The sequence below is a fragment of the Pseudomonas sp. DD1 genome, from assembly GCF_044510355.1.
GTDB classification, from domain to species: Bacteria; Pseudomonadota; Gammaproteobacteria; order Pseudomonadales; family Pseudomonadaceae; genus Aquipseudomonas; species Aquipseudomonas shahriarae.
The window spans coordinates 1-56,120 of sequence record NZ_MSAJ01000012.1 but is presented as its reverse complement, the minus strand read 5'-3'; the positions used below and the strand labels follow the sequence as shown (position 1 = coordinate 56,120).

Here is a 56,120-nt window from a genome sequence, read left to right as displayed (position 1 = left end):
TTGTCCAGCGGCTTGACCTTGAGTGCCACGTGCTGCACCGAGGTGTTGCTGTTGTAGGGCCCGGAGTAGTTGCCCGCCACTTCGCCCTGGACCCAGGTACCCAACCCTCGATTGAAGCCAGCGAATAGCGCATCCCAGTTTTTCGAGTAGCGCGCATAGCGGTAGGTCAGGTCCGGCGACCAGGGCAGGTCGGCGAAGGTGTAGCCGGCCTCGGCGTACCAGGCTTTTTCCGGGCCGGGGTCTTTGTCCTGCCAGGCGTATTCAAACGAGAAGTGCGCGTTGTCGATCCCGGCATTCCCGGTGCCGCGCAGGCTGTAGAGGTTCATGCCCTTGCGTTGACGTTGCAGGTCGTTGGCAAACCGCTCGTCCACGTCGATGCCATGCAGGTAGGTCAGACCCAGGGTGCCTGGCGCTGCGCTGTATTCCAGGGTGCCGATGGCCATTTCGGTCAGGGCCTGGGCGCGGTTGTCGGACTCGATCCACATCAGGCTGCCATGCAAGCCGTCCTTGCCGCCCAGGCGCATCACTGCCGCCTTGTCGAACGCATGCCGCGCCGCGATGTAATAGGCGCCGCCGCGGTCGAACTCACCGTCGGCCACGCCATTGCCCAGGTTCGGGCCATCGTCGTTGATGATAAAACCGTCGCCCACGGTGATGATCTGGCGCCCGTACGACAGGTCCAGGCCATCCTTGCCCAGGGCCGGCAACAGGTCCCCCGAGCGCCAGCCGGCAAAGGCTTCGTCGAACTTGGTGGTGCGCTCGCTGCCGTCAGTCACGCGGGAGGCATCGCCATCGCCCCAGGTGCCGGAACTCACCAGGTTGGCGGTGCCATACACACTGGCGTTGCTGCCCAGCGTCTGCTCGACGCTCAAGCCGTACTTGATAAAGCCTTCACGCCAGGTCGAACCGCCCTGGCTGCCCTCGTAGTTCTTGCGACTGTTGAACATGCCGTACACGGCCAGGAAGTTGCCGGTGACGGTGGTGTCGTCGTCGGCATACAGTTCGATTGCCTGGGCTGAAGGTTGGCCAATCAACAGCGCCAGACCCAGGCCGACAGCTGGGCGCAGGTGGCAGGTTTTGCGTGTGTGCTCCATTGTTATAGTCCCCCAAGGGTTAAGTTGAGGGCGCATTAGGGCGAGCGTCGGCGGCGCAAGTCTTTCACCTGCGTGCCAGGTAATTGATCCTGGCCGCCAGGCTGTAAGCCCTGGCAGGGAGCAACAAAACCGGCGGCAGCCAGGGGCAAGACGATCAGGTTGGGCGGGGCGCACAGTGCAAACACTTCTAAAAAATCCCTTTCGAGGATCTGCACCATGTCGAGCAATGACAGACTTACTGCGCACCTGAACCGGGGCACGGTGGGTTTCCCCACCGCGTTGGCCAGCACCATTGGCCTGATCATGGCCAGCCCGGTGATTCTCACCGCGACCATGGGCTTTGGCATCGGCGGCAGCGCGTTTGCGCTGGCCATGCTGCTGGCCGTGGTGATGATGCTGGCCCAGGCCACGACCTTCGCCGAGGCCGCCTCGATACTGCCCACCACCGGCTCGGTGTACGACTACATCAATTGCGGCATGGGCCGTTTCTTTGCGATCACCGGCACCTTGTCGGCGTATTTGATCGTGCATGTGTTTGCCGGCACCGCCGAGACCATCCTCGCCGGGGTCATGGCGCTGGTGAACTTCGAACACCTCAACACCCTGGCCGAATCCGCCGGTGGCTCGTGGCTGCTGGGTGTCGGTTTTGTGCTGGTGTTCGGCGTGCTCAATGTGTTTGGCGTCAGTGCCTTTGGACGCGCCGAGATCATCCTCACCTTCGGCATGTGGACCACCTTGATGGTGTTTGGCGTGCTGGGCCTGATCGCCGCGCCGGCAGTGCAACTGGACGGCTGGTTTGGTGAGTCCCTGGTGGGCACCGACCTGGTGACAGTGCTGTCGTTGGTGGGCATGGCGATGTTTATGTTTGTCGGCTGTGAATTCGTCACCCCGCTGGCGCCGGACCTGCGCCAGTCGGCCAAGGTCATGCCCCGGGCAATGATGCTCGGCCTGATGGGCGTGGCAACGTGCATGTTCATCTATGGCGCAGCGATGAAGCGCCAGGTGGAAAACGTGGTGCTGGACGCGGCCAGCGGCGTGCATCTGCTGGACACACCCATGGCCATTCCACGCTTTGCCGAACAGGTGATGGGGCAGATCGGGCCGCTGTGGCTGGGCATTGGCTTTCTGTTTGCCGGCGCCGCCACCATCAACACCCTGATGGCCGGTGTGCCACGCATTCTGTATGGCATGGCGGTGGATGGCGCGTTGCCCAAGGTCTTCACTTACCTGCACCCACGCTTCAAGACTCCGGTGCTGTGCATCCTGGTGGCGATGCTGATTCCGTGCCTGCATGCGCTGTACCTGGGCGGCAACACCGACAACATCATGCACCTGGTGCTGGCGGCGGTGTGTGCGTGGAGTTTCGCTTACCTGTTGGTCACGGTGTCGGTGGTGATCCTGCGCATTCGTCGGCCCGATTTGCCACGGGCTTATCGCTCGCCGTGGTTCCCGCTGCCGCAGTTGCTGTCCAGCGCCGGCATCCTGTTGGGCATGTGGTTTATCACGCCGCCGGGGATGAACCCGGCGGATATCTATGTCCCGTTCGGCGTGATGCTGGGCGGTACTGCGGTGTATGCGCTGTTCTGGACCCTGGTGGTGCAGAAGGTCAATCCATTCACGCCGGCGTCGGTGGAAGACGTGCTGGCCAAGGAGTTTGTCAATGAACCGGGTCATGCTCACCACGGCTATGTCAGCACTGCGGCAAAAGCTGTCTGAACTGTTCAGTGCGCAACGGGCGCCCGCCGGCTATCAGCCTGGGCGCACCCTGGGGCAGTTGCAGCGCAACCTCGGGCTGGCGCGTTTCGAGCAGGTATCGCCGACTTTGGCGCACGCCGTCCTGGACGACGACAGCCTGCACCTGGAAATCCGCGAGCGCACCGAATCGCAGTTGTTGATGCACCTGGTCATGACCGAATTCAGCCTGCGCCTACCCGCCTCGGCAGAGGGCGCGGCACGCTTTGAATTGCACCATGGCGGGGCCATTCGACGAACTGGAATCTGCTGCCGGCAGCGCGCGGGCGAGGGGGCATTGCTGGGGCAATTGCAGGCGCGCTTGCAACAGGACAGCGCCCTGCACGAGGCATTGATGCCCCTGGATTTCAAGCGCCTGCACATCGAGCTGCATGCCCAGCAATGGCACGTACGCCTGGAGCACATGGGCGGCAGCGAGGTGGTCAACCGCATGCCGGCCGTCCGACGCTACATTGCCCTGAGCCGTGAACAGCGGGATGTACTGCTGGCTGCGCTGCTCGGCTTGCAGCGCGTATTGCGCACGCTCTGATTGGCATCATTAGTGCTAACACAATGGTGGACAGGTACTTGTTGCGCGCATATAGATAACATGTTAACTATTGCCCGACAAAAACAATAAGCCATTGTGGAGACACCCATGGGTATCCAACAGAGTGCACAACAGGGGCTCGACACCTGGAACCGCGACTTGCGTGCCATGTGCGGCCACTTCGACACCGAACTGGCCTTCAACCGCTCGCTGTTTATCGGCGAGTTCTCCCTGCTCGCCAGCGGCGGCCTGTCGTTGGCCAGCCTGCGTACCAATGCCGGGTTGATCAAGCGCCAGGCGACCAACCCCGACCGCGATAACGATCAGGATTGCTTTTTGGTCAGCCAGCGCAGCGGCTATTCGCAGATCGTGCAGAACGGCCAGCGGGTGCAACTGGCCCCTGGCGAACTGCTGCTGATGGACTCGGTGGGCTCCATTGAAATCACCCCATTCGGTTTGATCGAGCATGTCTCGCTGTCATTGCCGCGCACCCAGGTGTGCAAGCAGATGGGCAGCCAATCAAAGACCTTTGGCAAGATCTCCTCCAGCAAAGCCTGCGGGCGCATGTTGCATGTGTTGATGGACCAGTTGTGCAAGGGCAGCGAGGGTGCCGAGGACGAGGTTGAGGCGCTGCAGTGTGCCTTTGTGTCATTGCTGGGCTCGGCCCTGGAGCAGGACGATGACCCGCGGGAGGACGTGGCCGCGTTGCAGGGCAACAACCTGCGCAGCTACGTGCAGAAAATCATTGATGAGTCTCTGAGCCAGCCTGGCTTGAGCCCGGTGGGCCTGGCCAGCCGCTTGAACATCTCGGTGCGCCATTTGTACCGGCTGTTCGAAGAACAGGACGACAGCGTCTGCCGCTACATCCAGCGCGCGCGGCTCAAGCGCAGCGCCGATGACTTGATCAACCCGTTCCTGCGCAGCGAGTCGATCACCTCGATTGCCTACAAATGGGGCTTCACCGATTCTGCGCATTTCAGCCGTTCGTTCAAGAAGCAGTTTGAGCAGTCGCCCAAGGCGTTTCGCAGTAGCCGGTTGCAGCAGGTGGTAGGAATGGCCTGACCGCGACTTATCAATCAGCCCACCCCCAATGTGGGAGCGGGCTTGTGTGGGAGCGGGCTTGCCCGCGATTGCGGAGTGTCAGATTAGAAGTACTTAACTGATCCACCGCCATCGCGGGCAAGCCCACTCCCACACCAAGCAACGCAGTTATGCGACCGCGAAGTAGTGCTTGACGAAACTCTCGCTGACCACTTCCCACAGCACGGGTGTGCCCTGGGTCACGAACCAGCTGTCACCGGCCTGGTAGCGGGTGGTTTGGCCGGTGTTTTCGTCGGTCAGGCGCACCTCGCCGGTGACCACTGTGGCTTGTTCATGAAACGGGTAGACCATGCGGAATTTGCCCTGGGTGGTGCCGAAATAGGCGCTGCTGACTTTGTCGGTGGGCGCACCAAAAGTCATTTTGCCGAAAGCCTTGAGCTCGCCGGCGAGGATCTCGGAGCCGAGATCGGCAACGGTGCCCCAGGCGTCGAGTTCAGACAGCTGGATATCTTTCTTGAGGGTAACGAGGGCCATACAGTTGCTCCTGAGGGATAAAAATGGAGTTAGCGGCGACCATTCCAGTAACCGGACAGTTGGTGCCAGGATTTGCCGGCGGTCAGCAGCAAGGGGCGGATTGCGTCCTTGCCGATAATCGTCGGGCGGTGGATTGAGCTGACCAGGTCATAGCGCGCCGAGCCTTCGCTCATGCCTTCGGCCAGGACCTTGCAGATGATGTGGCTGGGGGTGACGCCAAAGCCCGAGTAACCCTGGACGAAGAACGCATTGCTGCGCCCCGGCAGGGTGCCGATCTGGGGGAACAGGTTGGGGCTGCAGGCCATCGGGCCGCCCCAGGCCAGGTCGATTTTCACGTCCTTGAGGTAGGGGAAGATCTTCAGCATCAACTTGCGGTTCCAGGCTTTCAAATCGCCGGGAATGTGCTCTACCAGCGGCGTGGCGGCGCCGAACAGCAGGCGGTTTTCGTTGGTCACGCGGTAGTAGTCGATCACCGGGCGGATGTCGCTGTAGGCCCCGCGAATCGGGCTTATCCGCTGGATCAGTTCTTCGCTCAACGGCTCGGTCATCATCTGGAATGCGTAGGTGTTGATGGTCGAGCGATGCAGCTCCGGCTCCAGCTTGTTGAGAAAACTGTCACAGGCCCACAACAGCTTGCTGGCCTTGACCGAGCCGCGCCCGGTGCGCACGGTGATGCGCTCGCCATAGCTGACTTCCAGGGCCGGGCTGTTCTCGAAGATCCGCACGCCAAGGCCGGCCAGGGCGGTGGCTTCGCCCAGCAGCAGGTTCAGCGAATGCACATGCCCGCCGCCCATATGCAACAGGGCGCTGCTGTAGGCGTCGGAGCCGATGATCTGCTGGACGTCGGAGCCGCCGAGAAAGCGGATTTCATGCTTGCTGTTGATCGACTTGAAGTCTTTTTCCCAGGCCCGCAGGGTCTTTTCCTGACGGGCGTTGAAGCCCATATAGCCGTAGCCATGGCAGAAATCGGCGTCGATGTTGTACTTGGCGATCCGGTCTTTGATGATGTCGGCGCCCAGGTCACTGATCTCGAACACTTGGCGCAGGCCGTCTTCGCCGACGTCTTGCTTGATTTTCTCCAGGTCGTGGCCGATGCCGGCCATGATCTGCCCGCCATTGCGCCCGGTGCCGCCAAAGCCCAGGTAGCGCGCCTCCAGCACGACAATATTGGTGATGCCCTTTTCTGCCAGTTCCAGCGCCGTGTTGATCCCGGAAAAGCCGCCGCCGATCACGACGACGTCGGCCTCGATGTCCTGCTCCAGGGTGGGAAAGCTCAGGTTGTACTTCTTGGTCGCGGTGTAATACGTGGGGGTTTCAATAGTGATCATGGCGCAGCCTGAAAAGTGAAGGAAGGCTCTAAAGCAGATGTCTTCATTAGGGGCTTTGGCGGCAGCAATGTCTTGATCCTGCGTGCCGGGGCTTTTGATTCAGCGCGCCATGGACGTGCGCGACCATTAAGTTATAGCGCTTGCGCGGGGTGGGGATGTTAGAGTTTCGTTAAAACATTAACTAAATATCACGTGACCCTGACTCTATGCTCAAACCCCGGCAGTCCCTGACCCTCACTTTGCTACAGGCCCGCGAAGCGGCCATGAGTTTTTTCCGCCCCTCGCTGAACGAGCACGGCCTCACCGAGCAGCAATGGCGGGTGATCCGCATCCTCAATCAACACGATGAACTGGAGATTTACCAACTGGCGGAACTGGCCTGCATCCTCAAACCGAGCATGACTGGCGTGCTGGTGCGCATGGAAGCGGCGGGGATGATCCATCGGCGCAAGGCCGAGCAGGATCAGCGGCGGGTACTGGTGACCCTGGCGGATAAGGGGCGGGCGAGTTTTGCCTCCATGAGCCAGTGCATGGAGGCCAACTACCAGCGCTTGCAGGAGCAACTGGGGGAGGAGAAGTTGCAGACTTTGCTGGGGCTGTTGGATGAGCTGAAAAACATCAAGCGCTGAAACACGATCTCTCAAACACCACGCATCCAAAATGTGGGAGCGGGCTTGCTCGCGAAAGCAGTGGTTCAGTCACCGAATATATTGACTGACACACCGCTTTCGCGAGCAAGCCCGCTCTCACATCGGGTCCTGCGGCGTTTGAAGGTGATTAGTAGACGCCGCCAGTGCTCGCTGGCGCGGGTTTGTCTTTGAACTTGCCCACCAACCCCTGCAACCCACGCATCAGCACCGTGGTATCCACCCCCACCGCGACAAACCCCGCGCCCAGTTCGATGTAACGCCGGGCCAGTTTCTCATCGGCACTGAGAATCCCCGCCGCCTTGCCCGCCTGGCGGATCCGCGCAATGGCATCTTCGATTGCCGCTTGCACCTCTGGGTGTCCCGGATTGCCTCGGTGGCCCATGGAGGCACTCAAGTCCGCCGGGCCGATAAACACGCCGTCCACTCCCTCGACGGCGGCAATCGCGTCGAGGTTGGCCAGGCCTTGCAGGCTTTCGATCTGCACCAGCAGGCACATCTGTGCATCGGCCTGGTCCAGGTAGCCGTCGATGCTGTTCCAGCGCGAAGCCCGCGCCAGCGCACTGCCCACACCGCGTATGCCCTGGGGCGGATAGCGCATGGCGCGCACCAGCTCCCGGGCCTGGGCGGCGCTTTCGACCATCGGCACCAGCAGGGTCTGCGCGCCGATATCCAGCACCTGCTTGATCAGCGCGGTATCGCCGATCACCGGGCGAATCACCGCCGCGCTGGGGTAGGGCGCCACGGCCTGCAATTGGCCGAGCATGCCGCGCACGTCGTTGGGGGCGTGTTCGCCGTCGATCAGCAGCCAGTCGAAACCGGCATTGGCCGCCAGTTCCGCGCAGTACGCGTCCGCCAGGCCCAGCCACAGGCCGATCTGCGCTTCACCGCTGGCGAGCCGCTGTTTGAAGCGGTTGACAGGCATGTCCATGAATCAGTCCTCCAGGGGTCAGACGAAGCGGCAGGAAATCGAACCGAGCATGTCGTAGTCGACATGGAAGGTATCGCCCGGGCTCGCCGCCACCGGCCGGGTAAACGAGCCGCCGAGGATGATTTGCCCCGGCAGCAAGGTGACGTCGTAGGGCGCCAGCTTGTTTGCCAGCCAGGCCACACCCTTGGCCGGGTGGTTGAGCACGGCGGCCGAGACCCCGGACTCTTCGATCACGCCGTTGCGGTACAGCACCGCCGGCACTTTGCGCAGGTCGATTTCGGTTGGCCGCACCGCGCGGCCGCCCATGACAACGCCGGCATTTGCGGCGTTGTCGGAGATGGTGTCGAACACTTTGCGCGTGGCCTTGGTGTGCGGGTCGATCTGCTGGATACGCGCGTCGATGATTTCCAGGGCCGGGATCACCCACTCGGTGGCGTCGAGCACATCGAAAATCGTGCAGTTGGGGCCCTTGAGCGGTTTGCCGAGGATGAAGGCCAGTTCGACCTCGACCCGCGGCACGATAAAGCGCTCGAACGGAATGTCGGTGCCTTCCTCAAACAGCATGTCATCGAGCAGCGCACCGTAGTCCGGTTCGGTGATGTTCGACGACACCTGCATCGCTCGCGAGGTCAGGCCGATCTTGTGCCCGACCAGCTTGCGCCCGCCCTTGATCTTCTGGGCGACCCAGGCGCGCTGGATGGCGTAGGCGTCTTCGATCGTGATCGCCGGATGCTCAAGGGAAAACTGGCGTACCTGTTCGCGGCTGCGTTCGGCATGGTCCAGCTGGGCGGCGGCTTGCAGGATGAGCTGTGGATCAAGCATGACAAGGGTCTCTTACTGAGGGTTGACGATGGCAGCGTTGGTGCGCAGCACCAGCAGGCCGCCAAGGGCGATAAACAGCGCCAGCACGTACAGGGCGAGGCTGGCGCTCTGGGTGGTGTCGCGCATCCAGCCGATCAGGTACGGCGCAAGGAACGAGGCAATGCTGCCAAACGAGCTGATCATGGCGATCCCGGCCGCCTGGGTGCAGTTGGACAAGAAGGCCGGCGGCAGTTGCCAGAACATCGGCAGCGCGGCGCTGGCGCCCATGCCGGCGACGATCAGGCCGCCCATCACCACCAGCGAGTTGCCCGGTGCCAGGCCGGCCACCGCGATCCCCGCCGCCGCCATCAGCAATGGCACACACAAGTGCCAGCGGCGTTCGCGGTTGCGGTCCGAGGAGCGTCCGCAGCCGATCATGAAGAAGCAGCCGGCCAGGTACGGCACGGCGCTCAGCAGGCCGACCTGGCTGTCGCGGCCGATGCCGGCGCCATGGATCAGGGTGGGCATCCAGAACGCCAGGGTGTTGACCGCCAGCATCACCGCAAAATAGATCGCTACCAGCAGCCACACTTGCGGGTCGCGCAGGATGCCGCCGAAGGAGGTGATGGATTTGCGCTTTTCCTCGGTGCTCAACTGTTCGCGCAATTGTTGTTTCTGCGCAGGCTCCAGCCATTTCACCGTTTCAAAACTGTCCGGCAGGTACTTGAGCACCACCAGGCCCAGCAGCACCACGGGTGCGCCTTCGATCAGGAACATCCACTGCCAGCCGCGCATCCCGCCGAAGTCGTGGAAGTTCTCCAGGATCGCCCCCGAGAGCGGCCCGCCAATCACCCCGGCCATGGGCACGGCGATGGCGAACAGGGCGGTGATCTGCGCACGTCGGCGCGCCGGGTACCAGCGGTTGAGAAACACCAGGATCCCGGGGAAGAAACCCGCTTCGGCCACGCCCAGCAAAAAACGCAGGACGTAGAAGCCGGTGGAGCTTTCGATCCACAGCATGCTGGTCGACAGGATGCCCCACACCACCATCAGGCAGGCGATCCAGCGCCGTGGCCCAACGCGGTCCAGGGCAATGTTGCTGGGCACGCCGAACAGCGCGTAGGCGATAAAAAACAGACCGGCCCCGAAGCCATACACCGTGTCGCTGAAATGCAGGTCGTTGCTCATCTGCATCTTGGCGAACCCGATGTTGATCCGGTCCAGGTGGGCAAACAGGTAACAGATCAGCAACAACGGCATCAGGCGCCAGGTGACAGTGCTGTGGGTGCGATCATGCTCGGCAAGGGTGACGCTGTGGGCGGTATTGGCTGTGCTCATGATGTTGTACTTTTTGTCTGAGAGGCCGTTGGGGGAGGCGGGGGGTCAACCCGCCTGGTTGCTTAAAAACGCGTGGATGTTGTTCTGTTTGAAATTCAACTGCGGGTGCAGCTCGACCATCTCGAAGGACAGCGCCAGCAGCCGTTGTGCCTGCAGGGCGGCGAAGTGCTCGGTGATCACCATGAACAAGGTTTCAGCCACCGCCTGACGGGTAGGCAGGTCGCGACCGTGGCCGACCTTGAGGGTCATATGGACGAAGGCGTAGTCGTGCTTGCCATCGGCCATGCGCCAGGTGTCCAGGCGCACCGCGCGGCTGCGGATGCCGCCGAGGGGGAACACGCCACTGTCTCCCAGCACCTGGTGGACCTTTTCAAACAGCCCTGGCAGATCGGCCTGGTGTTCGAGGTTGTCGGTGTATTCGGCGATGAAATGCGGCATGCAAAGCCTCCTTCTGTAGGCGATTAATGTGGGCGCTGTGTTGCCGGGCGAGGCTGCGCCCACATCTGCGGGTGTTGTATTCAGAGCGGGAAAATGGCGTTGATCTGGCCGGTGCCGGAGCTGCCGAACGGCTCGGTGATGATCTCGGCCGGGCGGTTGTACTCAGGCCCGCCGAGCAAACCCAGGAGCATCGCGGTGTCGTGCATCTTGCCCTCGCCAAAGCAGTGTTCGGCGTAGTCCGGGAGCATCGCGCAGAACTCCTTGAAGCGGCCTTCGCGCCACATCTGCACCACGTGCATATCCACTTGCTTGTCGAACTCGCGGGTCCAGTTGTGGATGTTGGCTTCGGCTTCGCGGTCGTCGGAGAAGCGGTGCGACAGTGACCCGGAAGCCAGCACCAGCACCTTGCGATCACTCTTCTCGATGGCGCGGCGCACGGCGGCACCGAAGGCGAAGCTGTCTGCCAGGCGATGCCAGGCGCACCAGGCGGCGATGGAGATCACCTTGAATTTCTGCTCTTGGGGCACATCCATGTGCATGTAGCGCATGGGCACCAGGGTGCCGTATTCCAGCTCCAGGCTCGGGATGTTGTGGTTCATGGTGCGCACCCCGGCCAGGTTGGCTTCGGTGGCAATCAGTTCACCCAGTTCCGGGCAGCCGGGGTAGGCGTACTCCATGTTCTTGATGAAGTGCGGCAGCTCATTGCTGGTGTAGGTACCCTGGAAGCGCTCGCCACCGTTGACGTGGTAACCGCTGTTGACCAGCCAGTGCACATCGAATACCACTGCGGTGTCGGCCCCCAGTTCACGGGCGCGGCGCCCGATCTCCTTGTGCCCGGCAATCGCCGCCTCGCGGCAACCGTGGTGCTTGCCCGGCAGTTCCGACAGGTACATGGAAGGCACGTGGCAGATTTTCGCCGCCAGGACTACTTCACCCATGATCATTCTCCTGATTTCATTATTCTTGTTGGTGCGCTACGGACCCTGTAGTAGCCAGCCCCGGCGGGTTATACGCCCCAGCGCGGGATGTGGTGGCTGCCCATGGAAATGCACACGTTCTTGATCTCGGCGAACACTTCGAAGCTGTACTGGCCGCCTTCACGACCGGTCCCCGAGCCCTTGACCCCGCCGAACGGCTGACGCAGGTCGCGCACGTTCTGGCTGTTGATAAACACCATGCCGGCCTCGATGCCACGGGCCAGGCGATGAGCCTTGCCGATGTCCTGGGTCCAGATATAGGACGCCAGGCCATACTCGGTCTCGTTGGCCAGTTGCAGGGCCTCGGCTTCGTCCTTGAAGGGAATCAGGCACACCACCGGGCCGAAGATTTCTTCCTGGGCGATGCGCATGTTGTTGTTGACATCGGCGAACACGGTGGGCTGGATAAACTGCCCGCGTGCCAGGTGCGCCGGCAGGTTGGCCGGCCGCTCCAGGCCGCCTGCAACCAGGTTGGCGCCTTCTTCGAGGCCAATCTTGATGTAGCCGGTGACTTTGTCATAGTGGGCTTGCGTGATCATCGAGCCCACCTGGGTGTTCGGGTCTTGCGGGTCACCGACAATCAGGCGTTTGGCGCGGGCGGCGAACTCGGCGACGAACTGCGGGTACACGCTCTCCTGGATAAACACCCGGCTACCGGCGGTGCAGCGCTCGCCGTTGAGCGAGAAGATGGTGAACAGCGCGGCATCCAGGGCCCGTTCGAGGTCGGCGTCTTCAAAAATCAGCACCGGCGACTTGCCGCCCAGCTCCATGGAGTACTTTTTCAGGCCGGCGGTCTGCATGATTTTCTTGCCGGTGGCGGTGCCGCCGGTAAAGGAAATTGCCCGCACATCCGGGTGACGCACCAGGGCATCACCGGCGGTGGCGCCGTAGCCCTGGATCACGTTGAGCACGCCCTTGGGGATCCCTGCTTCCAACGCCAGGCGTCCCAGTTCGTTGGCGGTCAGCGGCGACAGCTCGGACATCTTCAGTACCGCCGTGTTGCCCAGGGCCAGGCACGGGGCGGTCTTCCAGGTGGCAGTCATGAACGGTACGTTCCATGGCGACACCAGCGCGCACACACCCACCGGTTGGTACAGGGTGTAGTTGAGCATCTGGTCGTCCACCGGGTAGCTGTGGCCGTCCATGCGCGTGCAGACTTCGGCGAAGAAATCAAAGTTGTGCGAGGCCCGAGGGATCAGCACGTTCTTGGTCTGGTGGATCGGCAGGCCGGTGTCCAGGGTTTCCAGTTCGGCCAGGTGCGGTACGTTCTGCTCGATCAGTTCGCCGAGCTTGCGCATCAGGCGCGCGCGCTCCTTGGCCGGGGTGTTGGCCCACTTCGGGAAGGCTTCCTTGGCCGCAGCCACGGCCTGGGCGACTTCTTCGGCGCCACCGCTGGCCACTTCACCAATCGCCTCGCCGGTGGCGGGGTTGTAGTTGATGAAGGTGTCTTTGCTTTCGACCTCACGGCCGTTGATCCAGTGTTTGATCATGGGGTTCAAGCCTCTTTCCGGGCGGCGAAAAAGTCCGCCTCGCTGACAATTCGGTTGACCAGGCGGCCGACGCCTTGCACTTCCACCACCACTTCATCCCCTGGCACCACATCGGCCAGGCCTTCGGGGGTGCCGGTGGCGATCATGTCGCCGGGTTGCAGGGTCATGAAGCTGGACAGGTATTCGATCAGGTAGGGGATATCGAAAATCATGTCGCGGGTGCTGCCTTCCTGGCGCAACTCACCGTTGATCCAGGTGCGCAGGGTCAGGTTGCCTGGGTCCGGCACATCGGCCACGTCGACCATCCATGGGCCGACCGGGGTGGTGGCGTCGCGGTTTTTCACACGCAGGTTGGGGCGGTAGTAGTTTTCCAGGTAGTCGCGGATCGCGTAGTCGTTGCACACGGTGTAGCCGGCCAGGTACTCCAGGGCGTCCTCGCGCTTGACGTTGCGCGCCGGCTTGCCGATCACCGCCACCAGCTCGCACTCGTAGTGCATATAGGCGATGTTGTCCGGGCGCCAGGTGATCTGGTTGTGCCCGGTGTAGGTGCCTGGCGACTTGATAAAGGCCAGCGGCTCGGTCGGCGGGGCGAAGGCCAGCTCGGCGGCATGGTCGGCGTAGTTCAGGCCCAGGGCGAACATATTGCCGGTGGCCGGTGGCAGCCACTCAACCTGATCTTCGGCCAGCAGCCGGCCATCGGCCAGGCGCACAGCGTTATCGGCTTCGACGTGGACCTGATGGACCTGGCCTGCATAGCGGATACGGGCGTGTTTCATGGGTGTTCCTCGGCCTGGATGTGGTTGACCAGGCGGCCCAGGCCGCTGATCTCGACTTCGACGGTGTCGCCGGGCTGCACATCCACCCGGCCTTCAGGCGTGCCGGTGATCAGCACATCGCCCGCATGCAGGGTCATGAACTCGCTGATTTCGGCGATCAAGCGGGGAATGTCGCGCACAAAATTGGCCGTGGTGTTCTGCTGGCGCAGCTCGCCATTGACGAACAGCTTGAGGCTCAACTGATGGGGGTTGGCGATCTGCTCGCGGGCCACCAGTTCAGGGCCCAGGGCGCAGAACCCGTCGCGGCACTTGGCTTTGACGGCGGGGCGGTAGTAGCTGTCTTCCGGCAGGCTGAACTCATTGACGATGACGTAGCCCGCCACGTGCTCCAGGGCATTTTCCACGCTGACGCGGCTGGCGCTTTTGCCAATCACCACGCCCAGGGCAGGGCCCGGTTGCAGGCGTTCGCCGTGGGGCTGGAGCACGATGCCGTCATGGCTGTTGCGGGTGTTGGGGGTCTTGATAAACAGCACCGGCTTGACCGGCGGCTTCTGGTACGGCGGCTGCTCGAATTCGGCGAGACGCTGGTTCAGCAAGCCCTGGTAGTTCAGCGCGACGCCGAACAGGGTGCCGCTGGCAACATCATGCAGGGTACGGCTCATGGATTTCTCCTGGCGATGGCGACTGCTCTGGAGGCAGTTCGTTAATGTGTTAACGTTATAATTAATATGTTAACTACCGTCAAGCGTGGCAAAATCATCGGGTGCAAAAAACAATAAAGAGGCGCCTGTGAAACCGATCCCCAACATCAACATCGGCCAGGTCTACGACCAGCGCTACAGCGATGCCGACGTGCATTACGACCGGCTCGGCAACCTGGCGGGGTTTTTCGGGCGCAATATGCCCGTGCATCGGCATGACCGGTTTTTCCAGGTGCATTACGTCAAGAGCGGCGCCGTGCGGGTCTACCTCGACGATCAGCAGTACCTGGAATCCGGGCCGATGTTTTTTCTCACGCCGCCCACGGTAGCCCATGCCTTTGTCACCGAAGCCGATGCCGACGGCCATGTCCTGACCGTGCGCCAGCAACTGGTACGGGCGCTGATTGATGCCGACCCGAGCCTCGCGCCCGGCCCGCAGATACCGCCCGCCTGCGTCGCGCTGGCACGCCTGGCACCCACGTTTGAGCCCGAGATCAAGCGGCTGGAGTGGCTGTTCGACGAGCTGTGCAACGAGGTCAACAGCACGGGCGCCGGGCGGGCGACAGCCCTGGAAAGCCTGACCCGCCTGATCATGATCAGCCTGCTGCGCCTGTGCGCCAATTCCCTGGAAGCACGCCCGGCGCGCCACGAAGACTTGCGCATCTTCCATCGCTTCAATGAACTGATCGAAGACCACTATTTGCTGCATTGGCCGCTGTCGGCGTACGCCGAGCACATTGGCGTGACCGAGGCGCGGCTCAACGACGTATGCCGGCGTATTGCCGACCTGCCGTCCAAGCGCCTGGTGCTGGAACGGCTGATGCAGGAAGCCCGGCGTCTGCTGCTGTTTACCGGCAGTTCCGCGAATGAAATCTGCTACCAGTTGGGGTTCAAGGACCCGGCCTATTTCAGCCGGTTCTTCCAGCGTTATGCACAGATGACGCCGGGGGAGTACCGCCTGCGTCAATCGGGCCTGCGTTGATCACCACAGCGCCAGGCTGTAGCCGACGATGATGCGGTTTTCGTCGATATCACTGGTCAGGCCGTTGCTCGACCGCAGGGTCGCGTTACGCAGCCTGACGTTGACGTTTTTCAGCGGCCCGCTCTGCACGGTGTAGGTCAGGTCGGTATCGCGCTCCCATTCGCGGCCATTGCGCACGCTGGCGGTCTGCACATGGCTGCCGTCCACATAGCGCGTCATAAAGGTCAGCCCCGGCAGGCCGAGGGCGGCGAAGTTGTAGTCATAGCGCGCTTGCCAGGCATCGGTCTCGGCCTTGGTGAACACATTGATGGTTACCAGGTTGACCGAGTAGGGGTCCATGCCGGGGTAGGCGAAATCGCCATGGCCTGACAGGTTCTGGTAGCCCAGGCCGAACTTGTGCGCCCCTGTCGACAGGCTCAGCATGCCGTTGAAGAACCGGTTGTCGATGCGCCCGCCATCCACCCGCGAAGCGCCGCGCAATTCATGGCTGCCCTGTTCGCGGGTATCGAAGTAGCGCAGGTCGCTGCGCAGGCTCATGCCGTTGCTCAGCGGCAGGTCGTGCACCAGGCCGATGAAGTGCTGGCGGTAGATATCCTGCATCTGTGCGTAGTAGTAAGTCGTCGCCAGCTGTGGGGTGATTGCATAGGTGCCGCCGGCCAGGTCCAGGTGGCTGCTGTCGACGCCGGCGTAGCTCATCGCGTCGTTGCTGGAAGAGTCGCGCAGGTTCTGTTTTTCCAGGCGGCCGAGGTTCAGGGTCAGGCCGGCGATGTCCTGGGAGGTGAGCAACTCGCCGGTATAGGTCGAAGGCAGGAGCCGGGTGTCGTTGTAGGCGGCCACAGGCAACTGCGGCTGCAGGGTGCCGGCCTTGAGCACGGTTTTCGAGACCCGCACCTTGGCCGTCAGGCCCAGTTCACTGTAATTGTCGACGGGCTGCTGGCTGGCGCCATACGGCAGCAGCCCGGTGCCACGGCGGTCGCGGCTGGAGTCGAGCTTGACCCCCAGCTCACCCAGGGCATCCACGCCAAAGCCCACCCGGCCTTCGGTGTAGCCCGACTCCAGGCGCAGCACAAAGCCTTGGGCCCACTCATCGGCCTTGTTCTGCGGCGCGTGGGTTTGGCGAAAGTCGCGGTTCATATAGAAGTTGCGCAGGTCGAGGCTGGCCTTGCTGTCCTGGATAAACTCGGCGTAGGCGCTCAAAGGGCTGAACGTAGCGCACAGGCCGGCGCTGGCCGCCAGGGGAAGGAGGCGCAAATGCATGACAGATTCCTTTTGTTGTTTTTGTAGGTATCGCCCTTCGGATCGCTGAAGGGAGTGGCATATTGTTAACATGTTATATTTATTATAGGTAGACAATTTGCGCTGCTTTAAAATAATTCGTGTCGAGGTTAACGAGTTTGTGTGGCGGCCGGCTTGCATGCCCGTGGAGCCGACCCTAAGCTTCGACGCTTCGATCTCTTTTGTGCGTGAGCCATGTCCACTCCCAGACCTTCCCTGACGCTGACCCTGCTGCAGGCCCGCGAAGCCGCCATGGCGTTTTTCCGGCCGTTGCTCAATGAACATCAATTGACCGAGCAGCAGTGGCGGGTGATTCGGATCCTGCGCCAGCAGGGCGAACTGGAGAGTCATCAGTTGGCGCACCTGGCCTGCATCCTCAAACCGAGCATGACCGGCGTGCTGGCGCGCCTGGAACGCGACGGCATCGTGCGTCGGCGCAAGTCCAGCGAAGACCAGCGCCGGGTGTTCGTGACCCTCACCGAGCAGGGGCAACAGTGCTTCGTCGAGATGAGCGCGGGGATGGAAAGCAACTACCAGAAGATCCAGGAACAGTTCGGCGAAGAGCAATTGCAGCAACTGCTCGACTTGCTCAACCAGTTGAAAAACATCAAGCCCTAAGCTGTTGCCGGCGATGGCGCCTCATACCGCGCCGCACACAGGTTGAACACTCATGGAAAGACGGCAATTCAGCGGCGGGATGAAAGGCAAGAACCTGCGCTACCTGAACGAAACCCCGGGCCAGGCCCAACGCCAGGTGCGTGCAGGGTTTGTGTTGCTGGAACACTTTTCCCTGCCGGCCTTCACCCAGGCGCTGGACACCCTGATCACCGCCAACCTGCTGCGCCCGGGGTTGTTCACTTCACGCACTTTCGGCCTGGACGAGCAGGAGGTGATCAGCGACCTGGGCCTGGTGATTCGCCCGGACGCGCGCCTCGACCATAACGCCCTGGGCGACCTCGATCTGTTGGTGATTTGCGGCGGCTATCGCACCCAGCTCAAGGCCGGTGAAAGCTTTATCGAACTGCTCAAGGCTGCGGCGCAACAGGGTGTGGTCCTCGCCGGCTTATGGAATGGCGCGTGGTTTCTGGGCAAGGCCGGGGTGTTGGACGGCTATCGCTGCGCCATTCACCCGGAACATCGCCCGGCCCTGACGGAAATCGCCAAGGCCACCCAGGTCAGCAGCGAGCCCTATGTGATTGATCGCGACCGCTTGAGCGCGTCCAGCCCTTCGGGCGCGTTCCATATGGCCCTGGACTGGATCAAGAGCCTGCACGACAAGGCGCTGGTGGAGGGCATTGAAGATATCCTGGCGTTTGAGGAGTCGCGTTACCGGCGGATCAAGCCCGCCGAAAATATCTGCGTGAGTGCGCCGCTGCGCGAGGTGGTGCGCCTGATGGATGCCAACCTCGAAGAACCCCTGGCCCTGGAGCAACTGGCGGTGTATGCCGGGCGCTCGCGGCGCCAGCTGGAGCGCTTGTTCCGCGAGCAGTTGGGCACCACACCGCAGCGCTACTACATGGAGCTGCGCATCACCGAGGCCCGGCGCCTGCTGCAGCACACCGAACTGTCCCAGGTCGAAGTGCTGGTGGCCTGCGGGTTTGTGTCGCCCAGCCACTTCAGCAAATGCTACAGCGCCTACTTTGGCTACCGGCCTTCAAAGGAAACCCGGCTGGTGAAGTAACCCCCCCCATTTCTACGCGGAATGCGTCGCCGGTTTGCTCGCCGGTGCGCGCTTGACGCAATGCGCCAGCGCCTGCTCGATATCCGCCAGCAGGTCTGCGATATCCTCCAGCCCCACCGATAAGCGCACCAGTCCTTCGGCAATCCCGTGCTGGGCACGTTCCTCCGGGGTGTAGGTGGAGTGGGTCATGCTGGCCGGGTGCTGGGCCAGGGATTCGGCGTCGCCCAGGCTCACTGCGCGGCTGAACAGCTTGAGCGCGTTCATGAAGCGTTTGCCGGTGGCGATGCCGCCCTTGAGTTCAAAGGCAATCATGCCGCCCGACAGTTTCATCTGACGTGCTGCCAACTCGTATTGCGGGAAGGAGCGCAGGCCGGGGTAGGTCACCGACTCGACTGCCGGGTGGGCCTGCAAGGCCTCGGCCACGGCCTGGGCATTGCTGCAATGGCGATCCATGCGCAGGGCCAGGGTCTTGAGACCGCGCATCAATAGAAAGGCGTCCTGGGGCGACAGTACGGCCCCGGTCAGGTCCTTCAAGCCCTGCAGGCGAATGCGCTGCGCCAGGTCATGGCGGCTGACGGCGATCCCGGCAGTGATATCGCCATGCCCGCTGAGGTACTTGGTGGCCGAATGCACCACCACATCCGCGCCCAGTTCCAGCGGGCGTTGCAGGTACGGGGTGCAGTAGGTGTTATCAACCACCATGGTCACGTTGGCTTGCTGGTGAGCGATCTTGGCCACGGCGGCAATGTCGATCAATTGCAGGTTGGGGTTGGCCGGGGTTTCGCAGTAGATCATGCGGGTCGCGGGGGAGAGTGCGGCGCGCAGGGCGTCGAGGTCTGCCAGGTCGACATGGCGCACCTTGATGCCGAACTCACCAATGCCATGGTGCAGCAGGGCGAAAGTACAGCCGTACAAGGTCTGGCTGACGATCACCTCATCGCCGGGGCGTAATAGGGTCCAGAAGGTCGCCGCAATCGCGCCCATGCCGGAACTGAACGCCACTGCGGCCTCACCGCCCTCCAGGGTGGCCATGCGTGATTCCAGCAGCGCCAGGGTCGGGTTGGAAATGCGCGTGTAGAAGTGCCCGCTTTCTTCACCGGCAAAACACCCCGCGCCGTATTCGGCGGTCGGGAAGGCAAAGGTCGCCGACAGATAGATCGGCGGCACCAGGGCACCGTGATGGTCTTGCGCATCGTAGCCGTAGTGAATGGCACGGGTAGAAAAGCCGAATGTGTTGTGTTTATTGTGCATGTCGGACACTCCTTATTTCCTACAATGCTATGCTCATAACCGAGGCAGAACGTTGCCTACTTTGCCGAGAAAAGCCTGTGGCGAAGGATGAAATCCCATAAAAATAACAACTTGAGGCAAGACATGCCCAGTAGCCTGGACCGTACCGACAAAGCCCTGCTCAACGCCCTGCAAGGCAACGCTCGCCTGACCGTCGCCGAACTGGCCGAGCGCGTGTCCCTGACCACCTCGCCCTGCTGGCGAAGGGTCAAGAACCTGGAAGACAGCGGCGTGATCAGCGGCTACCAGGCGATCCTTTCGCCCAAAGCCCTGGGCTACGGGGTTACGGCCTTTGTCAGCATCATGATGGATACCCATTCCAAGGAAATCGCCCGGGCGTTTGAACAGCGGTTGCTGGACATCCCGGAAATCGTCGCCTGCCATAACGTGTCCGGCCGCTATGATTTTTTGCTGGAAGTGGTGGCCAGGGACCTGGAGTCCTTCGGCGAATTTGCCCGTGAGGTGTTGCAGACATTGCCGTGTGTGAAGGAAATCTACTCGAGCTTTTCCTACAAGTCGGTCAGGCCGTTGCGGGTGATTCCGTTGCCGGGGTGATGAGGCGCTCATGGGGATTGCGCAAGGCCGTGGTGCTTTCCTGCCGGCTTAAGAGATAAATCGTATTTCTTGCTCCGCTGTGACCCTTCAAGCCCATACGGTACTGCCGGATGCTAAAGGGCAGGGGGGCGATGTCTGGTTTGTAAGCAATGATAAAGATATGTCCGTGCCCAAAGCCCAGCTTGGTGATGCCGGTCGCCATACGCTCATCCATGAACTGGGCCACGCAATGGGGCTTACGCACCCCGGCAACTACAACGGCATTCTCGAACGTTCGAAGATCGACTCCCATGAAGACTCTCAAAGCCATAGCGTCATGAGCTATCGGGGCGAACGCACGACCTATGCCAATCATGGGGGCTTTCGGGCGTCGGCTCCCCAGCTCGACGATATTTACGCTTACCAATCCAAATATGGCGTCAATCACCAGACCCGCAAAGACGACACCACGTATGGCTTCAATTCCAATACCGGTCGTGACTTCCTGAGCGTCAATACCAAGCACGACAAAATGGTCGCCGCCATTTGGGACGGTGGCGGCAATGACACGCTTGACTTCTCGGGCTACAGCCAAGACCAGAAAATCAGTCTTGAAGAGGGTACGTTTTCCGATGTGGATGGCCTAAAAGGCAACGTTTCCATTGCTTATGGCGCCACTATCGAGAATGCCAAGGGTGGGACAGGCAACGATTGGCTGGTGGGCAACGCCGCGAATAACGAACTGCGCGGTGGCGATGGCAACGACTCCAGCGCCACGGCACCGGACCGGATCCAGGACTTTGTCAGCGGCGAGGACAAGGTTGACGTGTCAGGTATCAGGGCGCAGCTGGGTGATAAACCGTTGCAGTTTGTCAGCCGTTTTACCGGGGTGAGCGGTGAAGCCATCGTCGCCTATGACCGACAGTCGAACATGAGCACGTTGCAGATTTCGGGAAAACCCAGCCAGCCGGCCTTTGTCCTGGAGGTGCAGGGAGAACTGCAGCGCAGCGATATCGTGAGCTGATCGCTAAAGGTGTCCAAGGGCGGTGGGCCAGTCCTGGCTGTTCAGTACACCCAGCACCTTGAGCTTGCCATGCGCATTGATTTGAACGAACAGTGAGCTGCCATATTCGGCGCCATCAGCGTGGGGGTAACCCAGCACCCGCTCCAGGTCACCGATGCATTCGCTGTGGGTGACCAGCAACAGGTTGCGCCCAGGGCGTTTGCGTACCGGCAGATCGTGGGCGAGGGCCGTGCCACATAAGGTCAAGCGGTCGGGCAATATCTGGGCATCGCCGAACATGAGTCGCGAGGTTTGCACGGTACGCGTGGTAGGGCTGCTCACCACATCGCTGTGGGACATGCCCAGGGTGTGGAACGCGCTACCCACGGCGACGGCCGAGACACCGCCGGGGCGGCTCAAGCCATCCGCAGGGCCCAGGCAGGGGTTGCCAGAGCGGTCGCAGCGTTCTTCATGGCGTACCAGCACGATCAGGTCGCCACTGCGCCAGGCCGCCAAGGCCCCCGAAGTGACCAGGCGATTGTCGATTCCCAGGTTCGGCGGCGTGGTTGGCCAGAGCATTGCGCCCATCACCACCAGGCACAGGGCGATGAGCGCAACGAAGCGCAGCCATAACTGCTTGAAGGTTTTCGCCCGGCCCTCATCCGGGCAATTTATGTCAACCACACTCTTCACCCTGACACCTGAGATACAGCCGTTTGTGTTGCTGGGCAATTTAGGGGGCAGGGCGTGGTCGGCCAGTGAAAGCGATGTGAAAAAATTGCCTGGGTGGCGAGGGATAAGTCCCTCGCAACAAGGTCAGTTTCTCCTACAGCACTGATCACATCCTCCTTACATCTATTTGAAAAAATACTGTACAGATATACAGTATTATCCTACAGTCCATCCCAGGTGAACGGATTTCACCGCGCACCGACGCCACAATTTTTTAACTATGGATGGATAAAAAATGAAATCGAAAAAAGCCTTTATGCTGGGCGCGGCCATGGCGGCCTCCTGCTTCGTTTCGGCCTTTGCCCTGGCCGAACAATACCCTTCGCAAGCCCCAGCCAAACTGTCCGCTCAGGCAGTCAAGCAAGCGGTCGATCAAGTGCTTAAAGTGGGGGGCAAGGTCCAGTCGTCGAAATTGTCGGTCGAACTCAAGCAAAAACTCAAGGCGGCCAAGGCAGCCAAGCCCAAGGCCCTGGCGAGCAAAGCCACAGCCAGCGCTGCGCCCTTTGAGGCGGTGATCGGCGAGTTGCAAAAGCCGCAGCAGGATCAACTGCAAGGCGCAGCGATCGCGGCTTTTACCCCACAGTTCCCGACCCTGGATATCAACACCCTGTACACCCTCACCGGGGTAGAGACCGGGGCCGAAATTGCCTATCACTTCAACCTGCCGAAAAACGCTCGCATCCAGGTCCAACTGCTGAACCAGAGCGCCGGTACCGATATGTCGTTGAGCCTGTTCCATGACGATGGCCAGGGCAACCTGACGCTGCTGGGCACCTCTGATAACGCAGACAGCACTGATGAATACCTCAACGGCGTGATGCCTGCCGGCGATTACTACTGGTACATGGTGGCCAAAGCCGCGAGCAATTCGCAGTTCAGTTTTGGCGTGGCGGTGGACAGCAATATCGACGCCTTCGAGCCCAACGACACCGCGCAAACCGCGTTCGCCCTCCCGGATGCCCTGAACCAGGTGACCGGCAACCTCGACAGCGTCAACGATGTCGATTACTTCGACTTCACCGCGCTGCGCGGCCAGGGTGTGGGCATGTTCCTTGGCGATGACGGCGAGGGCACCCGCGACCAGTGGATCTTCGAGCGTTTCGATGGCAACAATTGGGTGGTGATCCAGCCAAACAACACCTCCACCTACCCTAACCTCACGCCTGGCTACACCGTCAAGGTTCGGGTGCGGGCCAACCCGGCAGTGGCGCTCAACCCGCAGGCGCGATACCTCTTGTCTTTTGGCTCGGCGCCGCGACTGAACCAGAGCAATGTGAATGGCGATAACGTGGTGCGCATTCCCAGTTCGATCATGCAACTGGCAACCCAGGCTGCCCGTAGCCTGAGCTGGAGCACCCAATGGTCGGACAGCACCGGTGAGCCGTTGCGGGGTGTGACCCCGGTGCTGCGGGTCGACAAGCGTTTCGATAACACCATCAACTACCACTGGGTCAATTACGAGGCCAAGACCGGTATCACCGGCGCGGCCTCCGGCAATGTCGACCTGGGCACCTGCTCCGGCGATCTCAATGCGGTCTACCCGGACAGCTCGTCCGGCCAGACCTACAACTGGCGGACCTGGTTCAACATGGGCGGCTGGCGCATCGAGCTCAAAGAGTTCCCCGGTGTTGGCGTGGGCGGCAACATCACGCAGTACGTAAGCCTGGGGCATATCTGCAGCCAGACCATCGTGCGCTAACCGAAAACGGCTTGCCGGCGATCGCCGGCAAGTCGGCTTCTACAGCGCCAGTTTCAGTGGCAAGCGGGCCATGCTGGTGTTCTTCAGCGAGCCCAGGTACAGCCAGTCGCCATGCTCGCGCGCCGTGGTCACCGGCGAATAGTTGCCGGCACTGCCATCCTGCAAATTAGCGATCACCTGGCCATGCACGTCCAACCCCAGCACAAAGGCTTTGCGCTCCACGGGCTTGGGCAGCACCAGCAGCGCACGGACCACCATCTTGCGGACCGCCGGGTAACCGGCCAAGCCATCAAGCAGCGGGTTACGCGGTGAATACAGGGCTACCCAGAACCGATCCCGGCCGTTGAAGGTGAGGTTGTCCGGCAACCCTGGCAGGTTGTCGATAAACAGGTCATGGGTGCCCGCCTTGTCGCCCTTGAGCCAATAGCGACTGATGCGATAGGCCCCGGTCTCATTGACCAGCACATAGGCCTCATCCGGCCCCAGCGCCACGCCGTTGGCAAATTGCAGTTGATCGAGCAACACCTCGGTCCGGCCGTTGCTGAAGTCATAGCGCAACAAGCGGCCATCGCCACCATGCTCGATCACCGCCTCACCATCCTGGCCATAGCCCCAGCGGCTCGACGCGTCGCTGAAGTAGGCGTAGTGCCCGGCCGCATCCACCGTCACATCATCGGTAAAGCCGAAGGGCAGGCCATTGGCGCTGGTCGTCAGGCTGGCCAGTTTGCGCTGGTCGTCCAGTGCCAGCAGGCCCTTGACCCCGTCGGCAATGATCAGCCGCCCGTCCGGGTGTTGCGCCAGGCCCAGCGGCCGCCCCCCGGTATGGGCCAGCACCTCCAGGGTCTGGCTGTCGGGTGCGGTGCGGATGATCCGCCCGTCATGCAGGCCGGTGATCAGAAAACCCTTGGCATCCACCAGCAACGCTTCAGGCCCGTCGATGCCCTGGGCACCGATACGCTGGACGTCCTTCAGGCGCTGGTTTTCGCTGTAGGGCCCATCCTTCAGCGAGGGGGCCTTGGGTGGTGTCCAGTTGACCGGTTGCACCTGGGTGGGCATCAGCAGCAGGAAGGCCACGACGACGATCAATACCAGGAGCAGCAAGTGGCGGATTTTTTGATTCATGGTGTGTCCCGAGGGGCTTTGGAGGGGGGCGTGACCGGCTCCCAGTGCAACGTGCCGAACAGATAGTCCATCAGCGGCAGCACAATGTTGAAGTTGCGCCCTTGCATCAACTCACGGCGGTGGTGCAACGCATGGAGCTGGTGCATGTGCCGGATCCACGGCAGGCGTGCCAGGGGATGGTCGGAGGGCAGATGTTCACAGGCATGGAAGGTTTCGTAGAGCAGGTAACCGAGGATCATACACCCGGCGAACAACCCCGCCACGTTGGGGTTTAACTGCTTGAGCAGCCACCAGGCGGGGAGGGTGATGGCAAGGCTATGGACAACGATCAGCCAGGCGGGAAACAGGATCACCCGCCAGTCCCTGGGGCTGTCGTAGGTCATATGGCCAGGGGTGAAAAAACTGTGGTGATCGCCGGTGTGGCGTGCATAGAACAGCTTGGCGACAGCGTGTTTGTGATGGCCCAGGTGGCGGTGGACGAGGTAGATGCACAGGTTGAAGAACACCAGGGTCAGGGGGATGGTCAGCCATTCCCAGGCCTGAATGTGCTGGGTGCTGCCCCAGGCCAGGAGGATGCAGGACAAACCGTAGAGCATTACAAAACCGGCATGCAGCCACGGGTTATAGCGTGGGTGAACAGCGGCACGGTAGCGTTCGCGAAAGGCCTCGGTGGGATGGGTCATGGCGTCGCTCGTTGTATTTTTTGTTGGTGAGTGAGCTTAGTCCGGCCTGAGGATTTTGCGAGCTGAGCTAGCCCCTGTGGGCGCTGGCTTGTCGGGTCGCCGCATCGCTGCGATCGCGCCAGTAAGAACACCTCGGGTGTGCGCCTTAACGACCCACGCGAGCATGCCCACACCCACAAGGGATATCGCAAGGGGCTTGCACCCACCGCATTTCCTTGCTAGCTTCTGGCAAAATGTTAACGATAACATTTGCTCTAAAAATAAAAACAAAACAGAGAACCACGCCATGAAAATGCTTCGCAAAACCCTGTGTTTGTTGGCTTTAAGCATCTCCACCGTCGCCCTGGCCGACACCAAGCCTGCCCCCATGCGCATCGGCGCTTCCTTCCAGGAAATCAACAACCCGTACTTCGTCACCATGAAAGACGCCCTGCAAGAAGCGGCGGCGACCATCGGTGCGCAATTGATCATCACCGATGCCCGCCACGACGTGTCCAAGCAGGTCAGTGACGTGGAAGACATGCTGCAAAAGGGCATCGACATCCTGCTGATCAACCCCACGGATTCGGTCGGCGTGCAGTCCGCCGTCAAATCGGCCCACGCCGCGGGTGTGGTGGTGGTTGCAGTGGATGCCCAGGCCGAGGGGCCGCTGGATTCCTTTGTCGGCTCGAAAAACTTCGACGCCGGCTTCCAGGCCTGTGAATACCTGGCCAAGAGCATCGGCGACCAAGGCAATATCGCGATCCTCGACGGCATCGCCGTGGTACCGATCCTCGAGCGCGTGCGCGGTTGCAAGGAAGCCGTGGCCAAGCACCCGCAGATCAAGATCGTCAGCATCCAGAACGGCAAGCAGGAACGTGACCAGGCGCTGAGCGTGACCGAAAACATGCTCCAGGCCCAACCCACCCTCAAGGGCATTTTCAGCGTCAATGACAACGGCTCCCTCGGCGCACTGTCGGCCATCGAAGCCAGCGGCATGGATGTCAAGCTGGTCAGCGTTGATGGCGCACCGGAAGCGATCAAGGCCATCCTCAAGCCAGGCAGCAAGTTTATCGCCACCTCGGCGCAGTACCCCCGCGACCAGATCCGCCTGGCCCTGGGCATCGCCCTGGCGAAGAAGTGGGGCTCCCATGTCCCCGCCAGTATCCCGGTGGACATCGCCCTGATCGACCAGGCCAAGGCCAAGGATTTCAGCTGGTAAACCGTCCATGCCCCACGTCAATCGTGGGGCACAGGGCATCCTTCTGAACGAGAGGTCGGCGGTATGAGCAGTCTTTTGCAACTGGAAAATATCTGTAAGCGCTACCCCGGGGTGCAAGCCCTCAAGTCCATCAACCTGCAGGTGGAACGCGGTGAAATTCATGCCTTGCTCGGGGAAAATGGCGCGGGCAAATCGACCCTGATGAAAATCCTCGGCGGCGTCGAGCACCAGGATGAAGGGCGCATTCTGATTGACGGGCAGGCCCGGCACTTTGCGACGTATCGCGATGCGATTGCCGCCGGTATCGGCATTGTCTTCCAGGAGTTCAGCCTGATTCCCGACCTCACGGCCGTGGAGAATATTTTCCTCGGCCATGAGCTGAACAACCGCTTCGGCCTGCTGCGCAAGCGCGATATGCATGAGGCGTCCCAGGCATTGTTTCAGCGCCTGGGGGTGAGCATCGACCTGCAATGCCCGGTGCGGCGCCTGAGCGTGGCCGAGCAGCAGTTTGTCGAAATCGCCAAGGCCCTGGCCCTGGAAGCGCGGTTGCTGGTGCTCGACGAACCCACCGCGACCCTGACGCCGAGCGAGGCCGAACTGCTGTTCGAGATCATGCGCGAACTCAAGCGCCAGGGCGTGGCGGTGATTTTTATCTCGCACCATCTGGAGGAGATTTTCCAGGTGTGCGACCGCATCAGCGTGTTGCGCGACGGCGGCAATGCCGGCGTCACCGACGTGGCCGACAGCGATATTGACCGCCTGGTGGAGATGATGGTGGGCCGCAAGCTGGAATGCAGCTTCCCCGCCAAACCCACCGCCGCGCGCGGGCCGCTGCTGCTGGAGGTCAGGGATATCCAGTTGCAACGCAATGGCCCCCACAACCAGTTCCACCTGCACCAGGGCGAAATCCTCGGCTTTGCCGGGCTGGTCGGTTCGGGCCGTACCGAGATGGCACTGGGGATGATGGGCGCACTGCCGTCGGTGACCAAGGATGTGTGGTTGCGCGGCGCCAAAATCAGCCTCGACGACCCGGCCCAGGCGTTGGCCCACGGCATCGGCCTGCTGCCGGAAAGTCGCAAGAGCGAAGGCCTGATCACCGATTTCAGCATTCGCGAAAACATCTCCATCAACAACCTGCACAAGTACCAGGGCGCCAGCGGCCTGATCGACAAGGGCAAGGAGTGCGCCAGTGTCGAAGCGTTGATGCAGCAACTGTCGATCAAGGCGCCGAGCGGCGAAAGCCGGGTGTTCAACCTGAGCGGCGGCAACCAGCAGAAAGTGGTGATTGCTCGTTGGATCAACCATCACTGCGATGTGCTGGTGTTCGATGAACCAACCCGTGGCATCGACGTCGGCGCCAAGGCACAGATCTACGCGCTGATGCGCAAGCTCACCGAGCAAGGCTACGCAATCATCATGATTTCCTCCGAACTGCCGGAAATCATCGGCATGTGCGACCGCGTCGCCGTGTTCCACAAGGGCGCCATCGTCAAGGTACTGGAAGCGTCCGCCGTCAACCCACAAGAGGTCATGCGCCATGCAACAGGGGGCTCAAGTGAATACGTCCATTAACCGCGCAGGTACCCAGGGGCTACGGCTGAACCTGGCACGACTGGTGCGCTCGCCGGCGTTCTATCCGTTTATCGGGCTGCTGGTGGTCACGGCGGTGATGATCGTGGCCAGCGACAACTTCCTTACCGCCAGCAACCTGTCCAATATCGGCCGCCAGGTGTCGATCAACGCGATCATCGCGGTGGGCATGACCTGCGTGATCCTCACCGGTGGTATCGACTTGTCGGTGGGGCCGGTGATGGCCTTGTCCGGCACCCTGACCGCCGGGCTGATGGTCGCGGGCCTGCCGCCGGGCCTGGCGATTGGCGCGGGCCTGTTGATCGGCGTGGCCTTTGGTATCGGTAACGGGCTGTTCGTGGCGTACCTGCATATGCCGCCGATCATCGTCACCCTGGCGACCATGGGCATCGCCCGGGGTTTTGGCCTGATGTACACCGATGGTTATCCGATTTCCGGGCTGCCGGAGTGGTTTGGTTTCTTTGGCCGCCAAAGCCTGCTGGGCATCCAGGTGCCGATCCTGATCATGCTGGTCACCTACCTGATGGCCTACGTGCTGCTGCAACACACACGCATCGGTCGCTACATCTACGCCATCGGTGGCAACGAAGAGGCGGTGCGCCTGTCCGGGGTGCGCGCGGCGCGCTTCAAGTTGCTGGTGTATGGCATCAGCGGCCTGACCGCAGCGATTGCCGGGCTGGTGTTGACCTCGCGCCTGATGAGTGGCCAACCCAACGCCGGCATCGGTTTCGAGCTGGATGCGATTGCCGCAGTGGTCCTGGGCGGCGCCTCGATTGCCGGTGGGCGCGGGGTGATTGTCGGCACCTTGCTCGGCGCCATGCTGCTGGGCGTGTTGAACAACGGCCTGAACATGCTTGGGGTCTCGCCCTATGTGCAGAGCGTGATCAAGGGCGCAATTATTCTGCTGGCGATCTTTATCAGCCGTCAGCGCCACAAGTAAAAAACCCAGCACCTCAACGCGGCCGCCGTGGCCGCGACGGGCTCTCTCATCTTCAATAAAGGTCAGTACATCATGGATAAGCACAGCCAAATGCAAGCCGTCGTCTGCCACGGCCCGAAAGACTACCGCCTGGAGCGCATCAGCAAACCCCTGGCGCGGCCCAATGAACTGGTGATCCGCATTGCCGCCTGCGGGATCTGCGCCAGTGACTGCAAATGCCACTCGGGCGCGGCGATGTTCTGGGGTGGCGACAATCCGTGGGTCAAGGCGCCGGTGGTGCCGGGGCACGAGTTTTTCGGTTACGTGGAGCAAGTGGGCGAGGGCGCCGAGGAGCACTTTGAGGTCAAGGTCGGCGACAAGGTCATCGCCGAGCAGATCGTGCCCTGTGGCAAGTGCCGCTTCTGCAAGTCCGGCAAGTACTGGATGTGCGAAGTGCACAACATTTTCGGCTTCCAGCGCGAAGTGGCCGAAGGCGGCATGGCCCAGTACATGCGCATCCCCAAGACCGCCATCGTGCACAAGATTCCCGAGTCGGTGTCCCTGGAGGATTCGGCGTTGATCGAGCCCATGGCCTGCGCGATCCATACGGTCAACCGTGGCGACCTGCAACTCGATGACGTGGTGGTGATTGCCGGTGCCGGCACCCTGGGCCTGTGCATGGTCCAGGTGGCTGCGCTGAAGACCCCGAAAAAGCTGGTGGTGATCGACATGGTCGACGAGCGCCTGGAGCTGGCGAAAAAATACGGCGCCGATGTGGTGATCAACCCGGCCCGTGACAACGCCCGTGCGATCATCAAGGGCCTGACCGACAGCTACGGCTGCGACGTGTATATCGAGACCACTGGCGTGCCGGCCGGCGTGACCCAGGGCCTGGATTTAATCCGCAAGCTGGGGCGGTTTGTCGAGTTCAGCGTGTTCGGCGCCGAGACCAGTGCCGACTGGTCAATCATCGGTGACCGCAAGGAACTGGACGTACGCGGCGCACACCTGGGGCCGTATTGCTACCCGGTGGCCATCGACCTGTTCGAGCGCGGCCTGGTGACATCCAAGGGCATCGTCACCCACGATTTCCCCCTGGATAACTGGGCCGAAGCGTTCGACCTGGCCAACTCGGTGAAGTCGATCAAGGTGCTGCTCAAGCCGGGGCAATAAGTATGAAATACGTGATTGGCGTGGACATTGGCACCCAAAGCACCAAGGCGCTGTTGGTGGATGGTGAGGGTCGGATCATTGCCCAGCACAGCCAGGGCTATCGCGTGGACACGCCAAAAGTGCGCTGGGCCGAGCAGTGGCCGCAGGTCTGGCTGGACGCGGTGGAGGCCTGTGTGGCCGGGTGCATGGGCAAGGCCGGGGTCGTCAAAGAGCAGGTCAAGGCGCTGTGCATCAGCAGCCTGTACGGCGGCTCGGGGATAGCCGTGGATGCGCAGATCAAGCCGCTGCACCCATGCCTGATCTGGATGGACCGCCGCGCCGGCGAGCAGGTGGCCTGGGTCCGCGAGCAGGTTGACCTGGAGCGCCTGTTCGCGGTCACCGGCAACTCCCTGGACAGCTACTACGGCTTCACCAAGATGCTCTGGCTCAAGCAGCACCAGCCTGAAGTCTGGGCCAACACCCGCTACCTGCTGCCGCCCAACAGCTATATCAATTACTGCCTGACCGGTGAGGTGGCGGTGGATCACAGCAGCGCCGGCAATATCGGCGGGGTCTATGATGTGGCCGCGCGCGGCTGGTCCGTCGAGATGCTGGCGGCGCTGGATATCCCGTTGGCAATGATGCCCGAGCGCTTGCTGTATTCGGGCGAAGTGGTGGGCGGTTTGCTGCCGGAATGGGCTAGGCGCCTGGGCCTGGCGCCGGGCATGCCGGTGCTGGCCGGTGGCGTCGATGCGGCGATGGCGACCCTGGCGGCCGGCGTCACCCGGCCGGGCAACCACGTGGCGATGATCGGCACCAGCATGTGCTGGGGCTACCTCAACCAGCAGGTGGATGCCCGCCATGGCCTGGTGAGCATGCCCCATGTCTATAACGGCCAGCAGGACCTGTACATCTTTGGCGGCGCGATTACTGCCGGTGCCTCGGTAAGCTGGTTTCGCGAGCAGTTCTGCCAGGCCGAGGAGCAACAGGCCCAGGCCACCGGCCAAGACAGCCTGTGGCTGCTGGAACAGCGCGCGCGCGAGATCCCGGCGGGCAGTGAAGGGCTGTTGTTTTTGCCCTACCTGATGGGCGAGCGCAGCCCGGTGTGGGATGACCAGGCCAGCGGCAGTTTTGTCGGCCTGAACCTCTATCACAGCCGCATCCACCTGTACCGCGCGGTGCTCGAAGGCGTGAGTTTTGCCCTGCGGCACAATATCGAGGCGGGCATGCGCGGTGCCCATTCCCTGGACCCACGGTTGATCGTGGTGGGCGGCGCGAGCCATTCGGATTTGTGGATGCAGATTATCGCGGATGTCACCCGCTACCCGGTGTACACCATCGTCCAGGAAGTGGAGGCGGCGCTGGGCGCAGCGTTGTTGGCGGCGCATACGGTGGGGCTGGTGGATAAGGCGCAAATGGACAAAGGTTGGGTGCAGTTGCAGCTGCGGGCCGAGCCTGGGGCTGAAAATGTGCAGGCATACGACCGCGCTTTTGCCGACTACCTGAGGCTGTATCCGGCACTCAAACCGATCATGCACAGCCTGCAAATGAGTTAAGTGAACACAGACCAAGATTTGGGAGCAGGCAAACCAGCTCCCACAGGGGTTCTCCATTGCATTCGAGACCGTCATCCATGACCACCACCTTCGACTTCAGCCACCAGCGCATCCTTGTTACCGGCGCCACCAGCGGTATTGGCCGGGAAATCGCCCTGCAACTGATCGCCAGCGGCGCCCAGATCTTTGCCATCGGCCGCGATGCCCACGCCCTGTCCCAATTGGGTTGTGCAACCCTGTGCCTGGACATCGCCAACAGCGCCGCCCTGGATCTGGCCCTCAAGGACTTGCCGCCCATGCACGGCCTGGTCAATTGCGCCGGGATCTCGCGCCTGGAACCGGCAGCGGCGATCAGCAGCGCCGCCTTCGACCACGTGATGAACGTCAACGCCCGCGCCGCCGCGCAAGTCGCCAGCCGGGTAGCGGCGGCGATGATCGCGGCTGGTATCGCCGGCAGTATCGTCAACGTTTCCAGCCAGGCCTCGTTGGTGGCGCTGGAGGATCACCTCGGTTATTGCGCGTCCAAGGCTGCCCTGGATGCGATCACCCGTGTGCAATGTGCCGAATGGGGACGTTTCGGGATCCGCGTCAACAGCGTCAACCCCACCGTGACCCTCACGCCGATGGCGCAACAGGCCTGGTCCGACCCGGCCAAGCGCGACCCGGCCCTGGCGGCGATTCCCCTGGGGCGTTTTGCGCAACCCCGGGAAGTGGCGTTGCCGGTGCTGTTCCTGTTGAGTGAGGCCGCGAGCATGATCAGTGGGGTCAGCCTGCCGATTGATGGCGGCTACACCAGCCGCTAGCCGTTCTCCAGCTTGCCGGCGATCACCACCTTGTCCCGGGGTTTGTGCGGGTCTTGCAGGCGGTCGAGCAACAGGCGCACTGCACTGCTGCCGGCCAGCGACGCATCGTGGGCCACGCAGGCAATCGGCACGCCGAAGATATCTGCAAACGGCAGGCGGTCGATGCCGCAGATGGTCAGGCTGTCGTGGGGGATATTGTGCATGCGCAAGGCGCGCAGGGCGCCGAGGGTGATCAACTGGTTGAAACCCATGATCGCCTCCGGCGCGGGGTGCGCGGCCAGGTAGTCGAGGGTGTGCAGGTAGGAGGGCATCAAGGTGTAGTCGCCGGCGCACACTTCGACCTGCACCTGGGGATGCTCGGCGAGCACTTCGCGCAGGCCCTTGAGGCGCTCCACGGTGATGCGTGAATGCTGCGGCCCGGTCAGTACCAGCAGGCGCTTGAGCGCCGGGTTCTGGCGCAACAGGTACTGCGCGGCCTCGATCCCGCTGTGGTAGTTGTCCAGCACCACGCGGCTGAACGGGCTGTCGTGGATCGTGCGGTCGAGCAGCACCACCGGGGTCTTGCCGTTGCCCAGGCGCTCCAGGTAATCGGGCTGGTAGTCGGGCTCGTCGGAGACCGGCGACAGGATAATCCCCGCCACGCGATAACCCAGCAGGGTATCCACGGCCTTGCTTTCCAATTCTTCCAGCTCGTCGGTGTCCACCAGCATGATGGTGTAGCCGTGCTTTTTCGCCTCGCGGGAAATCGCCTTGATCATTTCGCTGTAGAACGGGTTGTCCACCGACGCGGTGATCACCCCGATGATCAGGCTTTCGCTGCGCTTGAGCCCGCGAGCAAAGGCGTTGGGCACATAGTCCAGCTCCCGCGCCACCTCAAGGATCCGCGCCAGGGTGGCGGGCTTGACCAGGTCAGGTTTGCTCAACGCCCGCGACACCGTGATGGTGGTCATATTGACGCGTTTGGCGATGTCGCTGATGGTGACGGATTTTTTCTTGTTCATCGGCAGGTGGGACCAGGAGAAAACATCAGGAGGCTACCATGGGCATCGGTTCAAAGCACCGGATCCCAACGCTGTGACCAATCGCTCTCGGCCTTGACCACCCCGCGCAGCAGCACCAGGGCCTGCTGCAGGATCGCCGAATCACGCTCACGCGAGTACACCAGGTAGGTCGGGAAACTGAACTCCGGGGCCTTGGGCACGCGCTCCATCACGCCGCTCTCGAGATAGCTCTGCACCACCCGCGTGCGGAAATAGCCGCTGCCACCGTTCTCCAGGATGTACTGCAAGGCCAACGGTCCCAGGTTGAAACTCACAGCCGCGCGGGCCTTGTCCGGCAGGGCGGCGTCGTGTTGCTGGCGAAAGCCCGCGCCCCAGTCGATATACACATAGGGATCGGGGCGGGTGGCCAGGCGCACTAGGATCAGTTTTTCCTCCAGTACCTGCTCCACTTGCAACCCCGGCCAGTACTGCGGCTGGAACACCAGCGCCGCATCCAGCACCCCCAGTTCCAGCTGGCGCAACAGGTACTCCCCGTCACGCACTTCGGTGCGCAGCGCATGGCTGGGGATGTGTTCGCGCAGGGCCTTGGCCCAGCCGAGGATCAGCGGGTTGCACAGGCTGACTTCGCCGCCGATATGCAACACATTACGATAGCCCTCGGGTAACGGCAGGTCGCGGCGTGCGGCTTCCCAGGTTTGCACCAGTTGATTGGCATACACCACGAATGCCTCGCCATCGGCCGTCAACCGCGCCCCGGCGCGGTTGCGCACAAACAGGGTGCTGTCGAGCTGGCTTTCGAGCTTTTGTACCCGGGCGGTGATGGCGGTCTGGGTAACGTGCAGTTTCTCGGCGGCAGCGGCCAGGCTGCCGCAACGGGTGATTTCCAGGAAAGTGCGTGCCAGTTCGATGTCCATGTCGGCTCCGAGGCAGGAGCGAGCGTGCTCGCGAAAAGTGTCAACGATACCACGCACCTCTTCGATGAGTGCGTTGCTCCAGGGCTCAGCGCGTGCGCGTGGGCTCACGCTCTCCTTAAGGAAAGGCCTATGTCTGCTCGCTGTGTGCAGGGCTAGTTTGGGATGTGCCCAGGCGGGCTCGCCCCCCGGCATTTCTCACCACTTCACTGCACCAGTGAAAAGGAGACGCAACATGTCGACTTCAACAACGTTTAACCCTTCTCCCTTTGCCAGCAATACCGTGACTCACTTGGATCGTGTCCTTCACCACGATCAACGCGGTGGCGAACGCACAATCAACGGCAAACCTTCATATACCGTCGAGCAGGCCGCCGATGAGATAACCCGTGACAATTCCCGTTGGCACGATACCAATGGCGATGGAAAAACTGATGTCACCTACCAGTTTCGAACGACGGCCGGGCCGTTTTTTCGGGCATTGGGCCTGAGTGGGTTCAGTGAGTTCAATCAGGCCCAGAAGGATTCAGCGCGGCAGGCCATGGACCAATGGTCGGATGTGGCGAATGTGCGCTTCACCGAACAGGGTCAGGGAGCGGTGAGTGAGGGCAATATCAACTTTGGAAACTTCAATGAAAGCGCTGACGGCAAAAACGCTTTCGCGACGACGCTGCCTTCTGAAGCGACACAGCGATATCTGGCGGCAAACCCGCGTATTCCACGGTTCGGTGCAGCCTCTGAAATATGGCTGGCCGGATCGGATGAGGTCCATACAGCCCCCAGCCATTCCAACGACGGGCACAGAACCACCGCCCACGAACTGGGGCATGCCCTGGGGTTGTCGCACCCGTTCAGAAGCCTTCCTACAGGTTCGAGTTACGCGACGGCTACCTACGCGGAGGACACCAGCGGGCATAGCATCATGAGCTACTGGAGTGAGCAGCATACTGGCCAGTCCTTCGTAAAAAACGGCATCAACTACCAGCCCTCTACACCGATGGTGGATGACATGGCCGCCATCCAGAAACTCTACGGGGCGAACCACGAAACCCGGACGGGCGATACCACCTATGGCTTCAACTCCAATGCCGACCGTGAGGCTTATCGTTTGAGTTCATCCAGAGACGCTCCGGTGTTTACAGTCTGGGACGGTGGTGGTGTAGACACGCTGGATTTTTCTGGGTTTAGCGATAATCAGGTGATCAATCTCAACGAGGGCGCACCGTCGGATGTCGGCGGGATGAAAAAGAATGTATTCATTGCCAAGGGCACGACCATCGAAAACGCCAAGGGTGGGGCGGGAAACGATATTTTTATCAGCAACCTTACCCAGAACATATTGACTGGCGGCGGTGGCAGGAACTCCTACCTGTTCTTGAATGCGCAGCAATCGACACCGCAGAGTCCTGATCGAATCACCGACTTCGTGTCGGGCAAGGACAAGATCGACGTGTCCAACCTGCGGGCGACGGGGCCAGAGGCTACTTATGTGGATGAGCGTGACGTTTCAGTGGTTGATGAAGCGCTGCATGGAGTTGAATCAGCGCCGAGGCGTGACATTGCGGAAAAACCCATGAGGTTCGTCAGCCGGTTTACCGGTGAAGGTCGACAGGCCATTTTGGAGTACGACGCTCAAGCCCATCAGTCCACGCTGCAGATTGACCTGAACGGTGATCGTCGCGCCGACTTCCTGCTCAAGATTGATAGTGAGCAGCCTTTGAAGGGCTCCGATATCAAAGCCTAATCCCGCAGCAACCTGTAGTCGGAGCCGGTCAGCCGGCTCCTGCAGGTGATCGCGTTTCAGGTGGGCGTATGCGGTGCTTGCAAATGCTGGGTCGGGAACGCCCTGGCATACGCCTGGCATACCCGCAGCACCTGTTCATCGGCAAACCGCGCCCCCACCACATGCAAGCCCACCGGCAAACCATTGGCCGCCAGCCCGCACGGCACCGAGGCCGCCGGTTGCTGGGTGAGGTTGAACGGATAGCTGAAAGGCGTCCACTCCATCCACTCGCCCAGCCCGGAGCCCGGTGGCACGTTATGCCCGGCGTCAAAGGCGGTGATTGGCAGCATCGGCGAGACCAGTAGGTCGTAGTGCTCATGGAACGCCGCCATGCGCGCCACCAATGCCGCCCGGGCCTCCAGGGCGGCGCTGAAGTCGGCCAGGCCGAGGCGTTCGCCCTGTTGCGCAATGCGCAGCAGGCCGGGGTCGAGCAGCTCGCACTGGGCGTCGGTCAACTGCCCGGTCAGGCGCGCCGCGCCGGCACACCACAGGGTACTGAACACCTCCAGCGGATCGCTGAAGCCCGGGTCGATCTGTTCGACATGCGCCCCCAGTTGCACCAGGCCCGCGACCGCTTGGGCGACCACCTTGGCCACCTGCGGATCGACGTCCACGTAACCAAAATCCGGGCTGTAGGCGATACGCAGGCCCTTGAGGTCCGTGCCCGGCGTGAGCCATGGCGTGTTGCGCGGCGCGCCGATCAGGCCGTCCCGGGCATCCGGTTGGGCCACGGTTTGCAGCATCAGCACTGCATCTTCCACGGTGCGGGTCATCGGCCCCAGGTGCGAGAGGATCGTCATCGAGCTGGCCGGCCATTGCGGTACGTAGCCAAAGGTCGGCTTGATCCCGAAGGTGCCGGTAAAGGCGCAGGGAATGCGGATCGAGCCGCCAGCATCGCTGCCCTGGTGCAACACGCCAAGGTTCAGCGCCGCCGCTGCACCCGCGCCGCCGGACGAACCACCGGCTGTGGTGCGCGTGTCCCAGGGGTTGCGGGTGATGCCGTACAGCGGGTTGTCGGTGACGCCTTTCCAGCCGAATTCCGGGGTGGTGGTCTTGCCCAGCAACACGGCGCCGGCCTTGCGCATAAACGCCGAAAACGGCGCGTCAACGTCCCACGGCCCGGTGGCGGAGGAGGTGCGTGAGCCCTTGCGTGTGGGCATGCCTGCTGTCAGGGTCAAGTCCTTGATCGACGCCGGCACCCCGTCCAATGCCCCGCAGGGCGCGCCCTTGAACCAGCGTTGCTCCGAAGCCCGTGCGGCGTTCAAGGCGCCCTCGGGGTCGACATGGCAGTACGCGTTGACCACCGGGTTGTAGCGCTCGATGCGCAGCAGAGTGTCTTCGGTCACTTCCACCGGCGACAGGCTCTTATTCCGGTAGCGTGCCAGCAGTTCTACAGCCGTCAGGTTGGCGATCTGCGTCATGCTGCGTCACCTCCCTGTTGCGCGGCATTGACCATGGCCCGCAGCAGCACCGCGCAGCCGGCGGCCAAATCATCCGGCGCGGCGTTTTCGATTTCGTTGTGGCTGATACCGCCTTCACACGGCACAAAAATCATCCCGGCCGGGCCCAGTTCAGCGACAAAAATTGCGTCGTGCCCGGCGCCGCTGACAATCTCCATGTGGCTCAGGCCCAGTACCTGGGCGGCATCGCGCACGGCGTTGACGCAGGTCGGATGAAAGTCCAGCGGCGGGAAGTCGGCGGTGGGCGTCAATTCATAGCTCAAACCATGCTGCTTGGCTGTGGCTTCGATCACTTCACGCACTTCATCGACCATGGCCTGCAGCTTGTCGGCATGCAGGTGGCGCAGGTCGATGGTCATCTGCACTTGGCCGGGAATCACGTTGCGCGAGCCCGGATGCAGGGTCAGGCAGCCGACCGTGCCGCAGGCATGGGGTTGCTGTTGATGAGCAATGCGGTTGACCGCACTGACCACCTGCGCGGCACCCACCAAGGCGTCCTTGCGCAGGCGCATGGGCGTGGGGCCGGCGTGGGCCTCGACGCCGGTGAAGGTCAGGTCGAACCACTTCTGGCCCAGGCAGCCCATGACCACGCCGAGGGTGATGGCCTGATCTTCGAGGACCGGGCCCTGTTCGATATGCGCCTCGAAGTAGGCGCCCACCGGGTGCCCGAGCACCGCACGCGGGCCGGCGTAGCCGATGCGCTGCAGCTCGGCGCCCACCGACAGGCCTTGCTCATCCTGCTTGTCGAGGGTTTCCTGCAGGTCGAATTTGCCGGCAAACACTCCCGAGCCCATCATGCACGGCGGGAAGCGTGAGCCTTCCTCGTTGGTCCATACCACCACTTCAATCGGTGCTTCGGTTTCCACGCCCAAGTCATTCAAGGTGCGGATCACTTCCAGGCCGGCCATCACCCCATAGCACCCATCGAACTTGCCGCCGGTGGGCTGGGTATCGATATGGCTGCCGGTCATCACCGGTGGCAGGTTGGGGTTGCGCCCGGCGCGGCGGGCAAAGATATTGCCGATCGCATCCACGCTGACGCTGCACCCGGCCGCTGTGCACCACTGCACAAACAGGTCGCGGGCCTGGCGGTCGAGGTCGGTCAGGGCCAGGCGGCATACGCCGCCCTTGGCCGTGGCGCCGAGTTGGGCCAGGTCCATCAAGGATTGCCACAGGCGGTCGCGGTTGATCAGCGGGGCATTGCTCTGGAGCGGTTGCGCAAAACTATTCATCAGCAGTCTCCGGTCAGGCACTCAGGGCCAGGTAGCGGTTCTTGATCGTCGGGTCGGCGCGAAACGCCTCGGCGCTGCCTTCGTAGACCACGCGGCCCTGTTCGAGTACGTAGTGGCGGTCGGCGAGCTTGTCGCAGACCAACAGGTTCTGCTCCACCAGCAGCACTGGCAGGCCGTCGTCCTTGATCTTGCGCAGGATCTTCACCAGTTCGTCGACGATCACCGGAGCCAGGCCCTCGGTGGGTTCATCGAGGATCAGCAGCTTGGGATCGTTGAGCAGGGCGCGGGCGATGGCGAGCATCTGCTGCTCGCCACCGGACAACGCATGCCCGGCGTTTTTGCGCCGCTCCTTGAGGCGCGGGAACATCGTGTACACGTCCTCCATCTGCCAACGGCTGGTCTTGCGCACGGCAATGCGCAGGTTTTCCTCGACCGTAAGCAGGCGGAAAATCCCGCGGTTCTCCGGCACCAGCGCTAATCCCTGGCGGGCAATTTCAAAGATTTTCTGCCCCACCAGCGGTTTGCCGTTGAAGTGAATCTGCCCCTGGCGCGGGCAGATAATCCCCAGGATGCTGCGCAGGGTGGTGGTCTTGCCGGCGCCGTTACGGCCGAGCAGGGTCACCAGTTCGCCGGGATTGACAGTCAGGGACACGCCCTCGAGGACGTGGCTCTTGTCGTAGTAGGAATGGATATTGTCGACGGTCAGCATCAGGCGGCCTCCCCCAGGTAAGCACTGCGCACGCGCTCGTCGGCGCGCACGAATTCCGGTGTGCCCTCGACCAGGATCTGCCCGTGGCTCATCACAGTGATGCGTTGGCTGATGGACATGACGATGCTCATGTTGTGCTCGATCAGCAGCACCGTATGGTCGCGGCCCAGGTCGCTGATCAGTTGGGTCATGATTGGGATATCGTCGATGCCCATGCCCGACGTGGGCTCGTCGAGCATCAACAGCTTGGGCTTGGAGCAGATCGACATGCCCACCTCCAGCACACGCTGCTGGCCGTGGGACAGCTCGCCGGCCAGGGTCTCGGCGCGGGCGGTAAGTTGCAGGCGCTCCAGGACCTGGTCGGCCATCTCCAGGTGTTCACGCTTACTGTCCACGCGGCGCCAGAAGTTCAGGGCACGTGCGCCGTCACGGCCCTGGGCGGCCAGGCGCAGGTTTTCGCGCACGCTGAGGTTCTGGAACAGGCTGGTGAGCTGGAACGAACGCGCCATGCCCAGGCCGACACGGCTGTGGGCCGGCTTGCGCATCAGGTTCTGGCCGTCGAAATGAATCGCCCCGGCGGTGGCCTGGCGTTCGCCGGTCAGGCAGTGAAACAGGCTGGTTTTGCCGGCGCCGTTGGGGCCGATAATGGTGTGGATGGTGCCGGCTTCGACCTTGAGGTTGACGCCGTTGACGGCATGGAAGGCGCCGTAGGCCAGTTCCAGGTCTTTGGTTTCCAACAGGATGCTCATAGCAGCTCCTCCTTGGTCACGGCGGCGGCCTTGCGGCTGCCACGCACACGTTCGAACAGCGCCGACAGGCCGCCCCACAAGCCTCCGCGCATAAAGATCACCACCAGGATCAGGATCACCCCCAGCAGCATCAGCCAGCGCGGCCACAGATCGGAGAGAAAGTCCCCCAGCAGCACGATGGAACCGGCCCCCAGCAGCGAGCCGAACAGCGAGCCGGTGCCGCCGACGATGGTCATGATCAGGATGTTTTCCGACATCACCAGGTCGATGTTGGACAGCGGCACAAAGTGCAGGAGCATGGCGTACAGCGCCCCGGCGATCCCGGTGACCGCGCCAGACAGCACAAACACGAGGATCTTGAAGTGGCGCGTGTCGTAGCCGATGGCCGAGGCGCGGGTTTCGTTTTCGCGGATCGCCATCAGCGTGCTGCCGAACGGCGAGGCGATCACCCGGCGCGCGCCGATAAAGATCAGCAGGAACAGCACCGCGACAAAGCCATAGAACACCCGGGCGTCGGCCAGGGACAGCAGCACTGTGTCACCGATACGGATTTCCGGGCGCGGCACACTGAGCAGGCCGTTGTCGCCACCGGTCCAGTCGCTCAGGGTGTAGGCCAGGAAGTAGGCCATCTGGCTGAAAGCCAAGGTCAGCATCACGAAATAGATGCCGGTGCGGCGGATCGCCAGGGCGCCCACCAGGAAGGCCAGGAACCCGCCGACCAGGGCCGCGCCGAGTAGCGCGCTGAACAGGCCCAGTTGCAGGTGGATCATCAGCAAGGCGGCGCAATAGGCACCGGCGCCGAAGAAGATGCCTTGGCCGAACGACAGCAGCCCGGTGTAGCCCAGCAACAGGTTGCAGGCCAGGGCGGCGAGGGCAAAGATCAGGATCTCGGTGGCCAGGGTTGCCGAGGGCAGGATCAACGGCAGGCCGATCAGTACCGCCAGCACCCACAGCAACATGGCCTTGGATTGAGTTTTAGCAAACGGCAGGGGATTTTTCTCGCTCATGTCAGGCTCTCCCGAACAGGCCGTAAGGGCGTACCAGAATCACCACGGCCATGGCGCCGTAGATCATCAGGCTCGCGCCTTGGGGCCACAGGGTGGTCATCAGGCTCTGCACCACGCCCACCAGCAGGCCGCCCACCAGGGCGCCGCCGAACGAGCCCATGCCACCGATCACCACCACCACAAAGGCGATGCCGAGGATCTCCGGGCCGACAAAGGGCTGGGCGCCACGCAACGGTGCAAACAGCACCCCGGCGATCCCGGCCAGGGCCACGCCGAGGGCGAAGGTCATGGAGAACAGGCGGAAAATATTGGTGCCCAGCAGCGACACGGTCTCGGTACTTTCACTGCCGGCCCGCACCAGGGCGCCAAAGCGCGTGCGCTCCAGCAGTAGCCACAGGCCCAGGCCCACCAGCCCCGAGAACACAATCAAAAACAGGCGGTAGTAGGGATACACGAAGTCGCCGACCACCAGCACCCCGCGCAGCAGTTCCGGCACGGCGACGCTTTTGCCCACCGGGCCCCAGATCATCACGCTGGCTTCCTGGATGATCAGCGCGATACCCAGGGTCACGAGGATCTGGAACATGTGCGGCAGGTGGTAGATCCGCTGGATCAATAATCGCTCGATCAGCCACGCCAGCGCGGCCACCACCAGCGGCGCGATCAGCAGGGCCAGCCAGAAGCTTTCGGTGAGGCTGACGGCGGTGTAGCAGATGTACGCCCCCAGCAAAAAAAACGCGCCGTGGGCGAAGTTGACGAAGTTCAGCAGGCCGAAAATGATCGTCAGCCCGACCGCAATCAGGAAGTAGATCATCCCCAGGCCCAGGCCATTGAGAATCTGGAACAGGTAAAGATTGAGCATGCAGGAATCCTCCAACAGGCGGCCGCGGTCAACGGCCCTGTCGTGTGTTACCGGTGAAAGTGGGCGGATCAGCCGAGCTTGCAGCCCGTGGCTTCTACCGGTGGGAACGACTGGCCGGAGCTGAGGACTTTGGCCAGGTCATCCTTGTCGGCCATGTCGCCCGTGGCCTTGCCCACCAGCAGGTAGTAATCCTTGATCACCTGGTGGTCGCCGGCGCGGATCGTTTCCTTGCCGGTCGGGCCGTCGTAGCTCAGGCCCTGCATGGCCTTGGCCACGGTGGGGCCGTCGAAGCTGCCGGTGGCCTTGATGGTGTCGAGCATGACTTTGGTGCTGATGTAGTCAGCGGCCAGCGGGTAGGTGGGGTTGATCCCGTATTTGGCCTGGGTCAGCTTGACCAGCTCACGGTTGAGTGGGGTATCGACCTGGTGCCAATACTGCGCGCCGAGGTACACGCCTTCGAGTACATCACTGCCCAGTTCCTGGAACTGGTCGAGGCCGGCGGACCACACCAGCAGCACTTTCATGCGCTCCTTGATACCGAAGTTGACGGCCTGGCGCAGGGTGTTGGAGGACTGGCTGCCGAAATTCAGCAACACCAGCACGTCGGGCCGGGCGGCGATGGCGTTGGTCAGGTAGCCGGAGAATTCCTGTTCCTGCAATGAGTGATAGCTGTTGCCCACATGCTCCAGGCCGTTTTCGGCCAGCACGCTCTTGGCGCCTTCGAGCAAGGCTTCGCCGAACACGTATTGCGGGGTGATGGTGTACCAGCGCTTGGCCTCGGGCAGCAGCTTGATCAGCGGCACCAGGGTTTCGCGGATCGCGCCATAGGTGGGCACCGACCAGCGGAAGGTCGCACTGTTGCAGTCCTTGCCGGTGACTTCGTCAGCGCCCACCGGGGTCATGAACACACCGCCAACCTTGTCCACTTCCTTGGCCACTGCCAGTGCCGAGGACGACAGGGTGCAGCCCTGGAAGAACCGCGCGCCGTCCTGGCCGATCGCCTCCTGGACCTTGCGCACCGCCTTGCCGGCGTTGCCTTCGGTGTCGATCACCTTGTAGTTCAGTGGGCGCCCGAGGAGTTCGGGGTACTGGGCCACCGCCAGGCGTGAACCCATGTCGGCAAACTTGCCATAGCTGGCAAAGGCGCCAGACATGGACTTGAGGCCGTAAAAGGTAAACGGTTCGGCGGCGAATGCACTGCGCACGCCCAGCGGAAGGCTGAGCGCGGCGGCGGCGGTGAGGCTGGCTTTCAACAACGTACGACGCTGCATGGGGTGACTCCCTGGTTTAGTTATTGGCAGGAGTGGCAATGGCGATACGGTGGAGCACGGCCTGTGGGCAGGCCTTTTTTATTGAGGTGAAACACGGTCAAAACTGTAGGCGCAGGCAAGCCAGCTCCTACAGGGGATTTGGGGTGTTTTCAGGAGTGGTCGAACTCCAGCAAAAAGTGTGGGCTGACCTGGCCTTCCAGCGCGGTCATGTGGTGTTCGGCGTCGCACATGTGTTCATGCATCAGGCTGCGCACGGCGGCTTCATCGTTGGCGCGAAACGCGCTCAGCAGTTGCTTGTGATAGTCCAGGTTGGCCGCGTCGAATTGCTTGCGCTTGGGCTTGTAGGCTTTTTTCAGCACCACCAGGTCGCGCAGCAGGTCGTTGAGGAACTGCGCCATAAAACTCAGCAGCGGATTGGGGCATGCCCTGGCCAGCAGGTTGTGGAACTCCAGCTCCGCCAGGCGCTGCTCGCGCTGGCCGGCCTCGCTGTCTTCCGGCGCACTGCAAAAGTCCACGTTGTCTTGCAGGGCGCGATAGTCGTCTTCGCTCAAGCGGCCCAGCACTGACACTGCCAGTTCCACCTCGATTACCTTGCGCAGTTGATACACCTGCTCGCCATCCAGGTGCTGGAAGTGCAGGTAGTTGCGCAAGGCGCGGCTGGCCGGCTCCGTGCCGGCCTGGTTCAGGTACGCGCCACCGGTAGGGCCGGTGCGGGTGCTGACCAGGCCTTCGACCTCCAGGGCCTTGAGCGCTTCGCGGGCCGAGCCCTTGGAGCATTGGAAGCTCTCCATCAATTCGCGCTCGGTGGGCAAGCGGTCGCCGGGCTTCAAGGCATCGGTGACGATCGAGCGCTTGACCGACTCGACAATCACATCGGAAAGCTTCTGGCGTTTGCGTCGCAGGGGGCGGCTGAGCATGGTTTTCTATTTATCGTATTAATGCGGATAAATAGCACTTAATAGGGGTTGGGGCGGGGCGTCAACGGCAGGGGTCGTTTTCAGTTAAAACAGGTCGTAAACCACGTCCATGGGCCCCATGTGGGAGCGGGCTTGCTCGCGAATGCGCTGTATCAGCCGACATATCCATCACTGGCCCACTGCATTCGCGAGCAAGCCCCCTCCCACAGTTGATGTGTCGTGCTCATAAAATCTGAGCCTGGCGCAGTAATTGCCTGCCATAGCGCTCCAGTCTTTGTGCAGGAGCACCCGAGCATGCAATTACGAGCCTTGCGGTATTTTCACGAGGTGGCGCGCTGCGCCTCGTTGCGTAAGGCGGCCGAGCGTTTGTACGTCACGCCCACTGCCGTCAGCCGGCAGATTGAACACCTCGAACACTTCTTTGGCGCCGCCCTGATTGAGCGCGGCCCGCGCGGTATCCGCCTGACGGTGGAGGGTGAGTGCCTGGCCGAGCAGGTCACCAGCACCCTGCGCGGCCTCGATCAGGTGCGCGATGTGATCGCCAGCCGGCAGAGTCAGGTGGCGGGTAACATCAGCATCCATGTGTCAGAAAGTATCGTTTCCACAGTGCTGGCGCCGGTGCTTGCGGCGTTCTACCGGGCGCACCCCAAGGTCACCTTCAATATCGTGATCGCCAGCGCCTCGGCCACCCTCGACGCCCTGTGCAGTGGCGAGGCCGACCTGGGCCTGGCGTTCTATCTGCAGGAACGGGCCGATGTGGAAGTCACCGCACAATGCGAGTTGTGGCACCGGGTGCTGGTCAGTGCCGAGCACCCCTTTGCCCAGCGCGACAGCATCGAACTGCGCGAACTTGAAGGCCAGCCCCTGGCCATTCCTGACTCGGCGTACGGCGTGCGCCAGGCCCTGGAGATGGCAGCAAAAAAACGAGGAGTGACGATCCAGCCGGTGTTTACCACCAGCTCCCTGGAAGTGCAGAAAAGCCTGGCCCGGCAACGGGCGGCGGTGTTGATCCTGCCCCAGGTGGATGCCGACGCCCGCGACCTGGGCGATGGCCTGGTGGCGGTGCCGATTGCCGATGAGCACCTGGGGCGAATCCGCATCGACCTGTGCGGGTACCGCAACCGGCCGCGCTCGGTGGCGGTGCTCAAGTGCCAGGAAATGCTGGCCAGCGCGATGCAGCGTTGTGCGCTGGTGGACTGAAGCCTCAGTTGCCCAGGCAGTCGCTTGCCGGCGGTGGCTGCCTGCCGTGTGCCAGGTAGGCACCCGCCCAACGATTTACGCAGCGGCTGGCATCGACGACGGAACTGCCCTGTAGATAAGGCCCCTTGAGCCGCAATGTGGCGGGCAAGGATTCGAACGCCGGGGTGGCAGCCTCATCGGGCTCTACCAGCACCATGCGTTCGATGCGATCGGCAAACAGCCCGGCGTAGCCGGCACCGAGCACGTTGCCTTGGGCGATGCCCAGGAAGCTGATCCGTTGCTCACCCAGTTGCTGGCGTACGAAATCCATGTCCCAGGCCGATTGCTCGTTGTCGGCTGCTGTGCGGGCGTTGCGCGGGCTCAACTCGATGACATCGTAGAACTGGGTCAGCGTGCGGTACGCCTCGGTGTTGTAGTACTTCCAGACTGTGGCCAGGTGCACCGCGAACACCCCGCGCAAATCCGCTTGTGCGGTAGCCGGGCGGGTGAAGATCACACCCCGACGCTCCAGGGGCTGACGGGCACCGACCCGGGTGAGGGTCAGGCGCAACGTGCGTGTGTCCGCGGCCTGATGGTTTTGCGGCACGGTGACGATGCCGCACTGGGTGCGTGCCATCACCTCCTGGTCAAGGGCCCGCCCGGGCAGGCGCGGGCAATCCACCAGCCACTCGATACCCGGCGGTGCGGCATGGCCAGGGGAACTCAAGAGCATTAACCATCCACTGATGACGCAAAGCGCTGCTGCTTTCAAAGGTTTCATCCGCGTTCCTGGGTAACCGTCCGTAGGGGACAGGCTTTTTACCAAGCGCGGCGGCGAGCCAATGCCGGAGCAGTCTCATGCAGGGTGTAAGAATTCTGAATATTACCCGTCGGCATTGACTGGTGCCGACGGGCGGGTGTCAGAACAGGTTGATGGGGAAGTTGCCGACGATCCGGAACTCGTCGTAGCTGCCGTCAATTTGACCGCCGCTGGCGCGGTGGTTGTAGACGATGGTGCGCAGTACGGTGTTCTTCAATTTCCCCGATTGCACCACGTAGGCCAGCATCAAGCCGTTTTCATTGTGCTTGGCGTTATCCAGGCCGCGCACGTTATAGCCGGTGTTGTGGCCGTTGCGATCCCCCTCGTAGTGTGTGCCGTCGATGCCCCAACCCTTGGCGTGCCACAGGCTGGCGGTCAGACCGGGCACGCCGTAGGCGGCCAGGTCGAGGTCGTAGCGCAGTTGCCAGGATTTTTCGTTGGGGCCGTTGTAGTCCGAGTACAGCGAGTTGGCCATGTAGTTGCCGGTGGACTCCCACACATAGTCGAAGTACTCGTTGCCGAACACCTGTTGCCAGGCCAGGGTCAGGCTGTGGGCCTGGTGGTTGGCGGTCACGGCCAGGCTGGCGGCGTCGTTATCGATGTAACCCAGGCGCTGCTGGCCGGAATCCTGGGTGTGGTAGTAGTGCAGGGCGGTCTTGAGCGCCACCGCGTTTTTGTCGCCGATACGGTGGGTCAGCCCCAGGTAGTACTGGTCCCACATGTCCTCGAAGCGCGAGCCGTAGAGGCTGGCTTCCAGGCCGTAGCCCGGCTTGAGCGTGGCCCCCAGGTAGCTGATGCGCGCGCCGCTGTAGGCGCGGTTGCCAAAGGTGGTAGTCAGGCGTTCGGCGCCGGTGCCGGTGCGCGGGATGGCCCGGTCGAAGCTGCCGCCCTGCACCGACAGCCAGTCCCGTTCGTTGCTGTACAGGCCCACGCCCTGGAAGCTGGAAGGCAGGGCGCGGTTGTCCTTGTAGCGCAGGATCGGGTTATCGGTCATCAAGCGCCCGGCCTTGAGCTCGGTGTTGGACAGGCGAAACCGCACATCGCCCACCCCCAGCCGGCTCCAGGTCGGGATCGCATCGCCGTCGCTGTCCACCAGCACGCGGTCACCGCCATTGGCCACCTTGCCATGCCCGCGCTGCAGGTTGACCGCGCTGAATACGCCGACATCGACCCCCACGCCAATCACGCCCTGGGTGTAGCCGGAGCTGTACTTGAGCATGGCGGTCTGCACCCAGGTTTCGCGCACGCGGGTGCGTTCGATGCCGGCGGGTTTCTGGATGCTCAGGTAGGTGCTGCGCTGGGTGTGCTGGTTGGAGTAGTAGTGACGCAGGTTCAGGTCCAGGCTGCTGCCTTCGATAAAGCCGGGGGCGCTGGCCTGGGCGTTTTCTTGAGCAAAAGCCTGGGTACCGGACGCCAGGGCGGCGGCCAGGAAAAGACGTGGATACATGGTGAATCCCCACACAAAGAAGAGTAAGGCGACCGCTGAGGCCGGGCACAGTACCTGTGGCAAGCAGTCTTGCCACAGTAGGGATAAAGCGATCAGCGAACCGGGGCTTCTCTGAGCCGGGTTTCGCGGGCCGGGGTGCCGGGCAGCACAGGCCGGGTTTCCTTGGCGAACCAGGCGGCGGTGAGGCACACCAGGTTGGCGATCAGCAGGTACCACACCGGTGACATCGGGTCGCCCGTGGTGCCGATCAGCCAGGTGATGATGATCTGTGCGGTGCCGCCAAACGCCGCCACACCAAAGGCGTAGACGATAGAGAAACCGGTGGAGCGCACGGATTTGGGGAAGCTTTCCACCAGCAACACGATCAACGCCGCGCCGCTCATGCCATGCAGGCCGGACAGCAGCGCCAGGGTCAGGAGGAAGGTCGACGGGCTGGGGTGTTCGGTCATCAATTGCAAGGCCGGGAACAGGATCAGCAACAGCACCACCCGGGGCGTCATCAGGATCACCCGGCGCCCGAAACGGTCGCACAACATGCCGCCAGCCACTGCGCACACCGCCATGGCCGCACCGGCCACCAGGGTCGAGAGCATGGAAATACTGGTGGGCAGCTTCAGCTCAGTCAGGGCAAAGGTGGTCATGTAGTTGAGGAAGTACTGGGTGATGGTGCTGCCCGAAAGGATCAGCAGGCCCAGGACCAGGGCGCGCCGATGCTTGCCGCAGACTTCGCGCACCAGGTCGCCGGTGCTGGTGGTTTCGCCCTGGCCGTGGAAGGTCTCGGCCAGGTTGCGGCGGATATAGATACCAATCGGCAACACCAGCAGGCCAAACACGAACGGCACGCGCCAGCCCCAGCTGTTGAGGTCTTCGGGGGACATGACTTTGGTCAGGGTGTAACCCACCAGCCCGGCGGCCATGGCGGCGACGCCCTGGGCGACCACTTGCCAGCAGGCATAGGTGCCGCGTTTGTGCGGCGGCGCGGCTTCCAGGATATAGGTGGTGGCGGGGCCGGCTTCACCGCCCCAGGCCAGGCCCTGAATCATGCGGGTGACCACCAGCAGGATCGGCGCGGCAATCCCGATGGTCTCGTAGCCGGGCAATATCGCAATACTGCCGGTGCCCACCGCCATCATCACCAGGGTCAACAACATCGCCGGCTTGCGCCCCACGCGGTCGGCGTAGGCGCCAATCAGCACCGCGCCCAGGGGCCGCACGATAAAGCCGATGCCAAAGGCTGTGACCGAGAGCATCAAGCTGACGAAGGCGCTGTCGGACGGGAAAAACGTATGGCCGATCATCACCGCGAAGGTCGCGTAGACCCCAAAGTCGAAAAACTCCACGGCATTACCCAACACCACAGCGAAGATGCTCTTGCGACCGGCGTCCGGCGATGGCGTTTCGGGTGTGTGCTCGGGACCCTCGCGAGTCAATTGTTCAGTGTGCATACCAGCCCCTCGATTTTAGTTATAGGTCGTCCAGACCCCGGCCTTGGGGCCAGGGAACGGGCGTGTGGGTGGGCAGTTCAGTTACAGCGTCAAGGTCAGTTGGGGTTCGGCCATTGGTGGATTGCGCCACGCCAGCTCTCATAGGTTTTTGCGATTTGCAGCAGCCAGATATCGGCAAAACGCGGTGCGATCATCTGCAGGCCGATGGGCATGCCATCGGCGGCGAAACCACAGTTGATCGACAGCGCCGGTTGCTCGCCCATGTTCCAGGGCACGGTGAACACGATGTGTTCGAACGGTAATTGCGGGTCATTGCTCGGTGACGGCCATTCGGCGGGGAACGCGTTGACCTGGTTGGTGGGCGACAGGATCAGGTCCAGGTCGCTGAAGGCCTGGGCGGCGCGGCGGCGCATCTCGAAGGTCTGGTTGAACCCCTGCACCGCCTGCACGCCGCTGATGTCGGCACCGGGCGCGGCCCAGTCGCGGATGTACGGCAAGACCTTATCGAATTGCTCGCTGCTCAACGCCGACAGGTCGCCCCATTGCCGGGCGCGCCAGAATTGGTCGAGGCCGTCGAGCTGGGCGCGGTCCATGATCGGCGGGATCAGCGTGACCTTGGCGCCATGGGCTTCGAACAGGCGCGCGGCGTGTTCCACCGCCTCACACACGAAACCTTCCGGTTGCAGGCCGGCGCCGGGTTCCAGCATCAGGCCGACGCGCAGGCCCTTGACCGACAGCGGCTGGTTGCTCCACTCGCTGGTGAGCGGCGGCAGGCTGGTGGCGTCGCGGGCATCGGGGCGGGCCAGGTGCTGCATCATCAGCACGCAGTCGTCCACCGTACGGGTCATGGGCCCGGCGGTGCGCCCGGTGTAGTAAGGGTCAATCGGGATACGCCCCAGGGTCGGCTTGAACCCCACCAGGCCGCACCAGGCGGCGGGCAAACGCACCGAGCCGCCGATGTCGGTGCCGATATGCAGTGGCCCGTAACCGGCGGCGGCCGCAGCGGCAGCCCCCGAGCTGGAACCGCCGGTGTTGTTGGCAGTGTTCCACGGGTTGCGGGTGATGCCATGGAAGCTCGACAGGCCGGAGGAGAGCATGCCGAAATCCGGGACAGTGGTCTTGGCCAGCACAATCGCCCCGGCTTCCCGCATCCGCGCGGCGGGCGGGGCGTCCCTGAGGGCCGGGGTCAGGCGGGTGGCGGCACTGCCGAGGGGAATCGGCGTGCCTTCGGTAGCCACCAGTTCCTTGATGGTCACGGGCACGCCATCGAGCACCCCATTGGGCTGGCCTTTGTTCCAGCGCTCGGTGGAGGCCTGGGCTTCCCGGCGCACCTGCTCGGGATCGAAGGCATACAGGGCGCGGATCTGCGGCTCCCAGCGGTCGATATGGCCCAGCAGGTGATCGTAGTAGTCGATGGGGGAGAGCTGGCGACTGGCGAAATGCGCCAGCAATTGCGCGGCCGTGAGGTCGTGAAGGTCGGTCATTGAGCGCTTCCTGGTGATGGGCCCTGGGGCTCATGGCGGGTGGCTGTTGGACCCGACTATATAAACCCTGGGGGGCAGCGACCATCACATTCGAAGCGGTGCAGTGTTGCGTTTTTGTGTGCACTCAATTGTCACGACTGTGGGAGCCGGCAAGCCCTAATGCCCGTCAGTTAAGCGCAGATCCCCTGTGGGAGCGGGCTTGCTCGCGAAAGCAGTAGGTCAGTCAACATCAATGTTTGCTGGGCCGACGTCTTCGCGAGCAAGCCCGCTCCCACACTGGATCAGCGCAACAATGGCTCGATGGCTTGCCGGACCCGTGGATCGTCACAGTGCGCCACATTGAAACGCATAAACTCGCCCATCCCCGACTCATACCCAAACAACGCCCCCGGCGCCAACACCATGCCGCGCTTGAGCCCGGCCTCGGCCAATTGTTCAGCGTTAACCCCGGCCGGCAGGCGCGCCCAGAGAAACATCCCGGCCTCATACCCCATGGGCAGCTCACAGCCACAGCGGCGCAACCACTGTTCCACCCGCGCACCGGCTTCCAGCAGGCGCTGGACCATGCGCTTGCGGTGCCGCGCATAGCTGCCCTCGCTGAGCAGGCGGTAGACCAGTTGCTCGAACAGCTCCGAGGTCACGCCGCCGCTCATCAACTTCATATTGGTCAGGTTGGCCGCCAGTTGCGGTGCGGCCACCACATAGCTCATCCGGGTATTGGCGCTGAGGGTTTTCGAGAAGCCCGACAGGTACGTCACCTGCTCCAACCCGGCAAGTGCCGCCAGGCGGGGCGGCGGGTTGGGGTGCAGGTCGCCGTAGAGGTCGTCCTCGATGATATGGCAGTGATACTGACGCATCAGTTGCAGCAAGCCAAAGGCCTGGGCTGCACTGAAGGAATGGCCGGTGGGGTTGTGCAGGATGCTGGTGGTCACATACAGGCTGGGCCGGGCCTCGGCGAGCAACTGCTCCAGGGCCGTCAGGTCGAGCCCGTCCGGGCCACGCGGCAGTGTCAGCACCTTGACCCCGTGCAGTGCCAGGTTGGCGTGGAAGTTGAAATAGCACGGTGCATCCAGCAGCACCGTGTCACCGGGGCGCGCCAGCAGGCGCATCAACATGTCCAGGCCTTGCAGGGTGCTGGGCGTGGTGATGATCTGTTCCACCGGCACCGCCAGGCCATCGCCCTGCAGTTTTTGTTGCAGGGCCTGGCGCAGGGGCAGGAAACCCGCTGGCGTACCCATGCCGGCAACCCGCAGGGAAGGGGCCCGCACCACACTGCGCAGGGCCTGGCGCATGGCTTCGGAATCGAGCCAGTCTTCGGGCAGATGCCCGCCACCGGGGCGTAGCTCGCCCTGGCCGGTCAGCATGGGGCGGCGCAGCACACTGAGCAAATCCTGGGGCAGCAGGTCCACCCAGTTGCTCGACGACGGCTGCGTCTGGCGCTGGGCCACAAAGTGCCCACGGCCTTGGCGCGAGGTCAGCAGGTGTTGGCCGCGCAGACGGTCCAGGGCTTCATTGATGGTGAATTTTCCGACACCCAACTGCGCCCCCAGCTCACGCACCGACGGCAGTTTGCTGCCAGCGGCCAATTCGCCTTGTTCGATGGCACGGGCGAATGCCTCGACGATCTGCTGGACCTTGGGGGCGTGCTCATGAAAGTGGATCTGCGGAAGGGCCATCGCGACGTCCTGAAGTTTGCCGGTCACTTTACCGGTAAAGCCTGCGTGAATAACCGCCGAGTTTACCTGCCCGACACGGAATTCGCGCCCTAGACTGCGCAACATTCCTCCCCGCCGCGAAATTACCCACCATGGTCACCGCCCTTACGCTGTCTTCCTTTCTGTATTTTCTGGTGTTGTGCAGCACCCTGGCCTTCAGCCCCGGCCCGATGACCTTGCTGCTGCTGAGCCTGGGTCTCAAGGACGGCCTGCGGCACTCCTTGCCGGCCCAGTTCGGCGCCAGCGTGTCGTACCTGATTTCGATCCTGGTCTTTGCCGTGGGCTTTTCCGAGCTGATCAAGGGCTACCCGCTGATTACCCAGGGCATCCAACTGGTGGGCGTGGCCTATATTCTGTACCTGGCCTACAAGCAGTGGACCAGCAGCGGCGTGCAGATCACCGCCGCCGGGCACGGGCCGGAGACGCCCCGCGGCCTGTTCGGCAAGGGCTTGCTGACCGGCCTGTCCAACCCCAAGGCAATCATCCTGTTCAGCGCCGTGTTCCCGCAGTTTGCCGCCGTCGGGCAGGACAGCGCCGCTGGTGACATCGCCATCCTCGGCCTGACATTCCTGATCCTGCAATTCGCCAGCGGCTGCCTGTATTGCTACTTCGGCCAACGCATCAAGCATGTGCTCGAGTCGCCGCGCAAACGCGTGCTGTTGCAGAAGGTCACGGCAGTATTGCTGCTGGCGGTGGCGATGTTGTTGGCCCGCGGTTTCTCCAGCTAGTCCGCTGGCGTCAAGGGTTTGGCAAGGCGATTGGCGTCTGCAGTAACTGTCTGAGCGGTACTGGCTATTTGCCTTTGCCCTGATAGACTTTCAGCATTCATCCAGGATCAGCCAGATCATGTCAGCCGCAGGAGGAAAAGGACTTCCGCTCGCCAAACGCCTGTACAAATCTCGGACCCTGGGGCTGACGCTCGGCTTTGTCTGTGTATCGGCCGGCATGTACCCACTGGACCCGCCTGGCTGGGTCTGGGCCTGGATGCTGATCAACGCCTTCGCCTGGCCGCACCTGGCCTACCAAATGGCGCGCCGCGCCGAAAACTCCCTGCGCGCCGAGCGCCGCCACCTGTTGGTGGACTCGTTTTGTGGGGGCTTCTGGGTCGCTGCCATGCACTTCAACCCGCTGCCCAGCGTCACCACCCTATCGATGATGACCATGAACAACGTCGCCATCGGTGGCCTCCGATTTATGCTGATGGGGTGGGTGGCCCAGGCACTGGGCATCGGGGTGGCGCTGCTGCTGTTCGCCCCGGCCTATATCGCCCTGACCACGCCCGCCCAACTCTACGCCTGCTTGCCGATCCTGATGCTCTATCCGCTGGTCCTTGGGTGGATCTGTTATCGCCAGGCCATCACCCTGGCCCGGCATAAACGCGAACTCCTGGCCCTGAGCCGCACCGACAGCCTGTCCGGGTTGCTTAACCACGGCGCGTGGAAAGACCAACTGGAAATCGAATTCGCCCGCTGCCGGGGCGGCCAGCAGGGGGCCGCCATTGCGTTGATTGATATCGACCATTTCAAGACCATCAACGACACCTACGGCCACGTAACCGGCGATATCGTGCTACGCCAGTTGAGCAAGATCCTGCGTCAGAACCTGCGCGCCACCGACCTGGCCGGGCGTTACGGCGGCGATGAATTTTGCGTGATCCTGCCGGACATGCCCCTGGGCCACGCCACCGAAATAATGGACGCCCTGCGCGACCGCTTCAGCTCCCTGGGCTACGCCCAGGACCCCACCCTGCGCGCCAGCCTGAGCATCGGCCTGGCACCGTATCAAGCCTCCCACGACGACGCGACCAGTTGGCTGAATGACGCCGACCAGGCGTTGTATGAGGCCAAAAGCGGCGGGCGCAATCGGGTGCGGTCGATGCAGGGAGGGTGGGTGCGGTCGGTTTGAAGGGCCGCCGCCATCTCCGGCAAGGACACAACTCCCCATTAATCAGCATCAATAGTTGGTGTTAGTTGAATTTTTCATAGTCCTCTGCACCTAAAGATGCCAGCCACTGCTTAAAAAAATCGATTTGGTCTTGAGGGTTGTTTGTAAGATTGCTCTCTTCATAGTCAAATATATGAACTATGTCTTCGTTTGAGGCTTGTTTGCCCAGCGTCATTTCGTATGCGACAAGCCCAGCGGACATTTGTGAAGCCATTCTGGAAGGCATAACATTTATTTTTGCCCCCTTGCATAAGAATGTTATATGAGGAAAGTCCGATCTTATTTTTGCAAGGCAAACATAAATGTCTTTTTCCTGATAGATTTTTTTATGATTATCAGCCTCCGAAAATGTCATTGTGAGTTTCTTGGAATCGTACTTTACGATTACCTCCGTAAGTGTATTGTCGATTCTGGCGATTATTTTTTTTGTGGTCATTCTATTTCCTATTCGGATTTGGAAGTGAGTAGCCTACATAGCTTCCATTGGCCTTAATGGGCGTGACGCCTATTATATCTTCTGGGTCTATTCTTTGATGAATGGCGAACTCTTTCTCTTTTGGATAAGGGGTCGCTTTTCCTAGTTCTATGTTTAAGTCATGTCCCGCTATACTTTTAAGAACGTATAAGTAGCCTTTCTTGGTTTTGTAGCCTGTTGCGAATTCGATTCCTACAGCTCTAGATGCAGACGTACTAATGAAGATGCTTGGAGGGTCGTCACTGTCAAAAGCGTGTAGAAGAAGATCTTCACTATTTCCTTTGCTTTTGAACCCCTCTTTGAATACTACGTCCGGATGGATTTTATCTCCACGAAAAAGGTACTTGTCATCTTCGTCTGGGGCTGGCGGTTTGGGCTCGTTTTTTTTTGTGGACGCCTTTAATGACGGGTCGTCAATGCCATTTGTCGGCGTACATTCACGTTCGCCCGGACATGAGTTCAACCCCAACGGATCCACCCACCCCGTAGGGTTGGGCACATACAAATACCCGTTCACCCCACCCGCCAACTTCACCGGGTCGGGCGTCAGGTAGCGTCCGTTATCCGGATTGTAGTAGCGATGCCGGTTGTAGTGCAGCCCGCTTTCCCGGTCGAAATATTGCCCCTGAAAACGCAGCGGGTTATCGACGGTGCTCTCGTCCAGCCGGGTGATTTTTCCGTAGGCTTGGTAATGGGCTGACCAGACGATTTTGCCGTCCGTGTTCGTCAGTTCCTGCGGCGTACCCAGGTGGTCCAGTTGGTAGTGGAACGCCTGGGTATTGGCCGGACCAAAGCCTTCCAGCAAGGCCAGCGGCCTGAAGCTATCAGGCTCGTAGAGATAGCTGCGATGCTGCCCCGCCGTGTGCTCGGCGATGACTTTGTCGCCTTGCCAGAAAAACTCAGTGGTTTTGCCCGCCACGGTTTTGCTGATGCGCCGCCCAAATGGGTCATAGCGATAACTGGCCTGGCTGCCGTCCGGTTGCGTCACGCCGATCAGGCGGTGCTGGCAGTCGTAGCGGTATTCGGTGACTAACTGCTGCGCGCGGCCACGGCGTTCGCGTATGAGGTTTCCGAAGGCGTCGTAGTCGTAATGCCGGTCGCCTTGCAGTA

Annotated in this window: 53 protein-coding genes (1 of these 53 running past the window's edge); 20 read left to right on the top strand and 33 right to left on the bottom strand. The window is 62.1% G+C overall.

Annotated features, from left to right (window positions below):
- Window positions 1-1,094, bottom strand: the 5' portion of a protein-coding gene (locus PSFL_RS11835; protein ID WP_397470082.1) for a hypothetical protein. Its footprint begins 235 nt before the window's first position; 1,094 of the gene's 1,329 nt are visible here — the first part of the coding sequence; it begins with the start codon at window positions 1,092-1,094; its stop codon lies beyond the left edge, outside the window.
- Between the two features lie 216 nt (window positions 1,095-1,310).
- On the opposite strand from PSFL_RS11835, the gene PSFL_RS11830 reads away from it, so the two are divergent.
- The 3 genes from PSFL_RS11830 (at window position 1,311) to feaR (ending at window position 4,437) form a co-directional block, all read left to right on the top strand.
- Window positions 1,311-2,810 carry an APC family permease gene (locus PSFL_RS11830; protein WP_115128604.1) on the top strand — a complete coding sequence of 500 codons (1,500 nt, stop codon included), beginning with the start codon at window positions 1,311-1,313 and terminating at the stop codon, window positions 2,808-2,810.
- A complete protein-coding gene (locus tag PSFL_RS11825) occupies window positions 2,755-3,375 on the top strand; it encodes a DUF3156 family protein (RefSeq protein ID WP_397470081.1) in 621 nt (206 codons plus the stop codon). Before PSFL_RS11830 ends, PSFL_RS11825 begins: the two co-directional genes overlap by 56 nt.
- Window positions 3,376-3,483: 108 nt before the next feature.
- Window positions 3,484-4,437 (top strand): transcriptional regulator FeaR, encoded by a 954-nt coding sequence (gene feaR, locus PSFL_RS11820; RefSeq protein ID WP_115128602.1) that lies wholly within the window; start codon window positions 3,484-3,486, stop codon window positions 4,435-4,437.
- 147 nt (window positions 4,438-4,584) lie between these two features.
- Here the strand turns inward: feaR and PSFL_RS11815 are convergent, their stop codons facing one another.
- Window positions 4,585-4,950, bottom strand: a complete 366-nt coding sequence (locus PSFL_RS11815) for a cupin domain-containing protein (protein ID WP_057441665.1) — start codon at window positions 4,948-4,950, stop codon at window positions 4,585-4,587.
- 29 nt (window positions 4,951-4,979) lie between these two features.
- Window positions 4,980-6,278 (bottom strand): FAD-binding oxidoreductase, encoded by a 1,299-nt coding sequence (locus PSFL_RS11810; RefSeq protein ID WP_057441663.1) that lies wholly within the window; start codon window positions 6,276-6,278, stop codon window positions 4,980-4,982.
- Window positions 6,279-6,484: 206 nt separating this feature from the next.
- Between PSFL_RS11810 and hpaR (PSFL_RS11805) the strand changes: the two genes are divergently transcribed.
- A complete protein-coding gene (hpaR, locus tag PSFL_RS11805; protein ID WP_057960125.1) occupies window positions 6,485-6,907 on the top strand; it encodes a homoprotocatechuate degradation operon regulator HpaR in 423 nt (140 codons plus the stop codon).
- A gap of 148 nt (window positions 6,908-7,055) precedes the next feature.
- On the opposite strand, the gene hpaI is transcribed toward hpaR (PSFL_RS11805), so the two are convergent.
- From hpaI to PSFL_RS11765, 8 genes are all read right to left on the bottom strand, one after another.
- Window positions 7,056-7,856 carry a 4-hydroxy-2-oxoheptanedioate aldolase gene (gene hpaI, locus PSFL_RS11800; protein WP_397470080.1) on the bottom strand — a complete coding sequence of 267 codons (801 nt, stop codon included), beginning with the start codon at window positions 7,854-7,856 and terminating at the stop codon, window positions 7,056-7,058.
- A gap of 18 nt (window positions 7,857-7,874) precedes the next feature.
- Entirely contained in the window at window positions 7,875-8,678 is an 804-nt protein-coding gene (gene hpaH / locus PSFL_RS11795) for a 2-oxo-hept-4-ene-1,7-dioate hydratase (RefSeq protein WP_057441657.1), read from the bottom strand.
- Window positions 8,679-8,690: 12 nt separating this feature from the next.
- Window positions 8,691-9,995 (bottom strand): MFS transporter, encoded by a 1,305-nt coding sequence (locus PSFL_RS11790; RefSeq protein WP_057441655.1) that lies wholly within the window; start codon window positions 9,993-9,995, stop codon window positions 8,691-8,693.
- A 45-nt stretch (window positions 9,996-10,040) separates the two neighbouring features.
- The gene (locus tag PSFL_RS11785) at window positions 10,041-10,433 is read right to left on the bottom strand and encodes a 5-carboxymethyl-2-hydroxymuconate Delta-isomerase (RefSeq protein WP_115128600.1); all 393 of its coding nucleotides are present in this window, start codon (window positions 10,431-10,433) and stop codon (window positions 10,041-10,043) included.
- An 80-nt stretch (window positions 10,434-10,513) separates the two neighbouring features.
- Complete coding sequence (gene hpaD / locus PSFL_RS11780) at window positions 10,514-11,371, bottom strand: 3,4-dihydroxyphenylacetate 2,3-dioxygenase (RefSeq protein ID WP_273878916.1); 858 nt, start codon at window positions 11,369-11,371, stop codon at window positions 10,514-10,516.
- A gap of 68 nt (window positions 11,372-11,439) precedes the next feature.
- Window positions 11,440-12,900, bottom strand: a complete 1,461-nt coding sequence (hpaE, locus tag PSFL_RS11775; RefSeq protein ID WP_057441651.1) for a 5-carboxymethyl-2-hydroxymuconate semialdehyde dehydrogenase — start codon at window positions 12,898-12,900, stop codon at window positions 11,440-11,442.
- Between the two features lie 5 nt (window positions 12,901-12,905).
- Window positions 12,906-13,676 (bottom strand): fumarylacetoacetate hydrolase family protein, encoded by a 771-nt coding sequence (locus PSFL_RS11770; RefSeq protein WP_057441649.1) that lies wholly within the window; start codon window positions 13,674-13,676, stop codon window positions 12,906-12,908.
- Entirely contained in the window at window positions 13,673-14,338 is a 666-nt protein-coding gene (locus PSFL_RS11765; RefSeq protein WP_057441647.1) for a fumarylacetoacetate hydrolase family protein, read from the bottom strand. The genes PSFL_RS11770 and PSFL_RS11765 overlap by 4 nt, the downstream gene beginning before the upstream one ends.
- A 127-nt stretch (window positions 14,339-14,465) precedes the next feature.
- On the opposite strand from PSFL_RS11765, the gene hpaA reads away from it, so the two are divergent.
- Window positions 14,466-15,359 carry a 4-hydroxyphenylacetate catabolism regulatory protein HpaA gene (gene hpaA / locus PSFL_RS11760; protein WP_057441645.1) on the top strand — a complete coding sequence of 298 codons (894 nt, stop codon included), beginning with the start codon at window positions 14,466-14,468 and terminating at the stop codon, window positions 15,357-15,359.
- Here hpaA and PSFL_RS11755 read toward each other — a convergent pair whose 3' ends face one another.
- Window positions 15,360-16,616: an OprD family porin gene (locus PSFL_RS11755; RefSeq protein ID WP_273866910.1), complete on the bottom strand. Its 1,257-nt coding sequence runs from the start codon at window positions 16,614-16,616 to the stop codon at window positions 15,360-15,362.
- 213 nt (window positions 16,617-16,829) lie between these two features.
- Between PSFL_RS11755 and hpaR (PSFL_RS11750) the strand changes: the two genes are divergently transcribed.
- A complete protein-coding gene (hpaR, locus tag PSFL_RS11750) occupies window positions 16,830-17,252 on the top strand; it encodes a homoprotocatechuate degradation operon regulator HpaR (protein WP_057441641.1) in 423 nt (140 codons plus the stop codon).
- 52 nt (window positions 17,253-17,304) lie between these two features.
- A complete protein-coding gene (locus tag PSFL_RS11745; protein WP_120733581.1) occupies window positions 17,305-18,315 on the top strand; it encodes a GlxA family transcriptional regulator in 1,011 nt (336 codons plus the stop codon).
- A 12-nt stretch (window positions 18,316-18,327) separates the two neighbouring features.
- On the opposite strand, the gene PSFL_RS11740 is transcribed toward PSFL_RS11745, so the two are convergent.
- Window positions 18,328-19,566 carry a methionine gamma-lyase gene (locus PSFL_RS11740; RefSeq protein ID WP_115128595.1) on the bottom strand — a complete coding sequence of 413 codons (1,239 nt, stop codon included), beginning with the start codon at window positions 19,564-19,566 and terminating at the stop codon, window positions 18,328-18,330.
- 123 nt (window positions 19,567-19,689) lie between these two features.
- Here PSFL_RS11740 and PSFL_RS11735 point away from each other — a divergent pair, with 123 nt between their 5' ends.
- On the top strand, window positions 19,690-20,160 hold the full coding sequence (locus PSFL_RS11735; protein ID WP_032863716.1) for an Lrp/AsnC family transcriptional regulator: 471 nt from the start codon (window positions 19,690-19,692) through the stop codon (window positions 20,158-20,160).
- A gap of 160 nt (window positions 20,161-20,320) precedes the next feature.
- Window positions 20,321-21,163 (top strand): M10 family metallopeptidase C-terminal domain-containing protein, encoded by an 843-nt coding sequence (locus PSFL_RS11730; protein ID WP_273872337.1) that lies wholly within the window; start codon window positions 20,321-20,323, stop codon window positions 21,161-21,163.
- A 3-nt stretch (window positions 21,164-21,166) separates the two neighbouring features.
- Here PSFL_RS11730 and PSFL_RS11725 read toward each other — a convergent pair whose 3' ends face one another.
- A complete protein-coding gene (locus PSFL_RS11725; protein ID WP_273872336.1) occupies window positions 21,167-21,826 on the bottom strand; it encodes a histidine phosphatase family protein in 660 nt (219 codons plus the stop codon).
- 283 nt (window positions 21,827-22,109) lie between these two features.
- Here PSFL_RS11725 and PSFL_RS11720 point away from each other — a divergent pair, with 283 nt between their 5' ends.
- A complete protein-coding gene (locus tag PSFL_RS11720; protein ID WP_397470079.1) occupies window positions 22,110-23,573 on the top strand; it encodes a hypothetical protein in 1,464 nt (487 codons plus the stop codon).
- Window positions 23,574-23,612: 39 nt separating this feature from the next.
- Here the strand turns inward: PSFL_RS11720 and PSFL_RS11715 are convergent, their stop codons facing one another.
- Both PSFL_RS11715 and PSFL_RS11710 read right to left on the bottom strand, forming a co-directional pair.
- The gene (locus tag PSFL_RS11715) at window positions 23,613-24,695 is read right to left on the bottom strand and encodes an SMP-30/gluconolactonase/LRE family protein (protein WP_198849010.1); all 1,083 of its coding nucleotides are present in this window, start codon (window positions 24,693-24,695) and stop codon (window positions 23,613-23,615) included.
- Window positions 24,692-25,378 (bottom strand): sterol desaturase family protein, encoded by a 687-nt coding sequence (locus PSFL_RS11710; RefSeq protein WP_170059755.1) that lies wholly within the window; start codon window positions 25,376-25,378, stop codon window positions 24,692-24,694. The genes PSFL_RS11715 and PSFL_RS11710 overlap by 4 nt, the downstream gene beginning before the upstream one ends.
- Window positions 25,379-25,664: 286 nt before the next feature.
- Here PSFL_RS11710 and PSFL_RS11705 point away from each other — a divergent pair, with 286 nt between their 5' ends.
- The 6 genes from PSFL_RS11705 to PSFL_RS11680 all read left to right on the top strand — a co-directional run bounded on the left by PSFL_RS11705 (window position 25,665) and on the right by PSFL_RS11680 (window position 32,599).
- Entirely contained in the window at window positions 25,665-26,579 is a 915-nt protein-coding gene (locus tag PSFL_RS11705; protein WP_057444288.1) for a substrate-binding domain-containing protein, read from the top strand.
- Between the two features lie 63 nt (window positions 26,580-26,642).
- Window positions 26,643-28,151: a sugar ABC transporter ATP-binding protein gene (locus PSFL_RS11700; RefSeq protein WP_397470078.1), complete on the top strand. Its 1,509-nt coding sequence runs from the start codon at window positions 26,643-26,645 to the stop codon at window positions 28,149-28,151.
- Entirely contained in the window at window positions 28,117-29,109 is a 993-nt protein-coding gene (locus PSFL_RS11695) for an ABC transporter permease (RefSeq protein WP_115128590.1), read from the top strand. Before PSFL_RS11700 ends, PSFL_RS11695 begins: the two co-directional genes overlap by 35 nt.
- Before the next feature lie 72 nt (window positions 29,110-29,181).
- A complete protein-coding gene (locus PSFL_RS11690) occupies window positions 29,182-30,261 on the top strand; it encodes an alcohol dehydrogenase catalytic domain-containing protein (protein ID WP_397470077.1) in 1,080 nt (359 codons plus the stop codon).
- A 2-nt stretch (window positions 30,262-30,263) separates the two neighbouring features.
- Window positions 30,264-31,796, top strand: a complete 1,533-nt coding sequence (locus PSFL_RS11685) for an FGGY-family carbohydrate kinase (RefSeq protein ID WP_115128588.1) — start codon at window positions 30,264-30,266, stop codon at window positions 31,794-31,796.
- Window positions 31,797-31,873: 77 nt separating this feature from the next.
- Entirely contained in the window at window positions 31,874-32,599 is a 726-nt protein-coding gene (locus tag PSFL_RS11680; protein WP_115128587.1) for an SDR family oxidoreductase, read from the top strand.
- Here PSFL_RS11680 and PSFL_RS11675 read toward each other — a convergent pair.
- Window positions 32,596-33,600: a LacI family DNA-binding transcriptional regulator gene (locus PSFL_RS11675; RefSeq protein ID WP_057441621.1), complete on the bottom strand. Its 1,005-nt coding sequence runs from the start codon at window positions 33,598-33,600 to the stop codon at window positions 32,596-32,598. The two genes, PSFL_RS11680 and PSFL_RS11675, sit on opposite strands and share 4 nt — an antisense overlap.
- Before the next feature lie 50 nt (window positions 33,601-33,650).
- Window positions 33,651-34,514: a LysR family transcriptional regulator gene (locus PSFL_RS11670; RefSeq protein ID WP_057441615.1), complete on the bottom strand. Its 864-nt coding sequence runs from the start codon at window positions 34,512-34,514 to the stop codon at window positions 33,651-33,653.
- A gap of 232 nt (window positions 34,515-34,746) precedes the next feature.
- Between PSFL_RS11670 and PSFL_RS11665 the strand changes: the two genes are divergently transcribed.
- Window positions 34,747-36,255, top strand: coding sequence for a M10 family metallopeptidase C-terminal domain-containing protein (locus tag PSFL_RS11665; protein ID WP_397470076.1), 1,509 nt, complete (start codon window positions 34,747-34,749; stop codon window positions 36,253-36,255).
- 56 nt (window positions 36,256-36,311) lie between these two features.
- Here PSFL_RS11665 and PSFL_RS11660 read toward each other — a convergent pair whose 3' ends face one another.
- The 8 genes from PSFL_RS11660 to PSFL_RS11625 form a co-directional block, all read right to left on the bottom strand.
- The gene (locus tag PSFL_RS11660; RefSeq protein ID WP_057441614.1) at window positions 36,312-37,715 is read right to left on the bottom strand and encodes an amidase; all 1,404 of its coding nucleotides are present in this window, start codon (window positions 37,713-37,715) and stop codon (window positions 36,312-36,314) included.
- Window positions 37,712-38,986, bottom strand: a complete 1,275-nt coding sequence (locus PSFL_RS11655) for a Zn-dependent hydrolase (RefSeq protein WP_198849014.1) — start codon at window positions 38,984-38,986, stop codon at window positions 37,712-37,714. The genes PSFL_RS11660 and PSFL_RS11655 overlap by 4 nt, the downstream gene beginning before the upstream one ends.
- 13 nt (window positions 38,987-38,999) lie before the next feature.
- Window positions 39,000-39,695, bottom strand: coding sequence for an ABC transporter ATP-binding protein (locus PSFL_RS11650; protein WP_120733574.1), 696 nt, complete (start codon window positions 39,693-39,695; stop codon window positions 39,000-39,002).
- A complete protein-coding gene (locus PSFL_RS11645; RefSeq protein ID WP_057441609.1) occupies window positions 39,695-40,444 on the bottom strand; it encodes an ABC transporter ATP-binding protein in 750 nt (249 codons plus the stop codon). Before PSFL_RS11645 ends, PSFL_RS11650 begins: the two co-directional genes overlap by 1 nt.
- On the bottom strand, window positions 40,441-41,451 hold the full coding sequence (locus PSFL_RS11640; protein WP_115128584.1) for a branched-chain amino acid ABC transporter permease: 1,011 nt from the start codon (window positions 41,449-41,451) through the stop codon (window positions 40,441-40,443). Before PSFL_RS11640 ends, PSFL_RS11645 begins: the two co-directional genes overlap by 4 nt.
- A 1-nt stretch (window position 41,452) precedes the next feature.
- Window positions 41,453-42,313 carry a branched-chain amino acid ABC transporter permease gene (locus tag PSFL_RS11635; protein WP_057960104.1) on the bottom strand — a complete coding sequence of 287 codons (861 nt, stop codon included), beginning with the start codon at window positions 42,311-42,313 and terminating at the stop codon, window positions 41,453-41,455.
- Window positions 42,314-42,381: 68 nt separating this feature from the next.
- Window positions 42,382-43,584, bottom strand: a complete 1,203-nt coding sequence (locus PSFL_RS11630; protein ID WP_057960103.1) for an ABC transporter substrate-binding protein — start codon at window positions 43,582-43,584, stop codon at window positions 42,382-42,384.
- 149 nt (window positions 43,585-43,733) lie between these two features.
- Window positions 43,734-44,501, bottom strand: coding sequence for a FadR/GntR family transcriptional regulator (locus PSFL_RS11625; protein WP_057441603.1), 768 nt, complete (start codon window positions 44,499-44,501; stop codon window positions 43,734-43,736).
- Between the two features lie 294 nt (window positions 44,502-44,795).
- On the opposite strand from PSFL_RS11625, the gene PSFL_RS11620 reads away from it, so the two are divergent.
- Window positions 44,796-45,701, top strand: a complete 906-nt coding sequence (locus PSFL_RS11620; RefSeq protein WP_057960102.1) for a LysR family transcriptional regulator — start codon at window positions 44,796-44,798, stop codon at window positions 45,699-45,701.
- Window positions 45,702-45,705: 4 nt separating this feature from the next.
- Here PSFL_RS11620 and PSFL_RS11615 read toward each other — a convergent pair whose 3' ends face one another.
- From PSFL_RS11615 to PSFL_RS11595, 5 genes are all read right to left on the bottom strand, one after another.
- Window positions 45,706-46,413 (bottom strand): alpha/beta hydrolase, encoded by a 708-nt coding sequence (locus PSFL_RS11615; RefSeq protein WP_198849015.1) that lies wholly within the window; start codon window positions 46,411-46,413, stop codon window positions 45,706-45,708.
- A gap of 187 nt (window positions 46,414-46,600) precedes the next feature.
- Window positions 46,601-47,947: an OprD family outer membrane porin gene (locus PSFL_RS11610; protein ID WP_198849016.1), complete on the bottom strand. Its 1,347-nt coding sequence runs from the start codon at window positions 47,945-47,947 to the stop codon at window positions 46,601-46,603.
- A 92-nt stretch (window positions 47,948-48,039) separates the two neighbouring features.
- On the bottom strand, window positions 48,040-49,392 hold the full coding sequence (locus tag PSFL_RS11605; protein ID WP_057960099.1) for a citrate-proton symporter: 1,353 nt from the start codon (window positions 49,390-49,392) through the stop codon (window positions 48,040-48,042).
- 95 nt (window positions 49,393-49,487) lie between these two features.
- Window positions 49,488-50,876, bottom strand: coding sequence for an amidase (locus tag PSFL_RS11600; RefSeq protein WP_057444291.1), 1,389 nt, complete (start codon window positions 50,874-50,876; stop codon window positions 49,488-49,490).
- A gap of 281 nt (window positions 50,877-51,157) precedes the next feature.
- Window positions 51,158-52,552 carry a PLP-dependent aminotransferase family protein gene (locus tag PSFL_RS11595; protein WP_169960274.1) on the bottom strand — a complete coding sequence of 465 codons (1,395 nt, stop codon included), beginning with the start codon at window positions 52,550-52,552 and terminating at the stop codon, window positions 51,158-51,160.
- Between the two features lie 131 nt (window positions 52,553-52,683).
- Between PSFL_RS11595 and PSFL_RS11590 the strand changes: the two genes are divergently transcribed.
- Entirely contained in the window at window positions 52,684-53,319 is a 636-nt protein-coding gene (locus PSFL_RS11590) for a LysE family translocator (RefSeq protein ID WP_057441594.1), read from the top strand.
- A 118-nt stretch (window positions 53,320-53,437) separates the two neighbouring features.
- On the top strand, window positions 53,438-54,496 hold the full coding sequence (locus tag PSFL_RS11585; protein WP_198849017.1) for a diguanylate cyclase: 1,059 nt from the start codon (window positions 53,438-53,440) through the stop codon (window positions 54,494-54,496).
- 61 nt (window positions 54,497-54,557) lie between these two features.
- Here the strand turns inward: PSFL_RS11585 and PSFL_RS11580 are convergent, their stop codons facing one another.
- Window positions 54,558-54,971: a hypothetical protein gene (locus tag PSFL_RS11580; RefSeq protein ID WP_115128579.1), complete on the bottom strand. Its 414-nt coding sequence runs from the start codon at window positions 54,969-54,971 to the stop codon at window positions 54,558-54,560.
- Between the two features lies 1 nt (window position 54,972).
- A partial coding sequence (locus PSFL_RS11575) for an RHS repeat-associated core domain-containing protein (protein WP_397470075.1) occupies window positions 54,973-56,120 on the bottom strand: 1,148 nt, incomplete at its 5' end.

Coding starts and splice junctions, on each gene's coding strand:
- PSFL_RS11830 (WP_115128604.1), top strand. CDS start 1,311: ATGTCGAGCAATGACAGACTTACTGCGCACCTGAACCGGGGCACGGTG.
- PSFL_RS11825 (WP_397470081.1), top strand. CDS start 2,755: ATGAACCGGGTCATGCTCACCACGGCTATGTCAGCACTGCGGCAAAAG.
- feaR (WP_115128602.1), top strand. CDS start 3,484: ATGGGTATCCAACAGAGTGCACAACAGGGGCTCGACACCTGGAACCGC.
- PSFL_RS11815 (WP_057441665.1), bottom strand. CDS start 4,950: ATGGCCCTCGTTACCCTCAAGAAAGATATCCAGCTGTCTGAACTCGAC.
- PSFL_RS11810 (WP_057441663.1), bottom strand. CDS start 6,278: ATGATCACTATTGAAACCCCCACGTATTACACCGCGACCAAGAAGTAC.
- hpaR (WP_057960125.1), top strand. CDS start 6,485: ATGCTCAAACCCCGGCAGTCCCTGACCCTCACTTTGCTACAGGCCCGC.
- hpaI (WP_397470080.1), bottom strand. CDS start 7,856: ATGGACATGCCTGTCAACCGCTTCAAACAGCGGCTCGCCAGCGGTGAA.
- hpaH (WP_057441657.1), bottom strand. CDS start 8,678: ATGCTTGATCCACAGCTCATCCTGCAAGCCGCCGCCCAGCTGGACCAT.
- PSFL_RS11790 (WP_057441655.1), bottom strand. CDS start 9,995: ATGAGCACAGCCAATACCGCCCACAGCGTCACCCTTGCCGAGCATGAT.
- PSFL_RS11785 (WP_115128600.1), bottom strand. CDS start 10,433: ATGCCGCATTTCATCGCCGAATACACCGACAACCTCGAACACCAGGCC.
- hpaD (WP_273878916.1), bottom strand. CDS start 11,371: ATGGGTGAAGTAGTCCTGGCGGCGAAAATCTGCCACGTGCCTTCCATG.
- hpaE (WP_057441651.1), bottom strand. CDS start 12,900: ATGATCAAACACTGGATCAACGGCCGTGAGGTCGAAAGCAAAGACACC.
- PSFL_RS11770 (WP_057441649.1), bottom strand. CDS start 13,676: ATGAAACACGCCCGTATCCGCTATGCAGGCCAGGTCCATCAGGTCCAC.
- PSFL_RS11765 (WP_057441647.1), bottom strand. CDS start 14,338: ATGAGCCGTACCCTGCATGATGTTGCCAGCGGCACCCTGTTCGGCGTC.
- PSFL_RS11755 (WP_273866910.1), bottom strand. CDS start 16,616: ATGCATTTGCGCCTCCTTCCCCTGGCGGCCAGCGCCGGCCTGTGCGCT.
- hpaR (WP_057441641.1), top strand. CDS start 16,830: ATGTCCACTCCCAGACCTTCCCTGACGCTGACCCTGCTGCAGGCCCGC.
- PSFL_RS11745 (WP_120733581.1), top strand. CDS start 17,305: ATGGAAAGACGGCAATTCAGCGGCGGGATGAAAGGCAAGAACCTGCGC.
- PSFL_RS11740 (WP_115128595.1), bottom strand. CDS start 19,566: ATGCACAATAAACACAACACATTCGGCTTTTCTACCCGTGCCATTCAC.
- PSFL_RS11735 (WP_032863716.1), top strand. CDS start 19,690: ATGCCCAGTAGCCTGGACCGTACCGACAAAGCCCTGCTCAACGCCCTG.
- PSFL_RS11730 (WP_273872337.1), top strand. CDS start 20,321: ATGTCCGTGCCCAAAGCCCAGCTTGGTGATGCCGGTCGCCATACGCTC.
- PSFL_RS11720 (WP_397470079.1), top strand. CDS start 22,110: ATGAAATCGAAAAAAGCCTTTATGCTGGGCGCGGCCATGGCGGCCTCC.
- PSFL_RS11715 (WP_198849010.1), bottom strand. CDS start 24,695: ATGAATCAAAAAATCCGCCACTTGCTGCTCCTGGTATTGATCGTCGTC.
- PSFL_RS11710 (WP_170059755.1), bottom strand. CDS start 25,378: ATGACCCATCCCACCGAGGCCTTTCGCGAACGCTACCGTGCCGCTGTT.
- PSFL_RS11705 (WP_057444288.1), top strand. CDS start 25,665: ATGAAAATGCTTCGCAAAACCCTGTGTTTGTTGGCTTTAAGCATCTCC.
- PSFL_RS11700 (WP_397470078.1), top strand. CDS start 26,643: ATGAGCAGTCTTTTGCAACTGGAAAATATCTGTAAGCGCTACCCCGGG.
- PSFL_RS11695 (WP_115128590.1), top strand. CDS start 28,117: ATGCAACAGGGGGCTCAAGTGAATACGTCCATTAACCGCGCAGGTACC.
- PSFL_RS11690 (WP_397470077.1), top strand. CDS start 29,182: ATGGATAAGCACAGCCAAATGCAAGCCGTCGTCTGCCACGGCCCGAAA.
- PSFL_RS11685 (WP_115128588.1), top strand. CDS start 30,264: ATGAAATACGTGATTGGCGTGGACATTGGCACCCAAAGCACCAAGGCG.
- PSFL_RS11680 (WP_115128587.1), top strand. CDS start 31,874: ATGACCACCACCTTCGACTTCAGCCACCAGCGCATCCTTGTTACCGGC.
- PSFL_RS11675 (WP_057441621.1), bottom strand. CDS start 33,600: ATGAACAAGAAAAAATCCGTCACCATCAGCGACATCGCCAAACGCGTC.
- PSFL_RS11670 (WP_057441615.1), bottom strand. CDS start 34,514: ATGGACATCGAACTGGCACGCACTTTCCTGGAAATCACCCGTTGCGGC.
- PSFL_RS11665 (WP_397470076.1), top strand. CDS start 34,747: ATGTCGACTTCAACAACGTTTAACCCTTCTCCCTTTGCCAGCAATACC.
- PSFL_RS11660 (WP_057441614.1), bottom strand. CDS start 37,715: ATGACGCAGATCGCCAACCTGACGGCTGTAGAACTGCTGGCACGCTAC.
- PSFL_RS11655 (WP_198849014.1), bottom strand. CDS start 38,986: ATGAATAGTTTTGCGCAACCGCTCCAGAGCAATGCCCCGCTGATCAAC.
- PSFL_RS11650 (WP_120733574.1), bottom strand. CDS start 39,695: ATGCTGACCGTCGACAATATCCATTCCTACTACGACAAGAGCCACGTC.
- PSFL_RS11645 (WP_057441609.1), bottom strand. CDS start 40,444: ATGAGCATCCTGTTGGAAACCAAAGACCTGGAACTGGCCTACGGCGCC.
- PSFL_RS11640 (WP_115128584.1), bottom strand. CDS start 41,451: ATGAGCGAGAAAAATCCCCTGCCGTTTGCTAAAACTCAATCCAAGGCC.
- PSFL_RS11635 (WP_057960104.1), bottom strand. CDS start 42,313: ATGCTCAATCTTTACCTGTTCCAGATTCTCAATGGCCTGGGCCTGGGG.
- PSFL_RS11630 (WP_057960103.1), bottom strand. CDS start 43,584: ATGCAGCGTCGTACGTTGTTGAAAGCCAGCCTCACCGCCGCCGCCGCG.
- PSFL_RS11625 (WP_057441603.1), bottom strand. CDS start 44,501: ATGCTCAGCCGCCCCCTGCGACGCAAACGCCAGAAGCTTTCCGATGTG.
- PSFL_RS11620 (WP_057960102.1), top strand. CDS start 44,796: ATGCAATTACGAGCCTTGCGGTATTTTCACGAGGTGGCGCGCTGCGCC.
- PSFL_RS11615 (WP_198849015.1), bottom strand. CDS start 46,413: ATGCTCTTGAGTTCCCCTGGCCATGCCGCACCGCCGGGTATCGAGTGG.
- PSFL_RS11610 (WP_198849016.1), bottom strand. CDS start 47,947: ATGTATCCACGTCTTTTCCTGGCCGCCGCCCTGGCGTCCGGTACCCAG.
- PSFL_RS11605 (WP_057960099.1), bottom strand. CDS start 49,392: ATGCACACTGAACAATTGACTCGCGAGGGTCCCGAGCACACACCCGAA.
- PSFL_RS11600 (WP_057444291.1), bottom strand. CDS start 50,876: ATGACCGACCTTCACGACCTCACGGCCGCGCAATTGCTGGCGCATTTC.
- PSFL_RS11595 (WP_169960274.1), bottom strand. CDS start 52,552: ATGGCCCTTCCGCAGATCCACTTTCATGAGCACGCCCCCAAGGTCCAG.
- PSFL_RS11590 (WP_057441594.1), top strand. CDS start 52,684: ATGGTCACCGCCCTTACGCTGTCTTCCTTTCTGTATTTTCTGGTGTTG.
- PSFL_RS11585 (WP_198849017.1), top strand. CDS start 53,438: ATGTCAGCCGCAGGAGGAAAAGGACTTCCGCTCGCCAAACGCCTGTAC.
- PSFL_RS11580 (WP_115128579.1), bottom strand. CDS start 54,971: ATGACCACAAAAAAAATAATCGCCAGAATCGACAATACACTTACGGAG.